The sequence below is a fragment of the Streptomyces malachitofuscus genome (assembly GCF_055571035.1).
This window is the reverse complement of sequence record NZ_JBVIGA010000001.1, coordinates 227,519-285,189: the sequence shown is the minus strand read 5'-3', so window position 1 is coordinate 285,189 and position 57,671 is coordinate 227,519. Positions and strand designations below refer to the sequence as shown.

Below are 57,671 nucleotides of genomic sequence, written 5' to 3'. Positions count from 1 at the left end.
CGGGAGGCCGTACGGGAACAGGCGCCGGTGCAGGTGCGCAGGGTGGCCGCGGTCGGGCTGACGGGTTCCGCGGAGCGGGTGCGCGGGGTGCGCGTCGCGACGCCCGGCGGAGACACGGACCTCGAGGCGGACCTGGTCGTCGACGCGAGCGGGCGCGGCACACGAGTCGTCAGCTGGCTGGGCGGGCTCGGACTGACGGGGGTGCGGGAGCGGGCCGTGGACTCGGGGTTGGTCAACGCCTCCCGGGTCTACCGGGTGCCGGACGGCGCGGAAAGGTTCCCGCTGACGGTGGTGCAGGCCAATCCGTATGTGTCGCGGCCGGCCCGGAGCGCGATGGTCATGCCGATCGAGGGCGGCCGCTGGCTGGTGAGCTGCGGCGGGTCACGCGGTGGTGAGCCGCCGGCCGACCCGGAGGGGTTCCTGCGGTACGCGCTGGACCTGCCCGATCCGATCGTGGGACGGCTGATCTCCGGGGCGGAGCCGCTCGGCGATGTGCATCTGAGCCGGTCGACCAGCAATGTGCGGCGGTATCTGGAGAAGCTGCCGCGCTGGCCGGAGGGGTTCGTGGTGCTGGGCGACGCGCTGGCCACGTTCAACCCGGCGTACGGGCACGGGATGTCGGTGGCCGCGTTCGGGGCGCGGGTGCTCGGCCGTGAGCTGGGCCGGTCGTCCGGCGGTCTCGGCGCGCCGGGGCTGGCGCGCCGGGTGGTGCGGGGGGCGGCGCGGGCCGCGGACGGGGCGTGGTCCATGGCCGTCAGCCAGGACGTCCGGTATCCGGCGGTGCGGGGTGGGCGGCCGACGGTGGGGGACCGGGTGGCGACGGCGTACTCGCGTCGCATGATGAAGGCGGCGACGGGGTCGTACGCCGCGGCGTCGGTGATCTGGGACGTCACGAGTCTGCGGGCGGCGCCGACGCGGATGTTCCGGCCGGGGGCGGTGCTGGCGGCCGTCGCCGGGTCGCCGTTGCCGCGGTCGGCCGAGCCGCCGTTGACGGAGGGGGAACGGGCGGTGTTGCGCGCCCTGGACCGCTCGGGGCTGTGACCGGGGGTTTTTCGCCCCCGCCGCCCCTTCCCGTCCCGTCCCTGGGGGCTGCGCCCCCAGACCCCCCTTTTCGGCCCTTCGGGCCTCGTCCTCAAACGCCGGACGGGCTCAATACCCCGGGGTCGGGGCGGCGGGGGCGAGGAGAGGTCAGCCCTCGAACGGGGGCTGGGGGACGCCCTTCCCCGCTCCCGGGACGACCAGGACCGAGCCCGCCAGGGGGTGGGGGGACGTCAGGCCCACCCGGGCCGTGGTGATGTAGAGGTCGGTCAGGCCGGGGCCCCCGAACGCGCAGGCCGTGACGCGCGGGACGGGCAGGCGGATCTCGCGGTCCAGCTCGCCGGAGGGCGTGTAGCGGCGTACCGCTCCGCCGTCCCAGAGGGCGACCCAGACGCAGCCGTCGGCGTCGACGCAGAGTCCGTCCGGGAAGCCCGCGCCGTCCTCGATCGCGACGACCGAACGACGGTTGGAGATACGGCCGTCCGCCTCACCGACGTCGAAGACGTCGACGCGTCGGGTCGGCGAGTCGATGTAGTACATCAGCCGCCCGTCGGGGCTCCAGCCGGTGCCGTTGCTCACCGCCACGTCGTCGAGGAGGACCTTGACCGTGCCGTCGCCGGTGACGCGGGACAGCGTGCCGCCGCAGGGCGCCTCGTCGTAGCGCATCGTGCCCGCGAACAGGCTGCCGTCGGGGGCGACCGCGGCGTCGTTGCCGCGGCGGCCGGGGACGGGCTCGCGGTGCAGCCAGCGGAAGCTGTCGTCGGGGTCGATCAGGCCGATGCCGTCCCGCAGGTTGAGGACCAGGCCGCCGCCCGCACGGGGCTTGACGGCGCCGACGTGCTGGTCGGTGCGGCGCACGGTGCGCCGGCCGGTGGCGGGGTCGTAGGTGTGGACGCGGGAGCCGAGGATGTCGATCCACAGCAGCCGGCCCGTCGCCGGGTCCCAGGTGGGGCCCTCCCCCAGGGTCGCCTCCGCGCGGACGGCGACCTCGAACGTGTTCGTCATGCGGCACTCCGGTGGCCCAGGCGCTCGGACAGCTCGGCGGCGCCCTTCACGGCGAGCCGCTCCAGCTCGCCCAGGCGTTCGTCGCTCCAGCGGATCATCGGTACGGAAATGGACAGCGCGGCGACCACCTGCCCCGTGCGGTCGCGCACCGGCGCGGCGACGCAGGAGACGTCCGGGTTGGACTCGCGGCTCTCCACGGCGACGCCCCGGGCACGGATCTCCGCGAGGGTCTCGCGCAGGGCGGCCGGGTCGGTGATGCTGTTGGGGGTCATCGCGACCAGCTCCGCGTCGTCGGGGAGGCGCGCGGTGAGCTCCTGTTCGGGAAGGGAGGCCAGCAGCATCTTGCCGACGGAGGTGCAGTGGGCGGGCAGCCTGCGCCCGGCCGCCGACACCATCCGCACCGCGTGGGTGGAGTCGACCTTGGCGATGTAGATGACGTCGGTGTCCTCCAGGATCGCCACGTGCACCGTCTCGTCACAGGTCTCGGCGACGGACCGGGCGACCTGCTGTCCCTCGGCGGCGAGGTCGAGGTGCTCGGCGTAGCGGGCGCCGAGCTGGTACGGGCGTACGCCGAGCCGGTACCGTCCGGGCTGGCCGGCCACCGGGACGATGTACTTCCGGGCGGCGAGCGTGGTCACCAGTTCGTGGACGGTGGTGCGCGGCAGCTGGAGCTTGCGCACGATGTCGGGCGCGGAGAGCGTCCCGTCCCCGTCGAGGAAGAGCTCGAGTATGTCGAGAGCCCGGGTCACGGCTGGTACGAGGCGTCCCACGACCGGCCCCCTCCCTATGTGTCTCAGGCGCCTGCGGTGCGTTCGAGATTTCAACAGGCGATCGGCATGACGAACACAGGCTAGTCCCCGCCCACTCGGGCGGGCAATGGGTGAGCCGGTGATATGGGGCGGCGGCGTCGAGACCGTGCAGATAGTGTGTGGTTGTCTGATCATCATCATGAGCTCCCTGGGGGGGAGCTTTCCGAGCTGTGGAGTGGTGGATGCTGCAGGATTCCTTTGCGCCGCGCCGTGCCCGTTTCAGAAGCGGTGCGGCCGCCGTCGCCGTCGTCGCGCTGGCCGTGTCGGGCGGCTGGGCCTCCGTACCGGCCGCGGCGGCCGGCGAGTCGCCGACCGGCACGGTGTGCACGCCCACCGAGGGTTTCGTGGGCTGCCGGCTCTTCACACCGCCCGTCACCGAGGGTGCCAAGGGCACCTTCGAGGTGCCGGCGAACGTCGAGGCGCTGGACGTGCGGGTCTGGGGCGAGGGCGGAACCGGTGGTCCCGGTTCGACGGGCGGCGCGGGCGGTCTGGTCCGCGGCACGCTGGACGTCACGCCCGGTGAGTCGCTGACCGTCGCGGTGGGCGGGCGCGGCACGGGTGACGCGTTCGGCGGCGCCGCCGGCAGCAACCACGCCAACCGCGGTGGCAACAGCAGCGCCGTCCGCGCCGCGGACGGCGAGGCCCTCGTCGTCGCCGGTGGCGGCGGTGGTGGCAGCAGCAACGTTTCCTCCGGCGGTCGCGGCGGCAACGCCGGCGGTGAGAGTGGCACGGACGCCTCCGAGGGCGAACGCGGCGGCAAGGGCGCCGTCAAGGGCGTCGGCGGTGCCGGGGGCGGCGGCGGTGCCGCGGGCGAGGACGCCTCCCAGGGCGGTGCCGGGGGCGCCGGCGAGAAGACCAGCCGCTACGGCGGTGGCGGCGGCGGTGCCGGATACGCGGGCGGCGGCGGTGGTGCCGGGTCCGCCGAGGACGACCGGCTCACCGGCAGCGGAGGCGGCGGCTCCAGCTACGCGCACCCGGAGCGGATGAGCGACGTGCGTCTGCTCACCGGCGAGGGCAGCAAGGCGCCCGCGGAGGACGACCCGTTCTGGGAGCCCTCCGACAACCCGGTCGACTCCGGCGTCGCCGAGGGCGGACCCAACGCCCCGGGCGGGCCCGGACGGGTGGTGCTGCAGTGGAAGGGCGCCGTCCCCACGGAGCTGAGTGCCGTCTCCGGTGACAACCAGGTCGTCGACCCCGGTCAGACGATGGCGCCCGTGGCCGCGGTGGCCCGGGACAAGGAGGGGAACCCGGTCGAGCGCGCCTCGGTGACGTTCGAGATCGAGGATCCGGACAAGCTGGGCGTGGTGTTCGAGAACGACCGTCTGGACACGAAGGTCGTGGTCGCGACCGACGCGCAGGGACGTGCCGAGACGCCGCACATCCAGGCCTCCCGCGCGGAGGGCGAGTTCACCGTGCGCGCCACGTCCGCGGGTCTCACCAAGGTGTTCAAGCTGCGGGTGAAGACCCTGGCCAACGAGGTCAAGGCGGTCAAGGGCGACGGTCAGCAGACCCTGCCGGGGCAGCCGTTCCCCGAGAAGCTCCAGGTCCTGGTGACCGACGACGGCAAGCCCGCGCCCGGCGCCAAGGTGAACTTCCTCATCGAGGCGAGCCGCTTCGACGGCGCGCCCGTGTTCAAGGGTGGGGTGCAGGGCGTCCAGGCGACGGCCGACGCCGACGGCATCGCCACGGCCCCCCGGGACATCGTCGCCGGTGACGCCCTGGGCACGTACACGGTCACCGCGAAGGCGCCGGGCGGCGCCGGAACGACCTTCACCGTCGAGGTCGTGGAGAAGACGGCCGACCCGTCCGCCACGCCCTCCCCGGGTGCCTCCGGCGGCACGGACGGCGGCAGCGGCGACGGCACGGGCGGCACCGACGGCAAGGGCGACGACGGCGCCGGCGGCGGTTCGAAGGACGGCGACTCCTCGTCCGGCGTCCTGGGCGGTCTCGCCAACACCGGTGCGGGCGGTATCGGTCTGCTGCTGACGGCGGCCGTCGGCCTGGCCGCCGTGGGCTTCGCGGCCGTGCGGTTCTCCCCGCGTCTGCGGCTGCGCTTCCAGGGCCGCCGCTGACGTTCCGGCCGGGGTGCGGGACACGGACGTGTTCCGCACCCCGGCCGTCTCACGACTCCAGCCGTCACGTCACCCCGGCGGTCACGCGCCCGGGCTCTGTCGTCGCCCCGGCCCTCACGCCGCCCCGCCCCGTCGGCAACACAGCCATCACGGCCCCCGAACCAACTCACCACCCCAGGCCCTCACGCCGCCCCGGCGAGACCAACGCCCCGGCCACACGCCACCCCGGCGAGATCAACACCCGGCCGTCCCGTCGTCGGGGCGGTCTCAGCGGCGCGGTCCGCCGAAGGCGCCGCGCAGGCGCTGGGCGCGCAGGACCAGTTCCAGTTCGAAACGGCGGTCCGGGTCGTCGATCGCGTCGCCCCACAGTTCCCGGATCTGGCGCAGGCGGTAGCGGACGGTCTGCGGGTGGACGCCCAGGCGGGCCGCGACCTCCGGTGCGCCACCCCGGGTCTCCAGCCACGCCAGTAACGTCTCCGCGAGCCGCCGCCCGTGCGCCGGGCCGCAGTGCGCCAGCGGGGCCAGGCAGCGCAGCGCGAGGTCCTCGATCAACTCCTCCGGCTGGAGCAGCACCAGCGCCTCGGTGTGCTCGGTGCAGTGCAGCACCTCACCGGCGGGCAGCAGCCCCCGCTCCATCAGCCGTACGGCCGCCTCCGCCCAGCGCAGCGATTTCGCCGCGTCGGCGACCGGCACGGGCGGCCCGATCGCCCCGGACCAGCCGGTGAGCGCGCGGTCCAGCAGTTCGGGGCGGCCGGCCGCGTCCGGTTCGGGCACGACCATGCGGGGCGGCTCGTACTCCATGTCGAGCAGCACCCCCTGCCCCACCGCGGGCGCCACCGCCTCGCGCGCCGGGCGCAGCAGCACCCCCACGGCGACCTTCCCGGGCAGCGGCCAGCCGATCCGGGCGGCTCGCTCGGCGAGCGCGTCGGCCGGGTCGCCCCGGTGGTGTTCGGCGAGCAGCAGCTCCATCAGACGGCGCTGCAGCCGCAGCCGTTCACCGGCCTGGCGGGCGGCGGCCTCGGCGTATCCGCGCACCGACTGGTCGACCAGGCCGTCCAGATACTCGTATCCGGCGTCGACGAGTTCGTACATGGCGGGGGGCGGGATGTCGACGCGCTGGCCGATCTCGGCGAAGCGGCGCCAGGCGAGGCGTACGCCCATGCGGTAGGTCGCCTGGAGCGCGTCCAGCGACCGGCCGCCCCGGCCCTCACCGCGCCCGAAGTCCTGGAAGACGCCGGGCGGCACGGTGGGACGGCCCACCGAGTAGTCGGCCTGCGCGAGGTGCTGGACGAAGACCTCGATGGCGCGGCGGATGCCGAGCAGGGCCATGGGCTCACCGGAGTCGTCGAGGACGACCGGCAGATGCGGGTACTCGCGCTGGATCTCGCTCATGATCTCCTCGGCCAGCGCGGGGGCGTCGGCCAGGGCGATCTCGGCGAACCGGCGTACCTGGTGGCGCGGTACGTCGTGCCAGGCGGAGCGGGCCGTGAGGGTGCGGGGCGCCGTCACGGTCAACTCCCCTGACCGGCTTGCTCGTAGGTGATCATCGGAGTGTTCGGCTGGTCGGGCGTGGCTTCGAGCAGCGCCACGACACCGGCCGCGGCGCCCACGGCGAGGGCCGCGGCGAGCGCGACCGTCAGGGCGGCGGCGAGCAGTCTGGACATCGCAGGGTCAGCCTCTCTGTCGGGAGGGTTCCCCACCCCCACCGTGACCGACCACCCCCGTGTGTCGTGCCCTCAGTGTCGACACGACATTGACACTCCGTCAAGGGGCGCCTACGGTTCCCAGCCCATAGGGGGTGGGGAACCCCGCACGCGCACCTTCCCGTACGGCGCCGACCTCTGCGTGTCGCGCCGTCCCAAGCCTCTGGAGTGCCCGGATGCGCCGTACAGCTTCCCCGTTTTCCCTGGTCCTGCTGGGTCTCGGCACGTTTCTGCTGGTGCTGGCTCCCCTGTTCGCCTGGTACGTGCAGCCACGGGCAGCGGTGAACCCCGTCGACATCGACACCACCGCCGTCTACACCGGCCGGGGCAGCGTGTTCGACCTGGAGAAGGTCGAGACCGTGCCCGACCGGAGGATCACCGTCACCCAGCGGGTGCGCGGCAACGTGGAGGAGAGCGAACGCAGCGGGAACGCGGTGTGGGACGTGACGACCTCGGTCGACACGGACACGTCGCTGCCGGCCGCGGACCCGCACGACGCGCTGGACTTCACCCCGCACCGCTGGGTGCTGGACCGCAAGACCACCAAGCCGGTGCACTGCTGCGAGGAGAAGCCGCGCATCGAGGGCGAGGCGTATCTGAAGTTCCCCTTCGACGTGCAGAAACGCTCCTACCAGTGGTGGGACAACACCCTGGGCGACACCGTCGTGCTGCGCTACCGGGGCACCGAGAAGGTCCAGGGCTACACCGGCTACCGGTTCACCGGTTCCGTGCCGCCGACGAAGACGGGTACCCGGCTGGTGCCGGGCGCCCTCGTCGACCAGCCGGACCGGCCGCAGGTGCTGGCCGAGGAGTGGTACTCCAACCACGGCGTGGAGCTGATCGTGGACCGGCGCACCGGGCGGGTGATCTACGCGCAGACCGGCCCCCGGCAGACCCTGCGGGCGCCGGGCGGGGACGAGGACGCGGCGGTGCTCCTGGACGCCGAGAAGATCTCCTTCACGGAGGAGACACAGAAGGAGGCCGTGCGGCAGGCCGAGCGCGACAGTGACCAACTCCGCCTCGTGGGCGAGACGTTGCCGATCGGGGCCGCTGTGGCGGGATGCGTGCTCGCGGCGATCGGCGGCGTTCTGGTGGCACGCGGGCGGAAGACCCGGGAAGGTCCGGATTCACCCGGTACGCCCCGGCCGACTCTCACGAAATGAAGTGACTCCGGAGTCAACAAAGCCGGAAATTGTCACGTCTGTGAGTAGCCGTGGGGAACGTCTGGGCGAAAACTGTCCCATCCCCACCCACCACAGTCCGTCCACAGCCCCCACCCAGGAACATCCCGGAGCCCCCGCAGGGGGCGTCCGCCCACCCCGACCCCACCACCTCACCCCACGTCACCCCACCTCCTCAGCACATCGCGTTCTTCCCCACGCTGAGTTCCCCGAGACGAGTTGGAGCACCGATGCCCCAGCACGTGCCGTCCCCTGTGCGCACCGCGCTCCCCAGCGCGTCGCAGCACAACCCGGCGCTCCCCCCACATCCCCGCCGGATCGTCTTCCTCGCCCACCGCGACCTGGGCAATCCTTCCGCCGGCGGCTCCGAGCTGCTGGTCGACCGGCTCGCCGACGGCCTGACCCGACTGGGCCACCAGGTCACCCTGCTGTGCGGAGGGCCCGCGGCCTTCCGTGACTACCGGGTGGTGTCGGCGGGCGGCACCTACGGGCACTTCCTGCGCGCCCGTTCCGCCTTCGGCCGTCAGGTCGGCGCCTGCGATCTGCTGGTCGAGGTGTGCAACGGCATGCCCTACCTGGCGCCGCTGTGGCACCGCGGGCCGACCCTGTGCCTGGTCAACCATGTGCACACCGACCTGTGGAAGATGCGGTTCGGCGGCCCGCTGGCCCCGGCCGCGCGGATCGGACGACGACTCGAACACTGGGCGCTCACCGGTGCCCGCCGGCACGGGCTGGTCGTCGCCGTGTCGCCGTCCACGGCACACGCGCTGCGCGGCATCGGCGTACCGCGGGAGCGGATACGCGTGGTGCACAACGGTGTGGCGGAACCGGGGCCACGCGCCGAACGGTCCCCGGAGCCGCTGTTCGTGGCGGTGGGCCGGCTCGTCGAGTACAAGCGGATCGATCTGCTGCTGCGGCTCTGGGAGCGGGTGCGGCCGGTCACCGGCGGCCGGCTGGTCATCGTCGGCGACGGGCCCGAACGGGACCGGCTGGAGCGGCTCGCGGGTCCGGGCGTCCAGTTCACCGGGCATGTCTCCGAGGCCGAGAAGCACCGGCTGCTGTGTGCGGCGTGGCTGCTGCTGCATCCCTCCGCGGTGGAGGGCTGGGGGCTCGTCGTCACCGAGGCGGCGGCCCGGCAGACCCCCGCGGTCGCCTTCGACGTGCCGGGGCTGCGGGACTCCGTGCGGGACGGTGAGACGGGTGTGCTGGCGCGGGGTGAGTCCTCGTTCGCGGCGGCCTGGATGTCGCTGGCCCTTGCCGAGGACCGGCGGGAACTCATGGGCAAGGCTGCCCGGGACTTCGCCGCGCGGTACCGGTGGGAGCACACGGTGCGGCAGTTCCGGGCGGTCGCCCGTGAGGCGGTTCGGTGAGGCGTATGCTGCGGGCACGTCGTGGCTTGTCGCGCCCCGCGGCGGAGCCGCACATCGATACAGCCCCGCGCCCCTTACCGCCTGCTGTCCAGCACGGAGTTGACAGGGATCCCTCGCTTCGGCGGTCCCTCGCCCTCTTTCGTGCCTTCCTGCGGGAGCAGGACGAGCCCGAGGTCTGTTACTCGCTTCTTGCGCGGGATGCCGTCGGTCAGGTCGAGGCCTACGACGGGCCGGTGGCCGGGCGGGTGGTCGTGGATGTCGGGGGCGGGAGCGGGCACTTCGTCCGGGAGTTCCGTGCGCGTGGCGCCGACGCCTATCTGTTCGAGCCCGATGTGCGGGAGCTCGGCGAGAAGCCCGTCGACGGGGCCGTGATCGCGGACGGCTATCTGCTGCCGCTGGCCGACGGGGCCGCCGACGTCACCTTCTCCTCCAACGTCCTGGAGCACGTGGCCGATCCGCAGACGTTCCTCAGTGAGCTGGTGCGGGTCACCCGGCCCGGCGGGCTGATCTATGTGTCGTTCACCAACTGGCTCTCCCCCTGGGGCGGTCACGAGTGGGCGCCCTGGCACTACTTCGGCGCCGAGCGGGCCCGCGCCCGCCACCGGCGCCGTACCGGCAGGGACGCCAAGCACACGCTCGGCGAGAACCTCTTCCCCGTGCACATCGGCACCACCCTGCGGCAGGTGCGTGCCCGTGACGACGTGCGGATCGTGTCGGCACGCTCCCGCTACTGGCCGTTCCTGACACAGACCGTGGTGAAGGTGCCCGGTCTGCGCGAGTTCGCCACCTGGAACCTCCTCCTCATCCTCCGGCGGTGTCCCTCATGACGACCACGGTCCAGGCTCCTCCTCCGGCAGCCGTCCCCTCGCACACGGCCACGGCGGGCCCCCCGGAGGGCCCGCGGTCGCGGCGCTGGCTGCTCGGCTTCTGGGCGGTGGCGTGCGTCCTGTTCCTGGCGGTGCAGCCGGGCCGGCAGACCTTCGACACCAAGCTCGGCGTCACCGTCGACCCGGGGCAGTTCCTCGCGGATCTGGGCCAGTTGTGGCACGACCGCGGCTCGTTCGGCGGGATCTCCGACCAGTACATCGGCTATCTGTGGCCGATGCTGCCGTTCTACTGGCTGGCCGACCTGGTGCGGCTTCCGGTGTGGCTGGCGGAGCGGCTGTGGATGTCGCTGATCGTGTCGGTGGCGTTCTGGGGCGCGCTGCGGCTGATGGAACGGCTGCGTGTGGGCGGCGGGGCGGCGCGACTGCTCGCGGCGGCCGCGTACGCGCTGTGGCCGGTGTTCACCACGGTCGTGGGTTCGACGTCGGCCGCCGCGCTGCCGGGCGCGCTGCTGCCGTGGGTGCTGCTGCCGCTGGCGAACGAGCGGTACGCGGCCCGGGTGGCGGCGCTGCGTTCGGCGCTGCTCGTGCCGTTCATGGGCGGGGTCAACGCGGCCTCGACGCTGGCGTCGCTGCTGCCGGTCGGGCTGTATCTGCTCTCCCGGCCGCCGGGCCCCCGGCAGCGCAAGCTGATCGCCTGGTGGGCGCCCGCGGTGATCGTGGCGACGGCGTGGTGGTGGATCCCGCTGCTGCTGCTCGGCTTCCACGGTGAGAACTTCCTGCCGTACATCGAGTCCTCGCGGACGACCACCGACACGATGGCGGCGACGGAGGCGCTGCGCGGTGCCGGGAACTGGGTGGCGTATCTGCACTACGGCGAGGCGTGGCTGCCGGCCGGCTGGACGGTGGCGACGTCGGCGGTCGTGATCGTCTGCTCGGCGTGCGCCGCGGGGCTGGGCCTGGCCGGGCTGGCCCGGCGGGACATGCCGGAGCGGCGCTGGCTGGTGCTGACGGTGCTGGTGGCGGTGCTGGTGCTGCTCGCCGGGTACGCGGGCGCGGCCGGGGCCCCGTTCCACGGGGTGGTGCAGGACTGGCTGGACGGGTGGCTGGCGCCGTTCCGCAACATCTACAAGTTCCAGACGGGACTGGCGCTGGCGCTCGTCCTGGGGCTGGCCCATCTCGTGGGCGTCGCGGCCAGGGCGCGCGGGACCCGCCGGGTGCGGGGCCGGAGGTTCGCGCCGCTGGCCGCCGCGGTGCTGGTGCTGCCGGGGCTGATGTGGCCGTATCTCAACGGGTCGATCCTCAGCCCGGGTTCGTTCCAGGAGATCCCCGCGTACTGGAAGGCGACGGCCGACTGGCTGGAGGAGAACTCCCCCGACTCGCGTGCGCTGGTCGTCCCCGCGACCGCGCACGGCATCCACACCTGGGGGTCGACCGTCGACCAGCCGCTGGACGTGGTCGCGCGGTCCCGCTGGGCGCAGCGCGACTACGTGCCCTTCGGCACGCCCGGCAACCGGCGTGCGATGGACGCGGTGGAGCAGGCGCTGCTGACCGGCGGTGAGGTGCCCGGGCTGGCGGACTACCTGAGCCGGGCGGGAGTCCACTACGTCGTGGTCCGCAACGACCTGGACCCCGACCAGATCGGTGCCGTGCCCACCACGGTGGTGAAGCGCACCCTGGAGCAGTCCGGGTATGTGCGGGCCACGGGACTCGGGCCGGTGATGACCGGCGGGGTGATCGCGCCCGGCACCCCGCTCCAGGTCGAGGGCCTGTATCCGCGGCACCGGGCGGTGGAGATCTACCGTCCGGCCGACGCCGACGTGCCTCGTCCGGGGCAGGCGCGGCTGCTGCCGATCGCCGACACGGCCGTGGTCTCCGGCGGGCCCGAGGCGCTGCTGCCGCTGGCGGGCGAGCTGCGCGGCCGGCCGGCGGTGCTGACCGGCGACGCCCACCCCGGTCTCGGCACCCCGCCGGTGCAGGTGACCGGTGACGGGATGCGGCGGGCGGACACCCGGTTCGGGCTGGTCCACGCCAACACGTCGTACACGTACACGTCCGGCGAGCGCAACGCGCCGGACGCCGCGCAGGACGCGGGTGAGCGGCCGCACCAGATCCTGCCGGCCAAGGGTCTGCACCGGCAGACGGTGGCCGAGCTGCGCGGCGCCCGTTCGGTGTCGGCGTCCTCCTACGGCAACTGGCTGTTCCATCTGCCGCAGTACGAGCCGGTGAACGCCTTCGACGGCGATCCGGGCACGGCGTGGGCGGAGGGTTCGGCCGGTTCCCCTGACGGGCAGTGGCTGCGGATCGACTTCGACGGCAGCCAGGACCTGCCGGACTCCATCGGCCTCACCCCGCTGCCGCAGGACGGTGTGCGGGCGGCGCCGACGCGGGTGCGGGTGGAGACGGAGAGCGGCTCGGAGACGAGTTTCCTGCGGGCCAACGGCACCGCGCAGCAGGTGAGGGCGCCCGCGGGGACGACCGGCTGGATGAAGCTGACGATCGTCGACGCGACGGCCGAGCGTCCCGGTCTCGCCGGTGCGGGCTTCTCCGAGGTCGACGTGCCCGGCGTCCGGGTGACGCGGCTGCTGCGGCTGCCCACCGACGCCCGGAACTCCACGGCCGCCGCGCACGTCGTCTCCCTGCACCGTGCCGCCGACCCCACGGGGCTGTCCCTCGCGGCCGGCGAGGCGGGGCTGCACCGGCGGTTCGACACAAAGACGGCGGGGACGTACGAGGTGCGGGCGTCCGCGGTGGCCCTGCCGGGCGAGGCACTGGACCGGCTGCTGTACGAGGTGGCACCCGAGCAGCGGAGCCGGATCACCGCCACGGCGGACTCCACGGCCCGTCTGGGCGCGGGGCTGTCCGCGCGCAATCTGACCGACGGGGACCTGACCACCGCGTGGATCGCGGGCGGCCGGCCGACCATCCATCTGAGCTGGGAGGGAAAGCGGTCGGTGGACGAGTTGGTGCTGGCCCCGGCCGGCGGGCTGTCGACGCGGGCCGTCGAGGTGCACATCAGCTCCCCGGACGGCGCGGTCGTCGCCGGCGTCGACGACAACGGCTGGGTGCGCTTCCCGCCGATCTCCACCGACCGCCTCGACATCACGGTCACCCGGAGCGCCCCGCTCACCCTGCACAACCCGGCGGTCGGCGAGGACCTGCAACTGCCGGTGGGGTTGACCGAGGCGTATCTGCCCGCCCTCGACGACCACCGCACCCGGCAGCCGGCGGGCAGCCGGGAGGTCTCGCTGGAGTGCGGCAAGGGTCCGGTGCTGGCGGTGGACGGCGAGCTGTACGAGACGGGCGTGCGCGGGACCGTGCGGGACCTGGTGGAGCGGCGGCCGGTCGAGGTGACGCTCTGCCAGGGCGGCCGCGCCGACCGTGCGCTGGAGCTGGCGGCGGGGTCGCACCGGGTGGAGGGCGGTGACGCGGGTCCGCTGGCGCTGACCGACGTGACCCTGACCCGCGGGACCGTGCCGGAGCCGGCCGCCTCCGACCGTGAGCTGCGGATACGGGACTGGCTGGGCGATCTGCGCGAGGTGAGCGTCGGTTCCGGCGCGGCCTCCTACCTCACGATGTACGAGAACCACAACGACGGTTGGAAGGCCACCCTCGACGGCGAGGAGCTGACGCCGCTGCGGCTGGACGGCTGGCAGCAGGGCTGGCGGATCCCGGCGGGCGAGGGCGGCACGGTGAAGCTGTCCTACGAGCCGGCGAAGACGTACGACGCCGGGCTGATCGCCGGCGGGACCGGCATCGTGGTGCTGATCGGCCTGGCGCTGTGGCGCCGGAGGGCCGTCAACCCCGACGCACCGCAGCCGGTTCCGCCGGCGCCCGGGCCCTGGCTCGGCGCGGTGGCGCTGACGCTGGTCGGCGTGGTGATCGCGGGCTGGTGGGCCCTGCTGGTGCCGGCCCTGGCCCTGCTCGCGTGGCGCCGGCACGCGCTGCTGGTGCCGATCGCCTTCGTCGCGCTCGCGGGAGCGGGCGTCGTGACGGCGTTCGGTGCGGGTGAGCCGGTGGGAGCGGGCGAGGGAGCATACGGCCATGCGGCTCAACTGCTGACGCTCGTCGGCCTGTTCGCGGGCCTGGTGACACTCGGTGCGGCGCGCGGCCGGTCCCGGGGGCCGGAGGCGCGCCCGGACGCCCCGGACTCCGCCCCGGGCTCCACGGCGGTGCTGCCCCCGGTCCCGGATCCGTCCACGGGATCCCGGCCCCCGGCACCCCCGCCGTCGCCGCAACCGCACCAACCGCCGCCCCCGCCCACCACCCGTGTCGGCGAGGGCCGGCACGCGGCCGACCCCGGCCCCGACGGCCAAGCGCGGTCGGCGGAGGGGGCGCCGGGCGGGCCGCGGGTGCCGCGGCCGCGGGGTGGCTCGGGGTGGGGCGGGGCCGTATGAGCGGACCGCTGCGGATTCCCTTCCCCGTCGTGGACGAGGTGTCCCGGCACTGTCTCCAGGACGCGGAACCGGAGACGGTGCACATCGAGGTGCACCTGCCGGGCCGGCTCGAACCCGCCCGGATCCGCAAGGCGTTCACGGAGGCGCTGCGCCGGCACCCGCGCATTCTCATGCGCGAGGCCCCGGGCCCCTGGTACCGGCGCCGCTACGAGTGGGAGCTGACCGACGAGCCGGACGTGGAGGTGGTGGGCTTCCCGCCGCCGGGCGGGAACGCCCTGGCCGACGCCCGGGCCCGGGCGCTCGCCCAGGCGCCCCCGCTCACCGCGTCACCGCCGGTCCGGCTGGAGGTGGTGGGCGGGGAGGGCACCGTCCTCTTCCTCACCATGAACCACACCGCTCTGGACGGGCCCGCCTGCCTCCGTGTCCTGGCCACCGCCGCCGAGCTCTACGGCGGCCGGGACAACTCCCCCGCCGCCCCGCCGGTACGGCCGCCGGAGACACCACAGGTTCCGCCGGACACCCCTTCCCACTGGTCCCCGCCCGCGAGAGTGGCCCCGGGCACGCCCGAGTCGTCACCCGGCAACGCCCTGCTCGTCACCGAGCTGCCGCTGCCGCACCGCCCCCGAGGCTCTCCGTACACCGTCAACGACCAGCTCATGGTGGCCACCGCCCTGACCGTCGCCCACTGGAACCGGGAGCACGGTGCCCCGCGCCGCCCCCTGCGCATCACCATGCCGGTCGACGACCGCCCCCGGGACGCCACGATGCCCATCGGCAACGGCACCCGGCTGGTCGAGGTGCCGTTCGGGCCGGAGGAACTGGACGCTCCCGACCTGCCGGAGCTGCTGCGCCGCACCGCCCTGCGCACCCGTGCCCTCAAGTCGCTCCCCCGCCCGCAGCTCGGGCACGGCGCCGCCCTGCTCACCGCCCCCTGGGCCCCGGTGGTCTGCCGGGCCGCGCTGACCAGGGCGCTGCGCCGGGCCGCGGCGCCCTGGACGTCGACCACGCTGCTCAGCAACATCGGGCGGATCCCGTACCCGTTGGACTTCGGGGAGGAGGCGGGCCGGGCGCACGCCGTGTGGTTCTCGGCGCCGGCCCGGACGCCCCGGGGCCTGACCGTCACCACCGCCTCCACGGCGGGCCGGCTGCATCTGGCGCTGCGCTGGTCGCGCACCCTCCTCGGCCCCGGAGACGGCGACCGTCTGCGCGACCTGTTCGCGCACCATCTGCACACCACGGAGGCGACCTGAGTGACGACCACCGCACCCCCGCCCCGCGAACTGCGCGACTTCTACGAGGATCCCGCCGTGCCCGTCGCCTCGGGCCCCTCCCGCAGCCGCCGCCAGGCCCGCATGCTGGCCCGTGCCCTCGGCCCGGCCGGCGTCGACGGCCCCCGGACCGTGCTCGACATCGGCTGCGGCGACGGCACCGCGGCCGCCACCGCCGCCCCGTTCCTGCACGGTCACCGGCTGATCGGCGTCGACTGGTCCCAGGACGCCCTCGCCCGCGCCCGCACCCGGCTGCCGTACGCGGTGCGCGGCGAACTCTCCGGCGGGGGGCTGCCGTTCGCCGCGGGGTCGGCCGACGCGGTGCTCTTCAGCGAGGTGATCGAGCACCTCGTCGACCCGGACGCGGCGCTCGACGAGATCCGCCGGGTGCTGCGCCCCGGCGGCCATCTGATGCTGTCCACGCCGAACCTGGCGGCCTGGTACAACCGCGCGCTGCTGCTGGCCGGGGTGCAGCCGGTGTTCTCCGAGGTCAGCCTGCGCGGCATCCACGGCAGGCCGGGCTCGGAGGTCGTGGGCCATCTGCGGCTGTACACGGCCCGCGCGCTGCGCGCGTTCGTCGCCGCGTCCGGTTTCACCGTCGTACGCCTCGAGGGTGCCCCCTTCCACGGCGTACCGCGGGTGCTGCGCCCGCTGGACCGGCTGGCCTGTGCCCGACCGCCGCTCGCGTCGATCCTGCTGCTGCACGCCCGGCGGACGTGAGGGGGGCGGGGGAGCATGTGGTGGGGAGTGGCCGCGGCCCTGTTGGCGAACGTCCTGTACAGCGGCGGGTTCGTCCTGGAGAAGCGGGCCCTCGCCGCCCTGCCCGAAGTAACGATCCGTCAACCGGCGCGGCTGCTGCGGCTGGTGCTCGGCAATCCGCTGTGGATCGGCGGTTCGCTGGCGCTGGCGGCCGGTTTCGCCGCCCAGCTCGCGGTGTACCGCACGCTGCCGATCGCCGCCGCGCAGGGCATCTTCGTCTCCGGTCTGGTGCTGCTGGTGCTGCTGTCGGCGCGGCTGCTGGGCGAGGAGACCAGCGGCCGGGAACGGTACGCGCTCGGCGCGATCCTGCTCGCCCTGCTGATGGTGGTGCTGTCGCTGCGGGAGAGCGGCGCGGGCGCCGACACCGTGGGTCAGGACGCGCCGTACCCGCTGATCCTGCTGGTGTGCGTGCCGTCGCTGGCGGCCGGCGTGTGGTTGTACGGTTCCGCGGAGCGCAACGCCCGTCACCGGCACCGGCTGCCCACGACGGGTGTCGAGTACGGGGTGGCCGTGGGCCTGCTCTACGGGGTGAGCTCGCTCGCCATCAAGGGCGTGTCGAGCCACCTGACGACCAGCGGTGTCGGCGGCGCGGTCGTCGGCCTGCTGCGCTCCCCGTACCCGTATCTGCTGCTGTTCACCGGTGTGTTCGGGCTGGTGATGTCGCAGGCGGCGCTCCAGCGCTGCCGGGCCTCGCTGATTGTGCCGGTGTGCACGACGGTGACCTGTCTGTTCACGGCGGTGCTCGGCACGCTGTCGTTCGGTGAGCAACTGCCCGACGAGCCGCTGCGGCTGGCCCTGCGCGTCACGGGCACGGTGCTCGCGGTCGCCGTACTGCTGGCCATGCCCAAGCACGACACCGCACGACCCTCCCCCGTCCAGGCCAAGGAGTTGACGCCACCGTGAAACCCGACGACCCGCTGCTGAGGATTCTGGCCTGTCCCCTCGACAAGGGGCCGCTGCATCTGCTCGCGCCGGACGGCGAGCGGGACGAGGCGCTGTACAACCCGCGTCTGCGCCGCCGCTATCCAATCGTGGACGGCATCCCGCAGCTGCTGCCGTCGTCCGGGGAGCAGGTGTCGGAGGAGGAGCACGAACGGCTGCTGACACGGATGGCCGCAGCGGCCTCCGACACGCCGGGGACGAGCGGATGACGACGGACCGTACGTTCGCGGCGCGGGCCGCCGCGTTCCTTCCCACGCGTCTGGTGGCCGCGGCGGCCCGGTCGGTCTACCCGCGCTTCGAGCCCGAGCTGTCCCGCCTCGCCGACCTGTGCCCGCCGGACTGCGACACGGCGGTGGACGTCGGCGGCTGGTACGGCCCGTGGACCCACCGGCTGGCCGGGCGCGCCCGCCGGGTGGTGACCCTGGAACCGGTCCCCCGGCTGGCCCGGCTGCTCACCGCCACGGCCCCGCCCAACGTCCGGGTGATCCGGGCCGCGGCCTCGGACCGGCCCGGCATCGCCCGGCTGTGGCTGCCGCCGGACGACGGCGGCGACCGGGGCGTGTCCTCCCTGGTCCGCCGGGACATCCACGGCCACGCCCTGGACGTCACCTGCGTCACGCTGGACGAACTCGGCCTGCGCAACGTCGGCTTCATCAAGATCGACGTGGACGGCAGCGAGTCGGCGGTGCTGCGCGGGGCCACCGGGATCCTGGCCCGGGACCGCCCGGCCCTGTTCGTGGAGCTGGAGTCCCGTATCCAGCCGGTCGGGCCGGTGGTGACGTATCTGTCCATGCTGGGCTACGACGGCTGGGTACTGCCCGCCGGCACCTGGGTCCCGCTGTCCCGCTTCCCGCTGGAGGCCCACCAGGAGCGCACCTCCTACGTCGTCACCCACGGCCTGCTGCGCCGGGTCCTGCCCTTCCGGGGCCCGCGTTACGTCAACTCGGTGCTGTTCCTCCCGGACGGCCGCCGCCCCGGAGCGCCGCCGGTGGGGGACGATGGATCCCGTGCCCACCGGACGACGCCCCACTAGCCCGTTCACCCCGCGCGACTTCCAGCTCGTGCTGCTGCGCCGCATGGCCGACCACAATCCCGGGCCGGTGGAGGACGCCCGGCGCGAGCTGGGCGCCTCCCTCGCGGACATGCGCGAGGCCAACAGGCGCTGGCAGGCGATGGTCCGCTCGCCGCGCTCCCGTCCGGCCCTGTCGCGGTACCGCTCGGTGCTGGGCGAGCCGGAGTCCCGGACCCCGCGCCGGGTCGGCGACCTGGACTGCGAGGCGTGGCAGTGGCGGCTGCCGCTCTGGCCCGGCCTGCGCTTCGAGGTGCTGACCCCGGCGGCCGGCGGTGCGGTGTGGAACGAGTGGCTGGTCCGCGCGCCCGGCGTCCCGGCGCCCGTGCTGCGCACGGTGGAGGACCTCACACCCTGGTCCTGCACGGTGGACGAGGCGGCCCGCGCCTTCGCCCCGGCCCGCCCGCTGGAGGGCACGGCACCGACCCGGTGGGGGCTCGTCTTCACGGCCCCGGACGCGACGGGTGCGCGGCACGAGGTCGTCGCCGAGTTCACCTGGGGGCTGCTGCAGCGAACAGCGGTCAGCGGGTCGCGGCCTCCGGTCAGCGGCCTGCGGCCTTGAGGATGTCCTCCACCACCCGCGGCATCGACTCCGGATGCAGCCACAGGAACAGGTTGGGTTCGACGAGCTCCAGCTCCATCACGCGGGGCCGGCCGTCCGCGCCGTCCACGAGGTCGACGCGCGCGTAGAGCAGCTCGGGCCGGCCCGGCACGGAGGCCAGCGCCTTCCGGGCGACCGCGGCCTCTTCGAGGGTCGGCGTCCACTCGGCCAGTCCGGGGTGGGCGACCTTGCGCCGGTCGTAGGGGGTGCCGGGGGCGAGGACGGGTCCCTTGCGGCTGGCGTGCAGCAGGGTCCCGCCGAAGTACTGCAGGGCCCGCTCCCCCGTGCTGTCGATGCCGCGCAGGTAGGGCTGCACCATCGCGGTGAACCCCTCGGCGTGCATGCGCTCCAGGTGGCGTACGGCCGTGGCGTGCTCGTCGGGTGTGTAGCGGGCGGCGAACCGGGCGCCGGCGCCGGAGGACGGCTTGACGACGTACTCGTGGTCGTCCGGGAGGTCGAGGGGGTCCCCGGGGGCCAGATAGCGGGTGTCCACGACGGGCACCCCGGCGCCGGCGAGGTCCGCGAGGTAGCGCTTGTCGGTGTTCCACCGCACCACGTCCGCCGGATTGGCCAGCCGGGTCGCCGTGCCGCACCGCTCGGCCCACGCGGTGAACTCCGCCGCCCGCCAGCTGTAGTCCCAGGTGGAGCGGATCACGGCGAGGTCGAAGGCCGCCCAGTCCACCGCGCCGTCGTCCCACACCTCGGCGGACGCCCGGGCCCCGGCGTCCTCCAGCGCCCGCACCAGCGCCGGCAGATCACGGTCCTCGGCCACGTCGGGGCCGGGCGCGCAGGTCACGAGCGCGATACGGGGCACGGCGGCTCACTCCTCGTACGAACAGCTGATCGACGAGCAGGCTAACAGCGCCCCGCCGGGCGAGGACGCCACGTTCCGAAGGAGCTACCGCTCCTCCTCCTCGGGGTTCCAGTCCAGCAGTCGCACCTTCGCGACCGTCCGCACGTGGCGGCGCATCGCCGCGGCGGCCTGCCGGGGCCGGCCTTCGGCGATCGCGTCGAGGATGGCCTGATGCTGGGCCAGGGACCGGTGGGGCCGCCCGGGCTGGCGCAGCGACTCCGTGCGGCTCTCGGCGATCTGCTCGGCGATCGACCGCATGAAATCCGCCAGCAGCCCACTGTGCGCCGCCGCCGTGACCGCCGCGTGGAACCGCCGGTCGCCCTCCACCCCGCCGCCGCCCGCCTCGATCTCCTCCGCCATGTGCGCGAGCGCGGCCCGCATCGCGGCGAGGTCGTCGTCCGTGCGGCGCTCGGCGGCCAGTTCGGCGAGTTTCGTCTCCAGCGCCTCCCGGGCCTCGAGTACGTCGGGGAGGCGCTGGCGGCGTTCCACCATCCGGTCGACCGGCTCGACGTCCAGGCTGTCGCGTACGAGGTACGTGCCGCCGCCGTGCCGGGCCTCGACCAGGCCCTGGACCTCCAGGACCACGATCGCCTGCTTCACCGAGGCCCGGCTGACCCCGAGCCGCTGGGCCAGGTCCCGTTCGGGCGGCAGCCGGTCGCCGGCCCGCAGGCCGCCCTCGGTGACGTACTGGCGCAATCGGTCCAGCACTTGTTCGTACAGGCGCTGCTTCGTCATGGGGCGCAGGGCGTCGGTCACGGGGTCCCCCTCTCGTCGGGAGACTAGCACCGGGCACCGCGAGAATGGCCAAGTGGCTGAACCAATTTCTGCGCGACCCCTTGACGGCACCTCCCGCGCACCCCACGCTTTCCAGCCAACCGGACCACCCCCCTCCAGCGACAAGTGGTTCATCCACTCGGCCACTCGGGAGCCCGTATGTCCCCCGAACTCATCTCCGTTCTCGTTCTGGCGGTGGTGTTCGTCATCGCCACCACCCGCTCCGTCAACATGGGCGCGCTGGCCTTCGCCGCCGCGTTCGGGGTCGGCACGCTCGTCGCCGATCTCGACGCGGACGGCGTCTTCGCCGGTTTCCCGGGCGATCTGTTCGTCGTCCTGGTCGGCGTCACGTATCTGTTCGCCATCGCCCGTGCCAACGGCACCACCGACTGGCTGGTGTACGCGGCCGTCCGGCTGGTGCGCGGGCGGGTGGCGCTCATCCCCTGGGTGATGTTCGCCCTCACCGGCGCGCTCACCGCGATCGGCGCGGTCAGCCCGGCCGCGGTCGCGATCGTCGCGCCGATCGCGCTGAGCTTCGCCGCCCGGTACCGGATCAGCCCGCTGCTGATGGGCGCGATGGTGGTGCACGGCGCCCAGGCCGGCGGTTTCTCGCCGATCAGCATCTACGGCTCCATCGTCAACGGCATCGTCGAGCGCGAGAAGCTCCCCGGCAGCGAGATCACGCTGTTCCTCGCCTCGCTGCTGGCCAACCTCGTCATCGCCGCGGTGGTGTTCGTCGTCTGCGGCGGACTGAAGCTGTGGCGGCAGGGGGCCGTGACCGACACCGGGACGGGAGCCCCGGAGGCCACGGGCACGAAGGACGCCGGCGGTGGCGGCGGCTCCGGTGCCGCGGGCACGGGGAGCGGCACCGGGACCCGTACCGCCCCGGCCCCCGCCCCGGTGGCCACCCTCCCCGACACCCCCACCGCCGTCCCGCTCACCGTTCCCGTCCTCGCCACCCTCGTCTCCCTGGTCGCCCTCGTCGTCGCCGTCCTCGGTTTCGACCTGGACGCCGGACTCACCGCGATCACCCTTGCGGTCGTGCTGAGCACCGCCTGGCCCGACGACAGCCGCAAGGCGGTCGGCCAGATCGCCTGGCCCACGGTCCTGCTGATCTGCGGTGTGCTCACCTACGTCGGCGTCCTGGACGAGATGGGCACCATCACCTGGGCCGGTGAGGGCGTCGGCGGGATCGGCGTCCCGCTGCTCGCCGCGGTGCTGCTCTGCTACATCGGCGCGATCGTGTCGGCCTTCGCCTCCTCCGTCGGGATCATGGGCGCGCTCATCCCGCTGGCCGTGCCGTTCCTCGCCCAGGGTGAGATCGGGGCCGTCGGCATGGTGGCGGCGCTCGCGGTGTCGGCGACCGTCGTGGACGTGAGCCCGTTCTCCACGAACGGCGCCCTGGTCCTGGCCGCCGCGCCGGACGTCGACCGCGACCGCTTCTTCCGGCAGTTGATGGCGTACGGCGCAATCGTGGTCGCGGTGGTCCCCGCGGTGGTGTGGCTGGTCATGGTCGTGCCCGGCTGGGGGTAGGTCGCCGCCGCCACGAGCACCTGACACCCTTCGAACGACAGCAGTTTCACAGAAGGAGTACGACGCGTGTCCTCTCTGTTCCCGGCCCTGACCGACGGCCCGGCCGACCGGCCCGCCCTGCGCTTCGGCGAGCGCTCACTGACCTACCGTGAACTCGCCGCGGCGGCGGGCACGGTGGCCGGGGGCCTGAAGGAGGTGCGCCGGGTCGCCGTATGGGCCACGCCCACGATGGAGACCGCGGTCGCGGTCACCGCGGCGCTGCTCGCCGGGCCGGCCGTCGTGCCGCTCAACCCGAAGTCGGGGGCGAAGGAACTCGGTCACATCCTCTCCGACAGCGCCCCCGACCTGGTGCTCAGCACACCCGGCACGCGGCTCCCCGCCCCCCTGGCCGCCCTGCCCCGCCTCGACGTGGACCCGGCGGCCCCGGGGTCCGCCCTCCCCGACGACCGCGAGCGGGACCCGGAGGACCCCGCGCTGATCGTCTACACCTCCGGCACCACCGGCCCGCCCAAGGGCGCCGTCATCCCCCGTCGCGCGATCGCCACGACGCTGGACGCCCTCGCCGACGCCTGGCAGTGGACCGGCGAGGACGTGCTGGTGCACGGGCTGCCCCTGTTCCACGTGCACGGCCTGGTGCTCGGCACGCTCGGCCCGCTGCGCCGTGGCGGCTCGGTGCGCCATCTGGGCCGGTTCACCACCGAGGGTGTGGCGCGCGAGCTGAACGGCGGCGCGACCATGCTGTTCGGCGTGCCGACGATGTACCACCGCGTCGCGGAGGCGCTGCCCGCCGAGCCGGAACTCGCCACGGCGCTGGCCGGGGCGCGGCTGCTGGTGTCGGGGTCCGCCGCGCTGCCCGTGCACGACCACGAGCGGATCAGGGCGGCGACCGGACGCGGGGTCGTCGAGCGGTACGGCATGACGGAGACGCTGATGAACACCAGCGTCCGCGCGGACGGCGAGGCCCGCCCCGGCACGGTGGGCGTGCCGCTGCCGGGTGTGGAGCTGCGGCTGGTGGAGGAGGACGGCTCGCCGGTGACGTCGTACGACGGTGAGTCGGTCGGCGAGATCCAGGTGCGCGGGCCGAACCTGTTCACCGCGTACCTCAACCGGCCGGACGCCACGGCCGCCGCCTTCACCGCCGACGGCTGGTTCCGCACCGGCGACATGGCGGTGCGCGACCCCGACGGCTCTGTCCGCATCGTCGGCCGCAAGGCCACCGACCTGATCAAGAGCGGCGGCTACAAGATCGGCGCGGGGGAGATCGAGAACGCGCTGCTGGAGCATCCGGGTGTGCGGGAGGCCGCGGTCACCGGGGAGCCGGACGCCGATCTGGGCGAGCGGATCGTGGCGTGGGTGGTGCCGGCGGACCCGCAGTCCCCGCCCGCGCTCGACGAGCTGGCCGATCATGTGGCCGGGCGGCTCGCCCCGCACAAGCGCCCGCGCGTCCTGCACCATCTCGACGCGCTGCCCCGCAACGACATGGGCAAGATCATGAAGCGGGCGCTGGCCCGTGGCTGACCGCTTCTCCGCCCGTGAGGCCGTCGCCGCCCTCGCCGACGACTTCACCGAACTGCCGTACCCGGACCGGCAGTCGCCCCCGGACGGCCCGCTCGGCTGGCCCGGCTACGACACCGCCCGCGCCCGCGCCGCCGAACGCACCGGCGAGCAGGAGTCGGTGATCTGCGGCACCGCGCGCGTCGACGGCACCCGGGCCGTCGTCGTCGCGTTCGAGTTCGGCTTCCTCGGCGGCTCCCTGGGCGAGCGCACCGGCGACCGTCTGGAGGCCGCGTACGCGCGGGCCCGCGCGGACCGGCTGCCGGTGGTGTCGCTGGTCGCCACCGGGGGCAGCCGCATGCAGGAGGGCATGCTCGCGCTCACCCAGCTCCAGCGGGTGGCCCGGGCGTCGGTGCTCACCCGGGAGGCCGGGCTGCCGCAGATCGCGGTCCTGCGGGACCCGACGACCGGCGGCGGGTGGGCCACCCTGGGCGCGGGCGCCGACGTCGTGCTGGCGCTGCCCGGCGCACAGGTCGGCTTCGCCGGTTCCCGGGTGCGGCCGGCCGACGCGGACCCGGCGGCGTACACGGCCGAGGCGCAGGTGGCGGCGGGCGCGGCGGACGCGCTGGTCCGGCCGGAGGAGCTGCGAGTGGCCCTGGGCCGCTGGCTGCGCCTGCTGACCCGCCCCTCCGGCACACCGGCGCCGCCGCCCACCGCCCTCGGGGAAGCGGACCTCCCGGCCACCGGCTGGGACGCGGTCCGCCGCGCCCGGTCCCCCCGGCGCCCCCGCGCCTCCGCCTACCTGGACGCCTACTTCACCTCCCGGGTCACGATCAGCGGCGACCGCTGCGGCGGCACGGATCCCGAGGGCATGCTCTGCGGCTTCGGTGAACACCGGGGCCGTACGGTCGCCTACGCCGCGCAGACCGGGACGGCCACCCGTCCCGCCGGGTACCGCACGGCCGCCCGGCTGGTCCGGCTCGCCGACCGGCTCGGCATCCCGGTGCTGACGCTGGTGGACACCCCGGGCGCGGCCAACGACGCGGAGGCGGAACGGCAGGGCGCGGGGGCCGCCATCGCCGATCTGTTCGGCGCCGTGGCCGCCGCCCGCACACCGGTCACCACGCTGGTCGTCGGCGAGGGCGGCTCCGGCGGCGCGCTGGCCCTGACGGCACCCGGCCACACCTGGGCCACGCCGGACAGTTACTTCTCGGTGATCGCCCCGGAGCTCGCGGCGGCCATCCTCAAACGCCCCCCGGAGCAGGCGGAGGAGACGGCCGCCCAACTCCGTATCCGCCCGCAGGACCTGGTGGAGCTGGGCGTGGTGCGGGGCGTCGTGGGAACCGGGACGGACGGGTGGACCGAGTCGGACGGTTGACTGCACCCCGGTGAACACCGCCCGTAACATGGTGAGTTCACGCAGTCGTACACCACCGGGGGCGCGCCGCACGATGGACGGATTGATGGAGTTCACCACCGAGGGCGGCGGTACGGTCGTGGTGGAGGGCGTGGAGGACGAGTCCGGGGCCCGGCTGGTCTCGCGCGGCGGCGCCCCGGCCCAGGCGGCGCGCACCTTCGAGGGCTCCCTGGAGGGGGTGCGGGCGGCCGCCGAGTCCGCACTGCGGGTCTTCCGCGACGGCTCCCTCCGGCCGGACGCGGTGGAGCTGGAGTTCGGGGTGAAGCTCACCGCGGAGGCCGGTGCCGTCATCGCCAAGGGAGCGGCGGAGGGACATCTGGTCGTCAAGCTCAGCTGGGCGCCCGGCACGACGCCCGGGACGGACCGTGAGGCCGCCGACCCCCGATGAGCAGCGCGGCCTGGCACACCCGGATCCAGTGCGGGAACGACGTGGGCGCGGGCTTCCTCGTCTCGGCGCGCCAGGTGGTCACCTGCGCCCATGTCGTCGCGGCGAGCGGCACGTCGGCGGTGTCGGTGAGCTTTCCGAACCGCGCCGAACTGGGTGAGCTCCCCGCCACGGTGGCCGTCCACGGCGGCTGGCGGGGCGGCCCCACCGACCCCGGCGACCTGGCCGTACTCGAACTGGAGCGGGAGGTACCGCTCGCTCCGGCGGTCTTCGCGCCGCCCGGCGCGGAACGCGACATCCCCTCGCCCGGCCTGACCGCGTACGGCTTCCCCCGCGGATACGAGGAGGGCGCCCTCGCGCACTACCGCGCGGTGCCCGGTCCGCTGATCGCGGGCGAGTGGGTGCAGTTGGAGGCCGTCTCCGGACACGGACAGCCGCTGGCCGACGGTTTCAGCGGGGCGGCGGTGACGCTGGCCGACGGGTCGGTGGTCGGCATGGTCACGGCGGTCGCGGGCGGCCGGGAGGTGCGCGCGGGACGCATGCTCCCCACCGAGGTCATGGCCCGCTACTGGAGTGCGCTGGGCGAGCTGGTGCCCACCCCGGGCCACACCCGGGACCAGCTCAGGGAGCTGTACGACCTGGTGCGGTGGGCCGAGCGGCAGGGGCGGACGTGCGATCACGACCGGCTGTACGTCGACGCCGTCGGCCCGTTCGGCCCCGGCCTGCCCCCAGGTGGTTTCGGCTCCCTGGCATCCGCGGCGGCGTATGTGCAGTGGGAGGTGCCGGAGGCGGTGCCCCGGTTCGTCGTCCGGCTGCGGGAGCTGCTGGACCACGCCGCCGGCGGGTGCGGGACGGCCGGTACAACGGCTCCGGGCGGACGGTCCCGAGGAACCCCCGCCTGGTCGCCCATCGTCGTGGAGATCGACCACAGCGGTGCCGGCCCCGACCAGGTCACCGTCGAGGTGTCCGCGTACCGCGACGGGCGGCGCCGCCCGGTGGGGGCCCGCCGGCTGCCACGCTCCGGCGTACGGGCCTACGTCCAGCAGCACATCGACCAGGCCGTCACCCAGCTCGCCCCGGGAGCCGACGAGTTGCTCGCCTTCGTGCTGCCGCGCGGCTGGCTGAACGAGCCGGTGGCGCGCTGGGAGTGCGGCGCCGACGACCCCACTCCGCTGGGCTGCGCCTATCCGCTCGTGGTGGCGGACCGCACCCGCCACCGCAGCGGGCGGATGCGCCACCAGCTGCACAAGAAGTGGCAGAAGCTGGACGGGGGTCCGGCGGCGGCCGTGCACCGCGTCGGGTGCGGCACGCCGGAGCGGCCGACCGGTCTGCGCAAGCGGCTGTGGGACGACGGCACGGACCTGGTCGGCTTCGCCTCACCCCCCGACGGCGCGCGGGAGCACTTCGAGGTCGGCCTGACCGTCCCCGTTCCCATGCTGCTGTGGCCCCGCGCGGGCTGTCCGGGGCCCGGCCACGAGGGCCCCTGCGAGGGCGGCGCCTTCCTGGACGAGCTGACCGCGTCCGTCACCGGTGTCCCGCCCGCCGACCTTCCGCAGCACCTGCTGTCCCTCCGGCTGACCGCGGACGCCCACGACGAGCCGGACCGGCACTGGGCGAGGGACGTGCAGCTGCTGTGGGACGACCCGCGCTGCTTCCCCGAGACCGCCGCGCCCCTGCACTCCCCCGTCGCCTGACCGCCCGCCGAGACCCCACGGAGAAGAAGCCCATGCCCCTGTGGCCCGTCTACACCGGCACCGAGGAGCCACACGACGGCATCGACCACCTGCCGCCGCCTCCGCCCTGGCGCGCCTTCGACGGCGAACCCGCACTCGGCCCGCCCGACGAGGAGGCCGACGCCGCCGCCGTCTCCCCCGACCGCACCCATCGCGCCGCGACCTACCGGGCGACACCGCAGACGGTCCAGCTCGTCAACGCCGCCCTGTACCTGCGCCGTCCGCTGCTGGTCACCGGCCCGCCCGGCACCGGCAAGTCCTCACTCGTCTACGCGGTCGCGCGCGAGCTGCGTCTCGGCCCGGTGCTGCGCTGGAACATCACCAGCCGCAGCACGCTGAACGACGGCCTCTACCAGTACGATCCGCTCTCCCGTCTCTACGCGGCGCGGCGCACGGCCGGGCAGCACGTCGAGGGGTACGGCGGGGCACCGGGCGGGGCCCGCACCGCCGGTGACCCGCCCGGTGACGCGTCGGGCGTGGAGGACCATCTGCGGCTCGGCCCCCTGGGCACCGCGCTCCTCCCCTACGCCCGCCCCCGCGCCCTGCTCATCGACGAGATCGACAAGAGCGACCTCGACCTGCCCAACGATCTGCTGAACGTGCTGGAGGAGGGCCAGTACGAGATTCCCGAACTGGCCCGTACCGCCCGGCACCGTCCCGGCGGGGGGGCCGAGGTGATGATCGACGGCACGGGGGAGCGGGTGCCGGTCGAGCACGGCCGGGTCCGCTGCCGGGCCTTCCCCTTCGTCGTCCTCACCAGCAACGGTGAACGCGAGTTCCCTCCCGCCTTTCTGCGCCGCTGCGTCACGCTGCGCCTGCGCCGGCCGGACGACCGCCAGCTCGCCGGCATCGTCCGCGCGCACCTGGGAGAGCCCGACGCGTACGCGCAGGGCCTGATCGAGCGCTTCCTGGCCCGGTCCGGCGCCGGCGACCTGGCCACCGACCAGCTCCTCAACGCGATCTACCTGGCCCACGCCAGCGGACTCGGCGCGGAGTCCCTCGACGACCTGGCCGAGCAGCTGATGCCGTACCTGGGGCAGGCCCCGCAGGCCGATGCCTTCTGACCAGCCCGCGCAGGACTCCGGTTCCCCCGACCCGCTGGCCCGCCTGGCCGACGTACTGGGCCGGGCGGCCGGGGGCCCGCGCCCGACCCCGCTGGAACTGGCCGAACTGCTGTGGCTGGCGCGGGTCATGGAGCACCCGCCCGCCTCCGCTGCTCACCCCCCGCCCGAACCCGCCGTACCCGCAGCCCCCGAACCCGCCGAGCCCGCTCCGCCCTCCGCGCCGCAGCCGCCACCGCCTCCCGCCCCCGCCGAACCCCCGCGCGCGCCGCTGCATCTGCCGTCCCCTGACCCGGCCCCCGCTCCGCCGGACGAACCCCACGCCTCCCTCCTGGCCCCGGCGCCCCCGATGCTGGGCCGGCCGCTGGCCCTGCAGCGGTCCCTGCGTCCGCTCAAGCGCCGGGTCGAGGCACCGCTGGGCAGCGAACTCGACGAGCGGGCGACCGCCGACCGCATCGCCCGCCTCGGCGCCGCCCCCGAGTGGTGGCTGCCGGTCATGCGCCCCGCCCGGGAACGCTGGCTGCGGCTGAACCTGGTGCACGACACCGGCCCCACGATGCCGGTGTGGCGCCCGCTGATCCGCGAACTGCACACGGCACTCGCCCAGTCCGGCATCTTCCGCACGGTGGCCTTGCTCTCCGTCGGCGCCGACGGCACGGTGCGCGGGCCCGGCGCGCACGCCCCGGCCGACGGCCGCGCGGTCACCCTGGTGATCAGCGACTGCGTGGGACCGCAGTGGCGGACCGGCCGCGCCGGCGACCTGTGGTACGGCACCCTCCGCCGCTGGGCCCACCGCATGCCCCTGGCCGTCGTCCAGCCGCTCCCCGAGTACCTGTGGCGGGACACCGCCCTGCCCACCGCACCGGGTCTGCTCTCCGCCCCGCGCCCCGCCGCACCCGCCGCGACGCTCAGGTTCACCCCCTACGACACCTCCGGCCCGGCGCACCGGCTCCCACCGGGCGGGATGCTGCCGCTGCCCGTGCTGGAACCGGCCCCCGAGTGGCTGTCCCACTGGGCCCGGCTGGTCGCCGCGCCGGGCGGTACGGCGTTCCCGGCCGCCGTGGCCGACCTGCGTCCGTCCCTCCCGGCGGACGCCGACCACCGCACGGACCTCGGCCGCCTCACCCCCGAGGACCTGGTCCTGCGCTTCCGCGGCAGCGCCTCCCCCGAGGCCTTCAGGCTCGCCTGTCACCTGGCCCTGGGCCGCCCCGATCTGCCCGTGATGCGCCTGGTGCAGGCCGCCATCGACCCGGCCCCGCGGCACCGGCACCTCGCGGAGGTGATCCTCAGCGGGCTGCTCACCACCGTCCCGGGCCCGCCCGGCTCCTACGCCTTCCGTCCCGGCGTACGGAACCTGCTGCTGCGCGGCCTGCCCCGCTCGGCCCGGTACGACACCGCCGCCCTGCTGCACCGCCTCGGCGCCCTGATCGACGACCGGGCGGGCCGGGTGCCGGGGGACTTCCGGGCATCCGTCCCGGCCCCGTCCGGCTCGGCGACCGGAGTGGACGGCGAGGCGTTCGCGTCGGTCAGCGCGGACAGCGTCCGACGGCTGGCGGGTGGGGACGTGACGCCGTCGTCGCCCGGTCCCGGTGGGCCCGCGCGGGTCGTGGGGGGCCGGTACCGGCTGGTGCGGCGGCTCCATTCGACCAAAACCATGTGGCGGGCCGAGGACACGAGAACGAACACGACGGTGGCGCTGCGGCTGCACGGGAGGATCACCGACCCGGCGTGGCGTGAGGCGTTTCTGCGGGACGCACGGCTGTTGAGCGGGTTCGACCATCCGAACGTGGTGCGGGTCCATGCGGCCGACTTCGACGGTGACGTTCCGTATCTCGTCATGGAGCAGTTGGACGGCATGGGACTGAACCACCTCGTGGCACCTAACGATCACCGTCTGCCCGCCCCCCTGCTGGTGTCGGTCGGCGCGCAACTCGCACGGGCCCTCACCGCGTTGCACGCGGCGGGCCTGACCCACGGCGCGCTCGGTCCGTCCCAGGTGGTGCTGCTGCCCGACGGAACGGTGAAGCTCAGCCTCTTCGAACCCGGCCGGACCTCAGGCGTGGCGGGGCGGGCGGAGGATCTGCGGGCGCTGTGCGAGCTGATGCTGCGACTGGCGTCGGGAAACGCGCGGCTGACGGCCCCCGTCAGCCCGAATCAGCTCGGTCACCTCCCGTACGACCTGCAAGCGACGTACGCGCACGCCTTCAACCTGCTGATGTCGCGATCCCCGTGGCAACAGAACCAGGGCAGGGACCTGTTCCTCGACCCCGACCTGCCGCGCCGGGCCGAGGCGGCGTACGAACGGCGCTCCTACCGCGCCCTCGGCCCCTTCGGTGTCGAACTGGGCGGCGGCCCCGCCGACCTGGGGCCGAACGAACGCGGTGTGCTGGCCATGCTGCTGCTCAAGCACGGACGCACCGTGACGCTCGACGAACTCGAGCAGGGGCTGTGGAGCACGCACGAAAGACCTCGCGACGCCGTGGAGGTCGTGGGCGCCACCGCCGCACGGCTGCGCCGCGTCCTCGGCCCGGGAGTGCTCGGGACACTCTCCGACGGCCACGTTCTGCACACCAGCGCGGACTACGTGGACCTCGTGCACTGTGACGACCTGGTCCGCAGGGCCGACGAGGCACACCGGCGGGGCGCCCTCGCCGAGGCGCGCGCGCTGCTCGCCGAGGCACTGGCCCTCTGGAGCGACGGTGATCCCCTCGCCGGTGTGCCGGGCCCGGCCGCCCGGAGCGCCCGGACCCGTCTGGTCCAGCTCCGTCTGAGCCTCTTCCGGCAACGCGCGGAAGTCGATCTGGACCTCGGAGAACCGGAGCGTGCGTCGGCGGACCTGGAGGTCCTGGTACGCGCCCACCCCTTCCGCGAGGACTTTCGCCGCCTCCATGTCCTCGCCCTGCGACGTCAGGGCCGGACCGAGGAGGCCCTGGCGGCGTACGAGGAGTACGAGCTGGCCGGCGGTGCCGATCCCGAACTGCTGGCGCTGGGGCACGAACTGCGCGAGGAGGCCGCCGACGGCGCACCGGAGATGCCGCCTCTCGCCTCGGACGAGCCGGCCTACGACCCGCTCGCCGCGCCGGACGAGCTGCCCGACGGCGCGTACCCCGCCTGGGACCGGCCCGATGACGCGACCTCACCCGCCTCGTCCGAGCCCGTCGGCCCCGGCCAGGCGGACGAAGCCGGCTCCCGCACCTGCTTCTTCTTCGACTGCGCCGACGGTCCCGAGCGGTCCGACACGCTCACGGCGCTGGGCCGGGCGGTCACCCGGGTACTGACGGCCTCCGGGCTGCCCGCCGGGACCTACGAGTTCCTCGGGCGGGACGAGGGCTACACGGTCCTCACGTCGTCGGGCGACCCGACGACGCGGCTGCTGCACGCCGCCCTGCGCGGGTTCCCGGACATGCTCAGGGAGGTGGGTGGCCCCCGGCTGGTCGTGACCGTCTGGCGCATGTGGGACGAGGGACGGGCCGAGCTGCCCGCCGAGGCGGCGGTCCGTGAGGCACTGGACTCGTCCGAGGCGCACGGCGTGTTCGCCCTCGCCCCGTCCCTGCGTGACGAGCTGGCGGCCGACCCCGACGTCACCGGCCCGCTCCGGCCCGTCGGCGGCGACCCGGCGCAGGGCTGGCACGCTCTCTTCACCCGCGCCACCGGCCCCGCACACCCCGTGCTGGGCCCCTTTCCGCTGCCCGCCACTCACCTCCCGCCGTCGCAGGGACTGACGAGAACGGTCGTCTACGCCTCGCCCGACGGCCGGCGGCTGAGCACCAGCCGCGTCCCCGGCGCCGACCACTACTACGAAGTCGACCTGACCGAGCGCCGTACGGAGCTGGCGGAGAACGGCCCTGAGTTGCCGGACGGGTCCGTCGCCGTGGTCGAGGGCGAGGCGACGTGGCAGGTGTCCGACCCGGTCGCCCTAATCGCGGAGGGCCCGCACGACGTGGAGGACCGCATCCGCCGGCACGTCGTGGGACGGCTGCGTGCGGCCGCCGACCGCCTTCCCTTCGCCGCCGCGGGGCGGCTGCGGCAGGCGCTCCTGGACCGGCTCGGACCGCACGACGTATCTGGCTGTACCGTGCGCTGGGAGGTCATGGTCGGCGCCGTCTCCGCCGCCGCCCCTCCGCTCCACCCCCCGCACCCGGCACCCGGCCTCATCGAGACGCTCCTGGCCGCCGACGCCGTGATCCTCGGCTTCGACGCCACGCTCACCAGGCTGTTCGACGACGACACGGCAGCCGAGGTGGTACGGGACCTCGCCCGGCTCGCCGTCGAGGCGCGCGATCCGCAGGACGCCCTGTCCGGCAGGCATCCGCTGACGCCGGACGGCCGGCCGGTGACGCTCACGGGGGACGGCATCCTCCCCGTCGAGCTGCTGCGCGCGCTGGCCGCCCATCCCTCGGTGGAGGAGCTGCGCGGGGAGCTCGACCGCCGCGAGACCGAGGCCGCCGGCGCCGCGCGGCCGGCGGCCCTGGCCGTCGAGCTGGTACGCGCGCTGTCCCTCCGGTACCGGCGGCTGGCCGTGGTCACCGATCACGCGGCGGACGCGGCGGCGCTCTTCCTGAATCGGCAGGCCCTCGCCCCGCATGTGACGGGCGGCGTGCACGGCCGCTCCGCCGACCCGGCCCGGCTGATGCCGCACCCGGACGTCGTGCACCGCGCCCTCGAGCGGCTCGGCACCGTCGCGGGCCGCTGCGTGATGATCGGGTCGACCGTGGTGGAGAGCAACGCCGCAGGGGTCGCGGGCGTGCCGTTCATCGGCTGCCGGCCCACCGATGCCTTCTTCCGCCGGGCCGGTCGGGCGAGCCTCACGGTCGCGGGACTGCGTCCGCTGCTCGACGCGGTCCTCTCCCTCCCACCCCGCGGTGACTCCTGACCGGAGGAAAGATCACCACCCCCCGTTCGGCGGCCCCCCACCCGGCCCCCCAGGAAAGGCGCCGGCCCCCGCTCCCCGCGCACGATGCCTGAGAGGTCCGCCGCCCGGCGGGCCGCCGGCTCCGCACTCGGGAGGGTCTGCCGTGACCGCAAGTCTGGAGCAGCTGCGCCGCTGCCACTTCGCCGTCGACCTGGGAGCGGCCCGCACCCGGGTGTACGTCAAGGGCGCCGGACTCGTCGTCGACCAGCCGTCCGTGGCCGCCGTGAACACCCGAACCGGCGCGCTGATCGCGGTCGGTGAGTTCGCGGAGAAGATGACGGGCCGTACGCCCGGTTACATCCGGGTCGTGCGGCCCGTGACCGGCGGCACGGTCGTCGACATCGAGATGGCGCAGCGCATGCTGCGGCAGCTGATCGGGGACCGGACCCGCCGGGCGCTGCGCCGCAGGCCGCGGCTGCGGGCGGCGGCCTGCACCCCGCACGACGCCGACCCGCTCGCCCAGCGCGCCGCGATCGAGACCCTGGTCGGTCTCGGCGCCCGCCGGGTGGAGCTGGTCGACACGCTGATCGCCGCCGCCGTCGGCTGCGGACTGCCGGTGGAACAGCCCGAGGCGACCATGATCATGGTGTGCGGTGCGGCGGCCACCCAGGTGGCCGTGCTCTCCCTGGGTTCGATCGTGCAGGCGGAACGCATTCCCGTCGGCGGCGAGGCGGTGGACAACGCGATCGTGCAGCACCTGCGCCACCAGCACGAACTGATGCTGCCGAGCCAGTCCGTGCGGCCCCTGCAGCTCACCCTGTCCGGCAACGGGCTCACCCCGCAGGGCCCGGAGTCGACGGAGATCCACGGCCGGGACGTCGCCACCGGCCTGGCCCGTTCCGTGAAGGTCGACACGGCCGCGGTGCGGCAGGCCATCCAGACACCGCTCACGGCGGTGCTCGACGGGATCGGGAAGGTGCTGCGGGAGTGCCCGCCCGATCTGGTCGCCGACCTCGCCGACCGGGGCATCATGATGGTCGGCGGCAGCGCCCTGCTGCCGGGCCTGGACCAGATGCTGCGTCAGGCGACGGGCATGCCGGTGCACATCGCCGAGCGGCCCGAGCTGTGCGCGGTGGAGGGGCTGGGCGCGATGCTGGAGGGCAGGATCGCGCCGATGGTGCTGGACCCGCTGGGCGCCTGACGGCTGCGGGAGCCGGTCACCGGGAGAACCAGCAGCGGATCGTGGTGCCCTCGTCGCCGGTGTGCACCCGCACCAGGTCGGCGAGCAGGTTGACCATCAGCAGTCCGCGCCCGCCGCGCTGGTCGCGGCCGGCGGGGCGGCGCCCCGCGAGGGGGTCGGTCATCCGGCCCCGGTCGCGCACCTCGCACAGCACATGGCCGCCCTCCCCCCAGATCCGCAGGACCCCGGAACCGCCGCCGTGCACCACGCTGTTGGTGGTCAGCTCGGCCGCGGCAAGGGTCAGGTCCTCCAGGGTGAGACCGGTGAGGCCGAGCCGCCGTCCCTCGTCGGAGGCGGCGTGCCGGGCATCGGGCAGCGTGTCGGCGACGAACGGGTAGGTCATGGTGTCCGTCACGAGCGGCAGCGGCTCGTTGTAGCGGGCGACGGCCGCGTCGGGGGCGTACGCCGCGCTGGGCCTGGCGGAGCGGGAGCCGGCGGGGACGACGGCGGGGTGGGTGATGTGGGCGTCCTCGAGGACGTGCGCGGGCAGCCGTACGGCGTCGTAGGGGCAGAGGACGGTCGCCGCGCGGCCCCGGAAGGCGGCGTTGATCAGCGCCTCGTGCTGGACGCAGGCCGGGTACTCGGCCGTGGAGCGGCCGGCCCAGATCGGCTCGCCGATGATCCGCGCCCGGCGCCCGGGGGGCACGGTGTCGGCGAAGGCGCGCAGCACGCCGGGGATGATCCGGCCGGGGTTGCGGCCGGCCTCCCGCATGTCCAGGAGCCGGACGCTCCGCGCGTCGGCGCCCAGCGCGTCCCGGATCAGCCGCAGCCGGTCGCCGGGCACGGCGACCGCCACGGGCTCACCGGCCGCGAGTCCTTCGCGTACGAAGGGGACGGTGCCGTCCAGGTACTCCTGGTCGTCCCGGTAGAAGAGGGCGGGGTGGAGGAACGGATCGGAGAGGGCGTTCGGGGTTCCGGCCGCGGTACTCATGACATCGACACCTCGATCGTCGACAGGTCGGGCCAGAACATCTCCAGTACCCGGCTCAGTGCGGTCGGCGGGCGGCGCACCACGAGCCGGCGGCCGTCGCCGAGCCGCCCGGCGGCGGCGGCGAGCGCGCCGGCGCCCGCGACGTCGACGAACGTCACCTCGGACAGCTCCAGGTAGTACACGGCCTCACCTTCGCGCACCGCCTGCTCCAGCACGCGTTCCCAGATCGTGTGCGTGGCCAGGCCGATCTCCCCGGCGGCGCGCACCCCATGGCATCCCTCCAGCGGATGCACGGTCAGAAACGGTTCCGTCCCCGGACTCCCTTGTCCGCGCGGCGTTCGATGCCGATCGCCCAACGCCCGTCTCCCCACGTTCCCGGGTCCGCCTACCCCGCCGGTTCCCGGCCATTCCCCGGAGTCGTGTGTAGTACGCCGCATGGTGGGCAGGCGCATTCGCAGCGCAGCCGGGACCGTGCGCAGCTTACCGCTCCGGTGCCGGCGGCGGCCGGGCCCGCCCGAAGCACAGACGTTCCCCGAGCACCGACGAGGCGGTGACATGAGTTCCGCTGCACCACTCCCCCTCCCGGGAAGGCAGAACCCCTTGGTCATCGGCGGTCACATGGACGCGGACCGGGCGCTGCTCACCCCGCGCGGTGAGCTGGTGAGCGGGTGCGCCGAGGCGCTGGCCGAGAAGCTGGCCGGGCTGCCCGCCGGCACGGCCCGGATCGACCTGGACATGAGCGGCGTGCACTTCATGGACTCGGCGGGTCTGGAGTTCCTGGAGGTGCTGCGCGACCATGGCCGGCGCCGCGGCCTGCCGGTCACCGCCACCCGCTGGAACGGCCAGCCGCGCCGCATCCTGGAACTCGTCGGCCTCGACACCACGGACCCACTGCGCTCGCCGGCCCCGCACGGCACCCCGTCGCCGGTCTCCTCGGCGGTGGCGCGGGAGCGCGAGGAGCGGCTGCTTGTGCTGCAGGAGGAGGTCGAGCAGCTGCGGGAGGCGATCGCCTCCCGCCCGGTCATCGACCAGGCCCGCGGCATCCTGATGGCGACGCACGGCTGCACCTCGGACGAGGCCTGGCACATCCTGCGGGAGGCGTCACAGCTGTCCAACACCAAGCTGCGGGCGGTCGCCGAGTCGCTCACGGCCTGTGCGGAGGCGGAGGGCACTCCCCCGCCCGAGGAGGTCCGCACGGCGCTGTCCCGGGCGCTGGCCCGCCGCTCGTCACGGTGAGCGCGGTTCGGTGCGGGGTACCCGGCGGGCAGGACCGGCGCGATCAGGAGGCGGCACGATGAGCGATCACACTCCTTCCCAGGCCGAGGGCGACCGGGACGACGCCGAGTGGACCACCCCGGACATCCCGCACACCACTCCCTCCCAGGCGGAGGGCGAACGCGACCCGTCGGACGCCCCCGACGCGTCGGACGACAACGGCGGGTGACCGGGGACGGGTGCGTCCCCGGCGTCCGCCCGGTGATCTTGCAAACTGACCTCAGTTCCTGCGACACACCTTCCTCGTGTTCCTCGTGTGTGACAGCGGCCTCGTCCCGCAGCTTCTCGATGATCCCGGTGACCTCCTGCCCCTGGGTCAGGGTCAGCGGCGGCGTGCGGTGAGTGACGTCCCCGCAGATGGGACACGCGGGATCCGGCCTCACCACGGCCCAGACGCTCTGCGGCACGTAGTGGTGTGGCATCGACGAGATGATCTTGGGGAAGAAACACCGGTCAGGAGCGGTGCTGACCATTCCCAGCGTGCGCCGCTCGCGGATGAGACGGCGCAGGGGGACACCGGCGGCAGAGGAACTGCCGGCCAGGATCCCGCTGGCGGCTGAGGATGCGGAGCCAGTCGTCGGCGTCGCTCAACGCGCCGATGCGCACCATGTTCGCGCGCAGATACTTGGCATAACTCACGTCGTCCACTGGCACGAAGGCATGAGCACGGGCTGCGGCCTCCGACTCCTCGGTCATGACTGCGGGCCGTGTCCGGCACACAGCGTGCCGACCCCGATCCGGGCCACCAGAACAGCCACCAGGGCAGCGTGCGTGGGACTGCCTCCGAAGTCACCGAGGATCTCGCAAAGCGCGAGGGCGTCGACCGCCCGGTCCGAGGCACTCGTCCCCGGCGCCCCTGTGAGGCGCTCATGCCCGCACACCCTGCGCCGTAGCTCCTAAAGCTGCCGGTCGAACCACTCCCGGCCGAATCGGCGGGCGTGGTCGGGATCTTCGGACGACACTCCCAGGCCAGGGCCCAGCAGTGAGGAGCCCAACAGCTCGTACAGTTCATCGTCGGTCTTGTTCAGGAACTGCTGACAGTCTCCCGGCGCTCTCCGCCTTACAGGGAGGAAGCGCACCTTTGACCATAAGAAGCCAAAATCAGACAAGTATGTCTACGCACGTATGCCGCGGAGGCCGACAACGAGTTGTTCATCGTTCAAGCCCAGTACCGCCACTGAGACGGTCCGAGGAACGCGGCGACCGTCCCCTGCGTGTCCCCCGGCGTTCCCCAGAGCCTTCCCGTGAGGGGGAACTGGGGAACGCCGGGCGGAATCAGCCCAGGTCGAGTGACGGGGTGGTGCTCTTTCACCACCTCTGGCAGCGGACATGCCTTCCGACGGGAAAGCCGACCCCTGTCCCTGTCGTTGCCCCATCGCCGATGAGGTCTCTGCCGGAGCCTTTTCACAGCCCGTGCCGGTCGAGGATGTTCATCAGCTTGCGTCGGCGTTTGAGTTCCGCCCGCAGGCCGGCGAGATACCCGGTGAACGCGTCCTCGGCTCCCAGCGCGCGATGGCAGTCACGGGCCGCCAGGAGCAACCCGGCCAGGTGCTCGTAGGCACGGTCCCCGGTCGGCTCCTTCGACCGCTCGACCAGACGCAGGTACACGCCGAGCGCCTCGGCCGGACGTACCTCGCGCGACAGGTCGGCGAGTCGCTCCCACTGCCGGTCGTCCGCGCGGTCGGCCGCCTCGAGCCAGGCGGCGTCCAAGTCGCCGTCGTCGAGCAGCACGTCGATCAGCACGGGCCCGCCAAACCGGCCGCCGGGCTCACGACGGGCGTCCTCCCTCAAGATGGCCAGCGCCGCCGCGCGCTCGGCCTCCCAGCTGTCTGCCGCCCGCGCGGCGGAGCGCAGCTGCCGGTAGGAGGCGAGGGATCGCTCGGAACGGAACCGGTCCCGGCGCACCGCCAAGGCGTCCCCCACCCGCCCCATCTTCGCGTACCGGACGCATACATGGTCGGCCAGACGGCTGTCGATGTGCGTCTCGGCGGCACAGTCCCGCAGTCCCCGCTCGGCCCAGGCGAGTGCCTCTTCCGTACGGCCCGCCGTTTCCAGTTCCTCGGCGATGATCAGATGGGTGGCACCGGACGGATCGAGGTCCTGCGCATACAGGGCGACCAGTGCGTCGACGTCGCCGTCCGCCTTGACCAGGCGCTCCATCAGATACCGCTCCGCCCAGCCGGACGGCCTGCGCCTGAGTGCCTCAGCCGCCAGCTGCCGCATGCGGGCCAGCCCGCTCCGCCCCAGCACGTCGGCGTAGTCGGGCGGATCCAGGTCCGTCACACCACTGTCGTCGGCGAGCAGACGTTCTACCAGCCACTCCGCCAGCCGCTCCGGATCGGGGCGTGCGACCCTGCATGCCTCCAGATGGACCTCCGCCACTGCGGCGGCGACTTCCCCGACCACGCCGTCGGAGTCGTCGATTTCCCCGTACGTCTCTCCCAGCAACCGGAGCGCCTCCTCGGCCAGAGCGGCCGCCTGCGCCGCCTGCCCGTCGGCGGACAGGGCGCGCAGAACACTCGCCGCCTCTGCGACTTGCCGCGCATACCCGGAGGCATCCGCGTACTCGATACACCCGTACCGGGCGAACGGCCGTGGATCGATCAGCGTGGTGATCCGATCCCGGACCGTACCGAGGTCAGAACGAGCAGCGGCGGCCCGCAGCTCCAAACGTCGGCGCAGTTCCCGGTCCTCGGCGATCTGCTCCCGCACCAGCACCAGGAGTTGCTCGCGTGACAGCCCTGAAAGCCACGCTTCCAAGCCGGAAGACCGTGCCCGCGCCGCGGCCCGCTGCTGCGGAATCGTCTTCGCCCGCCGTAGCACGGTCAACCCGACCGCCACACAGTGCTTGCAGAAGTTGCCCTCCTGCCCGTACGGGCAATCGCACCATCCCGAGATCCCGTCGCCCCCGCCGAGGGTGAGCTCCACCTCGTAGACATCCGTACCGTGCACCACGGCGGTGACCGAGCCCTCCCCCACATCGAGACCACTCACCGCGTCCAGATACCCCAGCCCCCGCTCGAAGGACCGAGCCCCGGCCAGCGCACTCAGATCGTCCTCGCCGAACTCCACCACTTTCCGCGCCACACCGGCATTCAACCGCGGACGGCAGCTTTTGCAGACCCGAGCGACTCCAGCGGGACTTACGGCGCATCAGCGATGATGGGCGGCCCCGAGCCGGGGAGCGAACCCCGGGTGGCCACCGTGCTCAGTGCCAAGTGCGTCGGGAGCTTGTGCCGGATCTCGACCGCCAGCTGCTACACGAGCAGCGTGCATGCGTGCACGCTGTCTCACTTCATGCGGTGATGCGGACGGAGGCCGAAGCGGGGGCCAGGTCGCGCGCGGCTGCATCCACCAGTGGGCAGCCGTTGGCTGCGACAGGCACACGTGCCGGCAGCCAATCGCCCGGGCTCGTCACAACCGACGTACCCGAACACCGGGAAGGTCGTCGAAGCACGCCCGCTTGTCGTAGGTGATGACTGTGCGTGCGGTGGTCACGGCGGTTGCCGCGATGATCAGGTCGTGGGCTCCTCTGGGCCGGCCGACCCTGCGTACGTGGGCGAGCAGCCGCGCATGAGCCCGTGCGATGTCCACGGTGTATTCCTCGACCGGAATCGTGGCAAGGATGACGTCTACGAATGACTGGCGGGCAAGCCGGTTGGTGTTGTCGGCCAGTTCGACGCCCTGGAGCAACTCCGCGGCCGTGATGGCGGCGATCGCCGGGTCGTCATCGTCCGCGAGTACCTGGTCGAGGACGACTTTCCGGCGCTCGACCGCGATCAATACGCCGGTGTCCAGGATCAGTCGTTCCACGGATCGTCCAGGGTCAGCAGATCACGGGTGTCCATCACATCGCCCTCGAAGGCGTCGTCGAGGGTGTCGACGTAGGGCAGGAGAGCATCCTTCACCGCACGGCCCGTGGCTTTGGGCGCCGGGCCGAGCACGGCCAGGCGTTTGCCCCCGCGGGTGATCACGATGGTTTCGCCGCGTTCCGCACTGTCCAGCACGGAGGCGAAGTTCCGTGATGCTTCGGTAGCGGTCATCGTCTTCATGACCTCATACTCTCAGAGAATCTGATGCCCGACAACGTGGAGGATGAGCCTCTGTTGCCCTGCCTCGCTTGACGTGCGGCATCTCAAGCCGCACAGCGGCGGCAGATCGGCACCCGACAGGCTTTGACGGGGTGGACAGTGGCGGCGCAGACGGTCGGGCTGCCAGCTTCCCGCAGGTCGCACCCAGACACCCGACGTGACACCCTCAGGCAGTACTTGTGAGCAGCGGTTTCTCCTCGGCGGGACCGAGTAGGTGACTCAGGGGCACTGAGAGACGTTCCCGGAGGTCAGGGCACGTACTGGTGGGGCGGGTGGGACTCGAACCCACGGCCGACGGATTATGAGTCCGCTGCTCTAACCGGCTGAGCTACCGCCCCATAGCGGCGTGTCGCGTACATGTGTGCGCGCCGTCTGCCGCAGCATAGCCGCTCATACGATCTCCTGCTTCGGCTGGTCGGCTGCGTACGGCCTCGGTGACCATGGAGACCGCTCCGAGCCCCGCACGGTTCCCCCGGACATGAAAAAGGACCCCTGCGGGGGTCCTCGTTCAGCATGCTCCCCCGACTGGACTCGAACCAGTAACCTGCCGGTTAACAGCCGGCTGCTCTGCCAATTGAGCTACGGAGGACCGAGCTCCCCCGACTGGACTCGAACCAGTAACCTGCCGGTTAACAGCCGGCTGCTCTGCCAATTGAGCTACGGAGGAATGCCTCGTTGCATCGAACGCACCCACCTGGGTATCCGCCAGGGGGCGCGCGCTCGCTGCGACACATACATTAGCGCAAGCAGGGGGGTGCTCCGCCAATCGGTACTCCCCGGCGCTGTCGCCGCACCGGAGACCTACGCAGACTGGAACAACGGGAAGGGTGGCCGCCATGACTTACCGGCTCACGTTCGTCGCCGGAGTCGTCCTGGGTTACGTGCTGGGCACGAAAGCCGGGCGCGAGCGCTACGAACAGTTGAAGAGGTCGGCCGAGCAGTTTGCACAGAACCCCGCCGTGCGCAACACCGCGGAGAGCGCGGTGCAGCAGGGCCGTGAGTTCGCGGACAAGGCGTACCACGCGGTGAGCGACAAGGTCGGCGACCGCATGCCCGACTCGGTCGCCCAGCGGGTCCACGCCCTGCGCGAGCGCACCGCCCACGGCCCGGCCGAGGACGACTGGGGCACGAGCAACACCTGACGCTTGCTCCACCCGGCGGCGCCCGGGCCCCACCCACACCTCCCCATGCGGCAAAATCGCCGTATGGGGATAGTCGCCGGGTTGGACAGTGCGCCCGATTTCACTCGCATCGTCGTCTGTGACACGGACACCGGGGCCGTGCTCAGGCAGGGGTATGCCCAGCATCCGGTGCAGGGCGCCGACGGCGGCGGCCGTCCCTCCGACGTCGACCCGCAGGCCTGGCTGCTGTCGCTGGGCGAGGCGGCGGGCGGCGGACTGCTGGAGGGGGTGCAGGCCATCGGCGTGTCCGCGCAGGCGAACGCGCTGGTGCCGCTGGACGCGCAGGGCAACACCGTGCGGCCCGCGATGACCGGCAATGACAAGCGGGCGCAGGTCGCGGCGGCCGATCTGGTGGACGCGCTCGGCGGGCGCGAGGCGTGGGCGCAGGCGGTGGGCTGTGTGCCGGGGGCCGCGCAGCCGGTGACCAAGCTGCGCTGGATGGCACGCACCGAGCCGGAGAACGCGGCGCGCACCGCCGTACTGCTCCAGGCGCACGACTGGCTGGTGTGGCAGCTGCTCGGCCGGCCGGTGCGGCGGACGACCGACCGGGGCGGGGCCTCCGGGACCGGTTACTGGGCGGCCGCCACCGGCGGCTACCGGACCGATCTGGTGGAGATGGCGCTCGGGCACCAGGTGATGCTCCCCGAGGTGATCGGCCCGGCGGACGCGGCCGGTACGACGCCGGAGGGGCTGCTGATCTCCGCCGGTACGGGCGAGACGATGGCGGCGGCGTTCGGGCTGGGGATCGGGCTGGGCGACGCGGTGGTGTCGCTGGGCGCGTCCGGGTCCGTGATGGCCGTGCACCCCGAGGCGCTCGTCGACCAGCAGGGCATGATCACGTCCCTGGCCGACGCGACCGGCATGCATCTGCCCGTCGTCACCACCCTCAACGCCGTACGGGCGCTGCGCGGGACCGCGGAGCTGCTGGGACTGCCCGATCTGGAGAGCCTGTCCGAGCTGGCGATGAAGTCGACGCCCGGTGCGCACGGGCTGGTGCTGCTCCCCTATCTGGAGGGTGAGCGCACCCCGAACCTGCCGCACACGGCCGGGACGCTGGCGGGGTTGCGGCGGGAGTCGATGCGGGCCGAGCATCTGGCGCGGGCCGCGTTCGAGGGAATGCTGTGCGGGCTCGCGGACGCGCTGGACGTGTTGCGTGGCCGGGGCGTGGACGTGCGGCGGGTCTTCCTGCTGGGCCCGGCCGCGGAGCTGCCTGCCGTGCAGGCGGCGGCCCCCTCGCTGTTCGGGGCGCAGGTGGTGGTGCCGCAGCCGGCGGACTACGCGGCGATCGGCGCGGCCCGGCAGGCGGCGTGGGCGCTCGGTGTGTCGCAGGGCACCCTCGATCCGCGGACGCCGCCGGTGTGGCAGGGCGCGGTGGCACAGGTGCTGGATCCCGGCGAGGAGCTGGCGGTGGGACAGGCGGTGCGCCAGCAGTTCGTGTCGGTGCGGGAGCAGACGCATCCGGGCGCGTTCCGCGTGTAGCGGGCCGGCGGGGGTCGATCGCACGGCGGCGGGCTCATTCGGTTGAGGTAACGCGGGTGGAGTGTTCGACGATAGGGGCCACGGGCAACCGAAGTCCCGTGTCGACCACCCGAGAGATTCAGCGTGCTCATACGACTCCTGCGGTCCCGCCTCCGGCCCTACAAGAGACCCATCACCCTGCTGGTGCTGCTGCAGTTCCTGCAGACCTGCGCCACTCTCTACCTGCCCACGCTCAACGCCGACATCATCGACAACGGAGTCGTGAGAGGTGACACCGGTTACATCCTGAGCTACGGCGCTCTGATGATCGGCATCTCGCTGGCCCAAGTGGTGTGCAACGTCGGTGCCGTGTTCTACGGCGCCCGGACGGCGGCGGCCCTGGGACGGGACGTGCGCGCCGCCGTGTTCGACCGGGTGCAGTCGTTCTCCGCGCGTGAGGTGGGTCACTTCGGCGCGCCCTCGCTGATCACCCGTACGACGAACGACGTCCAGCAGGTGCAGATGCTGACCCTGATGACGTTCACCCTCATGGTGTCCGCGCCGATCATGTGTGTGGGCGGCATCGTGATGGCGCTCGGTCTCGACGTCCCGCTGTCCGGGGTGCTGGTCGGGGTGGTGCCGGTGCTCGGCATCTGCGTGACGCTGATCGTGCGGAGGCTGCGCCCGCTGTTCCGTGCGATGCAGCGGCGGCTCGACACGGTGAACCGGGTGCTGCGCGAGCAGATCTCCGGCAACCGGGTGATCCGTGCCTTCGTACGGGACGAGTACGAGCAGGGACGGTTCCGTGCGTCGAACACCGGGCTGACCGATGTGTCCCTGCGCACCGGCAACATGCTCGCGCTGATGTTCCCGGTGGTCATGACGGTGGTGAATCTGTCGTCGATCGCGGTGGTGTGGTTCGGCGCGCACCGGATCGACAGCGGCGGGATGCAGATCGGTGATCTGACGGCGTTCCTCGCCTATCTGATGCAGATCGTCATGTCCGTGATGATGGCCACCTTCATGTTCATGCAGGTGCCGCGCGCCGAGGTGTGCGCCGAGCGCATCCACGAGGTGCTGGACACCTCCTCGAGCGTCGTGCCGCCCGTCGCGCCCGTCACCGAGCTGCGCCGGCACGGGCATCTGGAGATCCGGGGGGCAGGCTTCCGCTACCCGGGTGCCGAGGAGCCGGTGCTGAGGTCGGTGGACCTGGTGGCGCGGCCCGGCGAGGTCACCGCCGTGATCGGCTCGACCGGCAGCGGCAAGTCCACGCTGCTCGGTCTGGTCCCGCGGCTGTTCGACGCCACCGACGGCGATGTGCTGGTCGACGGGGTGCCGGTGGCGGACCTCGAGCCCCGGCTGCTCGCGAGAACCGTCGGTCTGGTGCCGCAGAAGCCGTATCTGTTCGCGGGCACGGTGGCGACGAACCTGCGCTACGGCAATCCGGACGCCACCGACGAGGAGCTGTGGCACGCGCTGGAGGTGGCGCAGGGCAAGGACTTCGTGGAGCGGCTGGAGGGCGGCCTCGACGCGCCGATCGCCCAGGGCGGGACGAACGTCTCCGGCGGTCAGCGTCAGCGTCTGGCGATCGCCCGGACGCTGGTGCAGCGGCCGGAGATCTACCTCTTCGACGACTCCTTCTCCGCGCTCGACTACGCCACCGACGCGGCCCTGCGGGCGGCCCTCGCACAGGAGACGGCCGAGGCGACCGTGGTGATCGTCGCCCAGCGGGTGGCCACCATCCGGGACGCCGACCGGATCGTGGTGCTGGACGAGGGCCGGGTCGTCGGCACCGGCCGGCACCACGAGCTGATGGCGGACAACACGACCTACCGGGAGATCGTGCTCTCCCAGCTGACGGAAGCGGAGGCTGCCTGATGGCCGGACCCGCGGCACGGATGATGGCCGGCGGCGGCCCCGACCAGCGGTCGATCGACTTCAAGGGGTCGAGCAAACGGCTGATCGCCCGGTTCCGGCCGGAACGCCTGACGATCTACGGGCTGCTGGCCTGTGTGGTCCTGAGCGTGGGCCTGAGCGTGGTCGGGCCGAAGATCCTCGGTGAGGCCACCGACCTGGTCTTCGCCGGGATCGTGGGCCGGGACATGCCGGAGGGCGCCACCAAGGAGGAGGTCCTCGCCTCGATGCGCGAGCGGGGCGACGGCGACGTCGCCGACATGCTCCGCAGCACCGACTTCACCCCCGGCGAGGGCATCGACTTCACGGCGGTGGGGCAGGTCCTGCTGGGGGCGCTGGCGGTGTTCCTGGCCGCCGGTCTGCTGATGGCGGTGGCGACCCGGCTGGTGAACCGGGCCGTGAACCTCACCATGTTCCGGATGCGCGAGGACGTGCAGACGAAGCTGTCCCGGCTGCCGCTGTCGTACTTCGACAAGCGGCAGCGCGGCGAGGTGCTGAGCCGCGCCACCAACGACATCGACAACATCGGGCAGACGCTCCAGCAGTCGATGGGGCAGCTGATCAACTCGCTGCTCACCATCATCGGGGTGCTCGCGATGATGTTCTACGTCTCGTGGATCCTGGCGCTGGTGGCGCTGGTGACGGTGCCGCTGTCGTTCGTCGTCGCCACGCGGGTGGGCAAGCGGTCGCAGCCGCACTTCGTGGCCCAGTGGCGGACCACCGGCAAACTCAACGCGCACATCGAGGAGATGTACACCGGGCACACCCTGGTGAAGGTGTTCGGTCGGCAGGAGGAGTCGGCGAAGCGGTTCGCCGAGGAGAACGAGGCGCTGTACGAGGCCGGGTTCAAGGCGCAGTTCAACAGCGGCGTCATGCAGCCGCTGATGCTGTTCGTGTCGAACATCAACTACGTGCTGGTGGCGGTCGTCGGCGGTCTGCGGGTCGCGTCGGGCTCGCTGTCCATCGGGGACGTGCAGGCGTTCATCCAGTACTCGCGGCAGTTCTCGATGCCGCTGACGCAGGTCGCCTCGATGGCGAACCTGGTGCAGTCGGGTGTCGCCTCCGCCGAGCGGGTCTTCGAACTGCTGGACGCGGACGAGCAGGAGGCGGACCCGTCGCCGGCCGAGAAGCCGGAGCGGCTGCGCGGGCGGGTGGTGCTGGAGCGGGTGTCGTTCCGGTACGACCCCGACAAGCCCCTGATCGAGGATCTGTCGCTGACGGTCGAACCGGGCCGGACGGTGGCGATCGTCGGGCCGACGGGAGCCGGCAAGACGACGCTGGTGAACCTGCTGATGCGGTTCTACGAGGTGTCCGGCGGGCGCATCACCCTGGACGGGGTCGACATCGCGAGGATGTCCCGGGAGGAACTGCGCTCCGGGATCGGCATGGTGCTCCAGGACACCTGGCTGTTCGGCGGCACCATCGCGGAGAACATCGCGTACGGGGCGTCCCGTGAGGTCACCCGGGAGGAGATCGAGGAGGCGGCGCGGGCCGCTCACGCGGACCGGTTCATCCGTACGCTGCCCGACGGGTACGACACGGTGATCGACGACGAGGGGTCGGGGGTCAGCGCGGGTGAGAAGCAGCTGATCACGATCGCGCGGGCGTTCCTGTCCGACCCGGTGATCCTGGTCCTGGACGAGGCGACGAGCTCCGTGGACACGCGTACGGAGGTGCTGATCCAGAAGGGGATGGCCCAACTGGCGCACGGGCGTACGTCGTTCGTGATCGCGCACCGGCTGTCGACGATCCGGGACGCGGACACCATCCTGGTGATGGAGAACGGGTCGATCGTCGAGCAGGGCGCGCACGAGCAGCTGCTGGCCACGGACGGGGCCTACGCCCGCCTGTACAAGGCGCAGTTCGCGGAGGCGGTGGCGGAGGTCGACTAGGACCGTCTGCCCGGTCCGGGGCGAGGTCCGGCACGACACACGATCCCCGAAGTCCGGCACAGCACATAATCGCCGGATTCCGGCACGGCGCGCGATCGTCGAGGATCCTCCGACTGACGGCGTGGGCCGTCCGAGCTGTCGGCAGTGGGGTGGGGAGCTCGGGCGGGGAGCCGTGGTGCGGGTCGTAGGACGACCGGGTGCGCCGCCCGGCGGGAGGCGTCGTCGGGCCGGGCGCGCCCGGGTGTCACTGCTTCCCCTTACTGTCGAGGCATGGAAGGCACCGCACCCCCCGCCGCGTACGACCCGACGTCCGTCGCCCGCTGGGCCACCGAGCCCGACAAACGCCCCGGTCGCACCGCCTTCCAGCGCGACCGCGCGCGCGTCCTGCACTCCGCGGCGCTGCGCCGCCTCGCCGGGAAGACACAGGTCGTCACACCGGGCGAGCACAGCCAGATGTGGGACGCCAGCCCTCGCACCCGCCTCACCCACTCCCTCGAATGCGCCCAGGTCGGCCGGGAGCTCGGCGCGGCCCTCGGCTGCGACCCCGATCTCGTCGAGGCGGCCTGTCTCTCCCACGACCTGGGGCACCCGCCCTTCGGGCACAACGGCGAGCAGGCGCTGAACGAGTTCGCGGAGGACTGCGGCGGTTTCGAGGGCAACGCCCAGTCGCTGCGCCTCCTCACCCGTATCGAGCCCAAACGGTTCACGCCCGAGGGCTCCGTGGGCCTCAACCTCACCCGCGCCACCCTCGACGCCGCCACCAAGTACCCCTGGCCGCGCGGCGCCCACCCCACCGACCCGGGCTCCCCGAAGTTCGGGGTCTACGAGGACGACCGCCCGGTGTTCGACTGGGTCCGCAAGGAGGCCCCCGGCAGCCGCATCTGCTTCGAGGCCCAGGTCATGGACTGGGCCGACGACGTCGCCTACTCGGTGCACGACGTGGAGGACGGCCTGCACGCCGGCCACATCGACCCGGGCTGCCTGCACGCCGCACCCGAACGCCGGGCGGTCTTCGCCGTCGCCGTGGGCCGGTACGTGCCCGCGGACACCGACCCCGCCGAACTGGCCGAGGCCCTCGACCGCCTCCTCGCCCAGGAGTGGTGGCCGCACGGGTACGACGGCACGGCCGTCGCCCAGGCCCGTCTCAAGGACGCCACCAGCCAGCTCATCGGGCGCTTCTGCCTCGCCGCGGAGGGCGCCACCCGGCAGGCCTTCGGCAACGGGCGCCTCACCCGGTACGCGGCCGAGCTGGTCGTGCCGCGCGGCACGCGCATGGAGTGCGCGGTCCTCAAGGCGGTCGCCGACCGGTACGTCATGCAGCGCGCCGAGCAGGAACTGCTCCGCGCCGACCAGCGCATCGTCGTCGTCGAGCTCGCCCAGGCGCTCACCGCCCGCGCCCCCGAGGGCCTGGACCCCCAGTTCCGCACCCTGTTCGACCGGGCCCCGGACGACCGCGCCCGCAAGCGGGTGATCGTCGACCAGATCGCGTCCCTCACGGACGCCTCGGCGCGCTCGCTTCACGCCCGGCTCACGGGGCAGGGATGACCCGCATGGCCTGATCGGGTCACTCCCCCTTCCGGCATCACCCTGCGTGCGGGACGCTCGCAGGTGGCTACACCGTTACGAGGAGGCATCACGTGGTCGACGCGGATCAGACTTTCGTCATCGTGGGAGGCGGACTGGCCGGCGCCAAGGCGGCCGAGACGCTGAGAGCGGAGGGCTTCACCGGCCGCGTGATACTGATCTGCGACGAGCGCGACCACCCGTACGAGCGTCCGCCGCTGTCCAAGGGCTACCTCCTCGGCAAGGAGGAACGCGACAGCGTCTTCGTGCACGAGCCCGCCTGGTACGCGCGTCACGACATCGAACTGCACCTCGGCCAGACCGTCGACGCCGTCGACCGCGCCGCGAAGACCGTCCGCTTCGGCGACGACGGCACCACCGTCCGCTACGACAAGCTGCTGCTCGCCACCGGCGCCGAGCCGCGCCGTCTGGACATCCCGGGCACCGGTCTCGCGGGCGTCCACCACCTGCGCCGCCTCGCGCACTCCGAGCGTCTCAAGGGCGTCCTCACCTCCCTCGGCCGGGACAACGGCCATCTGGTGATCGCCGGCGCCGGCTGGATCGGCCTGGAGATCGCGGCTGCGGCCCGCCAGTACGGCGCGGAGGTCACCGTCGTGCACCGGGGGCAGACCCCGCTGCACTCGGTCCTCGGGCCCGAGCTCGGTCAGCTCTTCGCGGAGCTGCACCGCGAGCACGGCGTCCGCTTCCACTTCGGGGCCACGCTCACCGAGATCACCGGCCAGGACGGCATGGTCCTCGCCGCCCGCACCGACGACGGCGAGGAGCACCCCGCGCACGCCGTCCTCGCCGCGATCGGCGCGGCCCCCCGGGTCGCTCTCGCCGAGGCCGCGGGACTGGAGCTCGCCGACCGCGCGGCCGGCGGGGGTGTCCTCGTCGACGAGCGGCTGCGGACCTCCGACCCGGACGTCTACGCGGCCGGTGACGTGGCGTCCTTCCCGCACGGCCTGTTCGGCACGCGGCTGCGCGTGGAGCACTGGGCCAACGCGCTGAACGGCGGGCCGGCGGCGGCACGCTCGATGCTGGGCCGGGAGGAGATCTACGACCGCGTCCCCTACTTCTTCACCGACCAGTACGACCTGGGGATGGAGTACTCCGGGTGGGCGCCGCCGGGGTCGTACGACCAGGTGGTCATCCGGGGCGACGCGGGGAAGCGGGAGTTCATCGCGTTCTGGGTGAAGGAGGGGCGCGTGCTGGCGGGGATGAACGTGAATGTGTGGGATGTCACGGATCCGATCCAGGCGATGATCCGGGGGCGGGAGCGGGTGGACACGGAGGCGCTGGCGGATCCGCATGTGCCGCTGGAGAGTCTTGTGGGCTAGCCGGGCGGTCCTACGGCAGCGAGGTGTGTCGGTGGGGCCCCGTAGAATTCACGCGTGGCTGGGCGGATCAATGATGAGGACGTGAAGGCGGTTCGGGACGCGGTTCCGATCGACGCCGTGGTGTCCGAGTACCTCCAGCTGCGCAACGCGGGGGGAGGGAACCTCAAGGGTCTCTGCCCCTTCCACGACGAGAAGTCGCCGTCCTTCCAGGTCAGCCCGAGCAAGGGACTCTTCCACTGCTTCGGCTGCCAGGAGGGCGGCGACACCATCACGTTCGTGATGAAGATCGACCACCTCTCCTTCTCGGAGGCGGTCGAGCGTCTCGCCGGACAGGCCGGCATCACCCTGCGCTACGAGGAGGGCGGGTACAACCCCACCCACCAGCGCGGCGAGCGCATCCGCCTGGTAGAGGCCCACAAGATCGCCGCGGAGTGGTACGCGGAGCAGCTCGCGACCTCCCCGGAGGCGGACACCGGCCGGGTCTTCCTCGCCGAGCGCGGCTTCGACCAGACCGCCGCCCAGCACTTCGGCGTCGGCTACAGCCCCCAGGGCTGGGACCACCTCACGCGCTTCCTGCGCGGCAAGGGGTTCAGCGACAAGGAGCTGATCCTCTCCGGTCTCTCCCAGGAGGGCCGCCGCGGCCCCATCGACCGCTTCCGCGGCCGTTTGATGTGGCCCATCCGCGACATCGGCGGAGACGTCGTCGGCTTCGGCGCCCGCAAGCTCTACGAGGCGGACAACGGCCCCAAGTACCTCAACACCCCCGAGACCGCGATCTACAAGAAGTCCCAGGTCCTCTACGGCATCGACCTGGCGAAGAAGGACATCGCGAAGGCGTCCCGCGCGGTCGTCGTCGAGGGCTACACCGACGTCATGGCCTGTCACCTCGCGGGTGTCACGACCGCCATCGCCACCTGCGGCACCGCCTTCGGCGGCGACCACATCAAGATCCTGCGCCGGCTGCTGATGGACAACGGCAGCGCACGCGTGATCTTCACCTTCGACGGCGACGCGGCCGGCCAGAAGGCGGCCCTGCGCGCCTTCGAGGACGACCAGAAGTTCGCCGCCGAGACCTACATCGCCATCGCCCCCGACGGCATGGACCCCTGCGACCTGCGGCTCGCCAAGGGCGACGAGGCCGTCGCCGACCTCGTCGAACCCCGCACCCCGCTCTTCGAGTTCGCCCTCCGCCAGATCGTCCGGCGCTACGACCTGGACACCCCGGCCGGCCGCGCCGGCGCCCTCGACGAGGCGGCGCCCATCGTCGCCCGCATCAAGAACAGCGGCGCCCAGCACGAGGTCGCCGTCGAACTCGCCGGGATGCTGGGCATCCTCGACACCCAGTTCGTCGTCAAGCGGGTCGCCCAGCTCGCCCGCTGGGCCCGCGAGCGCGGCGGCAAGGGCCCGGCCCCCGACCGCAGGCAGCACGGCGGCGGGCCGCAGCAGTACGCCCCGTCCGCCGCGCCGCCCGGCCCGCGCGGTCCCGCCCTCAACCTGCGCAACCCGGTCTTCGCCACGGAACGCGAGCTCCTCAAGCTCGCCCTCCAGCGCCCGGAACTGGTCTCCCCGGCCTTCGACGCGTACGGCGTCGACGAGTTCACCGCCCCGCCCTACGCGGCCGTACGGCAGGCGATCCTGGACGCGGGCGGCGCGGAGTACGGCGTGCAGGACCCGCAGGAGTATCTGATCCGGGTCCGCGACGCCGCCCCCGACGACGCCGTCCGTGCCATGGTCACCGAGCTCGCCGTCGAGGCGATCATGCTGCACCGGGGCGTCAAGGAGGTCGACGAGACCTACGCGGGTGCCCAGCTGGTCACGGTACGGCGGCGGGCCGTGGAGCGCCGCATCCGCGACATCACCAGCCGCCTCACCCGTCTCGGCGCTCACGGCGACCCTGCCGAACTGGCGTCCGTACAGAACGAGTTGTGGGTGCTGCAGCAGTACGACCAGGCGCTGCGGGAGCACGGCGCGGCCGCACTGTGAGGCGGTCCGCGTAACCGCCCGGTCACGCACCGGACTCAAAAAGTCACCGCACGCCCCTCGTGGGGACGATGTGTCGTACCCCACACTGGGGGGCGGTGCCTGAGTCCTCGGAGCGCGGCCGATCCGTCACCGACGGGTCCCGGACATCCGCGGTTCCGCTCATCGCGTACGGGACGGACAGCGGCGAGGCCGCCGACTCCGCCCCCGAAGTACCGCTGCCGTCCCCCCTGGCAGCGATCATCCTGGAGGTCGCCCCCGTGCAGACCCAGACCCTCACCGAGCCCGACGCGGACGTGCTCGTCGCCATGCCGGCACAGAGCCGCGTCGCGCACCACCCCGAGACATCGTCCGAGCCCGCCGCCCCGCCGGCCGAGGCTCCGGAGGCGGCCGGTCCTCCGGCCGATCCCGTCGAGTCCTCCGTCGAACCCGTCGAGTCCGTCGAGTCCGTCGATGCCGTGGAACCCGTCGAGTCCTCCGAGCCTGTCGGGCCCCGCGCGCCCGTCCGGCCCGAGACCGGCGGTCCCTCCTCGGACCTGTTCCGGCAGTATCTGCGCGAGATCGGCCGCATCCCGCTGCTGACCGCGGCCGAGGAGGTCGAACTCGCCCGCCGCGTCGAGGCGGGGCTGTTCGCGGAGGAGAAGCTGCGCCGCACCCCCGATCTGGACAGCAGGCTCGCCCTGGACCTCGACCGGCTCGTCGTCATGGGCCGGATGGCCAAGCGGCGGCTGATCGAGGCGAACCTGCGGCTCGTCGTGTCCGTCGCCAAACGGTACGTGGGCCGGGGCCTGACCATGCTGGACCTGGTCCAGGAGGGCAATCTCGGGCTGATCCGGGCGGTGGAGAAGTTCGACTACGCCCGGGGGTACAAGTTCTCCACGTACGCCACGTGGTGGATCCGCCAGGCCATGTCCCGGGCGCTGGCCGACCAGGCGCGCACGATCCGGGTGCCGGTGCATGTCGTCGAGCTCATCAACCGGGTGGTGCGCGTGCAGCGGCGGATGCTCCAGGAGCGCGGGTACGAGCCGACGCCGGACGAGGTCGCCGCCCACCTCGATCTGCCGCCCGAGCGGGTCGGCGAGGTGCTGCGGCTGGCGCAGGAGCCGGTCTCGCTGCACGCGCCCGTGGGCGAGGAGGACGATGTGGCGCTCGGCGACCTCATCGAGGACGGGGACGCGGCGAGTCCCGTCGAGTCGGCGGCGTTCCTGCTGCTGCGGGAGCACCTGGAGGCCGTGCTGTCGACGCTGGGCGAGCGGGAGCGGAAGGTCGTGCAGCTGCGGTACGGGCTGGTGGACGGGCGGCCGCGGACGCTGGAGGAGATAGGGCGGATCTTCGGTGTGACGCGGGAGCGGATCCGGCAGATCGAGTCCAAGACGCTGAACAAGCTGCGGGACCATGCCTTCGCCGATCAGCTGCGGGGGTATCTGGACTGACGTTTCTTCGCCCCCGCCGCCCCTTCCCTTCCCTTCCCTTCCCTTCCCGTCCCGTCCCGTCCCTGGGGGGCTTCGCCCCCCAGCCCCCCTTTGCGCCCACGCGGCGGAGCCGCATATTGATACAGCCCCGCTCCCCCCGAGTCTGACCTCCCCCACGTTGTCGGCGCCGTGGTTCTCCGACGAAACGCTCACGATGTCGGCTTCGAGATCAGGACGGACGACGTCGACGTACCCGACATCTTCACCGCCATCACCGTCAGCCCTCCAAGTCCGTGCATGCTGACTCCTGCTGGTCCTTGCGGTGCCGGGGCGACAGCTGTGTTGTTCGGGCTGTCCCGGCACGAGAGAAGGGCCAGGGCGCAAACGCTGCCCCTTCCACTGGGCAGCGCTGGCGCCCCCTGACACGATCAGCACACCTCGCCGACCCTCAGCCCGCCATAGCGGTCTCGGCCTCGGGTCTCTCCCGCGACAGCCCACGACTCGCGTGGGAAGGGAGCACGGTCCACCTCGAGAGCCCGTGCTCGGATCGATCATTTGTGGCGGGTTTTTGATCAAGCGGATAGCGTGTCGTGAGCTATTCCTGACGACACGGGGGTGTCGACGATGTCGTTCGACGACAATGGGCATTCCACGTACAACGATCTCGATCTGGACCGTGGTGACCTGGTCCGCGTCCTTCGCGCGACATCGGAGGACGGCGAGGCGTTCGGTGTCATCCACCGTTCACAGGCGACGTTGATCGGCGAGGGCCTGCACGAATTCCCCGCCGACTCCTACCGCAAGTCCGACCCGGAACTGCATGCCTGGGTCAAGCAGTCCTCGTCCGTGCTCGGCCATCTCGACGGTGTCCGTGCCGATGTCATCTACGACCTGGGTCAGGCCGAGAAGGACGCCAACAGCTGGGACAAGATGATGCGCTACCACGCCCTGGGTGCACCGGTTACGGGGATTCCCCTCGTCGGCGACTCCATCCAGCGGATGGTGGACGTCGGCACTGCCCAGTACCTGGGCGAGGAGAACACCAAGGTCGACAAGCAGGTCCGGGAGGACCTGGTCAAACACTTCGACTACGGGCAGAAGGAGATGGACAGCCTGCTGGAGCAGATGGCCCGCAGCAAGGGGCTCGAGCCCGAGGAACTGGACATGAGCCCCGGCGAGTTCGAGGACAACATTCAGCGGCTCAACGAGGAGTGGTACCAGCACGGCCTCAAGGACTCGGACTTGAAGATGGGCGAGCGCTAGATGGACAAGAAGCGTCTGGTTCTTCCCGGCACGCTGGTCGTCGCGGCCGCCGTCGTGGCGGCGGTCAGCCTGTGGCCCGATCCGAAGGACGACATGCGGGAGCAGAATCTCTGCTGGGGTTCCCTCACCGAGAAGACCGCGGGCCTGCTCAACGACGGCAAGGCAGGCAAGACCTCCGACGACGTCATGGGAGGCAGCAGCGGGAAGGCGGTGAAGGACGACCAGGTCTTCGGCACCGTCTGCACTGTCACGCGCGAGAACCCCGGTGGTGAGACGTACCGGGAACAGTACGCTCTGACCGCCACCACCAGCGACGGAACCAGCGAAGCTCCGAAGGGGGCGACGTCGCTCGGCGGCGGCTACGAAGGCTGGCTGACCCTGCGACACGCGGTTCTACGGCTTCCCGAGGACTGTGTGAGCAAGATGGGCTCGACCAACAGGTACGGCGAGCTGCTGCTGTCGGTCTATCCGCAGGTGAACATCCACGAGAACTGGAACACCGGGTCGGTGACCACCAAGAGCCGCACCATCCTTCTGGAAAGTGCCACCAACCTGGCGAAGCAGTACGACTGCGCCGCCTGACCACCGCCGCCGGCTGAGGCCGGGTGACCTTGGTGCTCAAGAGGCTGACGCAAGCTCCAAAGAGGTGAGGGACGAGGTGTGCAGGGCCTCGTCGTAGCGGTGGAGGAGGAGGTGGGGCATCGCGGGGTGGGTGCCCAGGGGGGCGGAGGCTGTAACGGGGGCCGCCGTCGCGCATTCCGTGGCGAAGCGGCCGGGGGCCGTGAAGTAGGAGGCGACGGCCACGCGGTGGCGGCCCCGGGCGGCGAGGGTGCGCAGGGCGTCGGGGACGGTGGGGGCCGCCGCGGAGGCGTAGGCGGGGATCACGGGGACGCCGAGCCGGGCGGCGAGCAGGCGCGCGGTGCGGCTCGTGTCGACCCTCGACTCGGGGTCGCGGGAGCCCGCCGCCGCGAGGATCACCGCGCTCTCGCGCCGGGTCGCGGCATCGGCCGGGGTGCGCCAGCCGGCCTCGGTGAGGCGGGCGTGCAGGGCGTCCACGAGCAGGGGGTGCGGGCCGAGCGGGGCGGCCACGCGGGTGTGCAGCCGCGCCCCGGCGGCCATCTCGGGGATGTCCCGCTTGACGTGGTACCCGCGGCTGAGCAGCAGCGGTACGAGGACGGCCGCCTCGGTGCCGCGCGCGTCCAGCTCGGCGAGGGTGTCGGGCAGCAGCGGCGCGTTGAGCTCGATGTGGCCCAGGTGCACGGGCAGGCCGGGGCGCAGTGCGCGCACCCCGGCCAGGAGCTGCCGTACGGTGCTCAGCGCCCGCGGGTCGCGGCTGCCGTGGGCCACGACGACGAGGGCGGGGGGATTCATGGTGTACGGCGTCATGCACCGATCGTCGGCGCGGGACGTTGCCTTCCCGTTGCGCGGGGATGACGGGTGTTTTCCGGCGGTTCACCATGGGGACCGCGCCGTGTGTGAGGGCGTTTGACCTGCTGTTTCGGAAGTGGGCGTGAAGCTGGTCACAGGGGGTGGGGTGAACCGGGGGGCGTGGTGGGGCGTCTCTCCGGGTCGAGGACCGACCGGGGAGGGGCCGTCCCATGCGCCGTTTCACAGTTCGCCGTCCGCGTCTGCCGCGCACCCGTGCGGGGCAGCGGCGGCTGGTGCAGGCGGTGGTGGCGGTGTGCGTGCTGGCGCTGCTGCCGGCGACCTGGCTGCGGCTGACCACGGGCGACCGGCTGCGCACAGTCGCCGATGTGCCGCGCACCGAGGTGGCCGTGGTGTTCGGGGCGGGCCTGTGGGACGGGGAGCCGTCGCCGTATCTCGCGCACCGGCTGGACGCGGCGGCGCAGCTGTACCGCGCGGACCGGATCGAGGTGGTGCTGGTCACCGGCGACAACAGCCGGGAGGACTACGACGAGCCCGACGCGATGCGCGCGTATCTGATCCGGCACGGCGTGCCCGACGGGCGGATCGTCAGCGACTACGCGGGCTTCGACACCTGGGACTCCTGCGTCCGCGCGAAGAAGATCTTCGGCGTGGACCGCGCGGTGCTGATCAGCCAGGGCTTCCACGTCCGCCGCGCGGTGGCCCTGTGCGAGGCGGCCGGCGTCTCCTCGCACGGTGTCGGCGTCGCGGAACCGCACGACGCCACCTGGTACTACGGGGGTGTCCGGGAGGTCCTCGCGGCGGGCAAGGCGGCGCTGGACGCCGCGTTCCGGCCCGATCCGCGCTTTCTGGGATCACAGGAGCCGGGGGTGGAGCGGGCGCTGGAGGAGGCCCGCGCGGAGCAGGCACGGGGATGACCGGCCACGCATACCGCGGTATGCTCACCCCGTGGCGGACACGACGCGCATCACGGTGACGCTCCCGACGGAACAGGTCAACGAACTGAGGAAGCTCACCGACAACGTCTCCGGTTATGTCGCCGAAGCGGTGGCGCGTCAGTTGCGGCACCAGCTCCTCGGCGCCGACCTGCTGCGTCATCAGGAGGAGTACGGCGCCTTCACCGAGGAGGAACTGGCGGAGGCGCGCTCCCGGATCCTCGGCGGCACGGACGCCGGTGGCTCGCAGAGCACGGCATGAACCTGCACGTCGAAACCCTCGTCCTGGACTCCGAGGGCCTCTCCGCCTGGATCGCGCAGGATCGCAAGATCCTCGCGATGTTCCAGGTCTTCCACGACATGGGTGCCGACGTCGTCGTGGGAGCCAACACCATTGTGGAAGTCAGCCACGCGCGGGTGAACACGGCCCGGCTTCGCTGGGCACTGTCCCGCGTCAGGGTCGAGCCGGTGACCGAGCAGGCGGCGAAGGCGTCTGCGGAGCTGCTCAAGGCGGCGGGCCTGCACGGTCACAAGTATGCGATCGACGCGACGGTGGCCGAGATGGCACGTCGTCAGCCGGGCCCGGTGGCCATATTGACGTCCGACGTCGACGACATGTCCCGCCTGTGCGATGACCGTATCCGCCTGATCGGCCTCTGAGCGGGGGCGC

At 73.0% G+C, this 57,671-nt stretch carries 47 protein-coding genes and 3 tRNA genes (1 of these 50 cut by a window edge); 35 read left to right on the top strand and 15 right to left on the bottom strand.

Annotated features, from left to right (window positions below; translation table 11 throughout):
- Window positions 1–1,041 carry the 3' portion of an FAD-dependent monooxygenase gene (locus ACZ44S_RS01260; protein ID WP_466922985.1) on the top strand. 366 nt of this gene lie to the left of the window's left edge, so only the last 1,041 of its 1,407 coding nucleotides appear in the window; its start codon lies off the left edge, out of view; it ends in the stop codon at window positions 1,039–1,041.
- Window positions 1,042–1,188: 147 nt separating this feature from the next.
- Here the strand turns inward: ACZ44S_RS01260 and ACZ44S_RS01255 are convergent, their stop codons facing one another.
- Both ACZ44S_RS01255 and ACZ44S_RS01250 read right to left on the bottom strand, forming a co-directional pair.
- Window positions 1,189–2,043 (bottom strand): SMP-30/gluconolactonase/LRE family protein, encoded by an 855-nt coding sequence (locus ACZ44S_RS01255; RefSeq protein WP_466922982.1) that lies wholly within the window; start codon window positions 2,041–2,043, stop codon window positions 1,189–1,191.
- Window positions 2,040–2,813, bottom strand: coding sequence for an IclR family transcriptional regulator (locus ACZ44S_RS01250; RefSeq protein ID WP_466922979.1), 774 nt, complete (start codon window positions 2,811–2,813; stop codon window positions 2,040–2,042). The genes ACZ44S_RS01255 and ACZ44S_RS01250 overlap by 4 nt, the downstream gene beginning before the upstream one ends.
- Window positions 2,814–3,034: 221 nt before the next feature.
- Between ACZ44S_RS01250 and ACZ44S_RS01245 the strand changes: the two genes are divergently transcribed.
- On the top strand, window positions 3,035–4,924 hold the full coding sequence (locus ACZ44S_RS01245; protein WP_466922976.1) for a glycine-rich domain-containing protein: 1,890 nt from the start codon (window positions 3,035–3,037) through the stop codon (window positions 4,922–4,924).
- 267 nt (window positions 4,925–5,191) lie between these two features.
- Here the strand turns inward: ACZ44S_RS01245 and ACZ44S_RS01240 are convergent, their stop codons facing one another.
- Entirely contained in the window at window positions 5,192–6,433 is a 1,242-nt protein-coding gene (locus tag ACZ44S_RS01240) for a PucR family transcriptional regulator (protein ID WP_466922973.1), read from the bottom strand.
- A gap of 2 nt (window positions 6,434–6,435) precedes the next feature.
- Entirely contained in the window at window positions 6,436–6,588 is a 153-nt protein-coding gene (locus tag ACZ44S_RS01235) for a hypothetical protein (RefSeq protein ID WP_190166061.1), read from the bottom strand.
- Between the two features lie 215 nt (window positions 6,589–6,803).
- Here ACZ44S_RS01235 and pgfA point away from each other — a divergent pair, with 215 nt between their 5' ends.
- From pgfA to ACZ44S_RS01185, 10 genes are all read left to right on the top strand, one after another.
- Window positions 6,804–7,790, top strand: a complete 987-nt coding sequence (gene pgfA / locus ACZ44S_RS01230; RefSeq protein ID WP_466922970.1) for a cell envelope lipid trafficking protein PgfA — start codon at window positions 6,804–6,806, stop codon at window positions 7,788–7,790.
- 248 nt (window positions 7,791–8,038) lie between these two features.
- Complete coding sequence (locus ACZ44S_RS01225; RefSeq protein WP_466922967.1) at window positions 8,039–9,178, top strand: glycosyltransferase family 4 protein; 1,140 nt, start codon at window positions 8,039–8,041, stop codon at window positions 9,176–9,178.
- 5 nt (window positions 9,179–9,183) lie between these two features.
- Window positions 9,184–10,005 (top strand): class I SAM-dependent methyltransferase, encoded by an 822-nt coding sequence (locus tag ACZ44S_RS01220; protein WP_466922964.1) that lies wholly within the window; start codon window positions 9,184–9,186, stop codon window positions 10,003–10,005.
- A complete protein-coding gene (locus tag ACZ44S_RS01215; RefSeq protein WP_466922962.1) occupies window positions 10,002–14,399 on the top strand; it encodes an alpha-(1->3)-arabinofuranosyltransferase domain-containing protein in 4,398 nt (1,465 codons plus the stop codon). The genes ACZ44S_RS01220 and ACZ44S_RS01215 overlap by 4 nt, the downstream gene beginning before the upstream one ends.
- Window positions 14,396–15,649, top strand: a complete 1,254-nt coding sequence (locus ACZ44S_RS01210) for a condensation protein (protein ID WP_466922960.1) — start codon at window positions 14,396–14,398, stop codon at window positions 15,647–15,649. Before ACZ44S_RS01215 ends, ACZ44S_RS01210 begins: the two co-directional genes overlap by 4 nt.
- The gene (locus ACZ44S_RS01205) at window positions 15,650–16,387 is read left to right on the top strand and encodes a class I SAM-dependent methyltransferase (protein ID WP_466922958.1); all 738 of its coding nucleotides are present in this window, start codon (window positions 15,650–15,652) and stop codon (window positions 16,385–16,387) included.
- Between the two features lie 27 nt (window positions 16,388–16,414).
- Window positions 16,415–17,329 (top strand): hypothetical protein, encoded by a 915-nt coding sequence (locus ACZ44S_RS01200; RefSeq protein ID WP_466923627.1) that lies wholly within the window; start codon window positions 16,415–16,417, stop codon window positions 17,327–17,329.
- Window positions 17,326–17,577, top strand: coding sequence for a Trm112 family protein (locus ACZ44S_RS01195; protein WP_466922956.1), 252 nt, complete (start codon window positions 17,326–17,328; stop codon window positions 17,575–17,577). The genes ACZ44S_RS01200 and ACZ44S_RS01195 overlap by 4 nt, the downstream gene beginning before the upstream one ends.
- Window positions 17,574–18,401: an FkbM family methyltransferase gene (locus tag ACZ44S_RS01190; protein WP_466922953.1), complete on the top strand. Its 828-nt coding sequence runs from the start codon at window positions 17,574–17,576 to the stop codon at window positions 18,399–18,401. Before ACZ44S_RS01195 ends, ACZ44S_RS01190 begins: the two co-directional genes overlap by 4 nt.
- Complete coding sequence (locus ACZ44S_RS01185; RefSeq protein WP_466922951.1) at window positions 18,367–18,999, top strand: hypothetical protein; 633 nt, start codon at window positions 18,367–18,369, stop codon at window positions 18,997–18,999. The genes ACZ44S_RS01190 and ACZ44S_RS01185 overlap by 35 nt, the downstream gene beginning before the upstream one ends.
- On the opposite strand, the gene ACZ44S_RS01180 is transcribed toward ACZ44S_RS01185, so the two are convergent.
- A complete protein-coding gene (locus ACZ44S_RS01180) occupies window positions 18,980–19,852 on the bottom strand; it encodes an ATP-grasp domain-containing protein (protein ID WP_466922949.1) in 873 nt (290 codons plus the stop codon). The two genes, ACZ44S_RS01185 and ACZ44S_RS01180, sit on opposite strands and share 20 nt — an antisense overlap.
- Before the next feature lie 84 nt (window positions 19,853–19,936).
- Window positions 19,937–20,647, bottom strand: coding sequence for a FadR/GntR family transcriptional regulator (locus tag ACZ44S_RS01175; RefSeq protein ID WP_466922946.1), 711 nt, complete (start codon window positions 20,645–20,647; stop codon window positions 19,937–19,939).
- Between the two features lie 177 nt (window positions 20,648–20,824).
- On the opposite strand from ACZ44S_RS01175, the gene ACZ44S_RS01170 reads away from it, so the two are divergent.
- The 8 genes from ACZ44S_RS01170 (at window position 20,825) to mreB (ending at window position 34,341) form a co-directional block, all read left to right on the top strand.
- On the top strand, window positions 20,825–22,198 hold the full coding sequence (locus tag ACZ44S_RS01170) for an SLC13 family permease (protein ID WP_466922944.1): 1,374 nt from the start codon (window positions 20,825–20,827) through the stop codon (window positions 22,196–22,198).
- A gap of 66 nt (window positions 22,199–22,264) precedes the next feature.
- Window positions 22,265–23,716, top strand: a complete 1,452-nt coding sequence (locus tag ACZ44S_RS01165) for an acyl-CoA synthetase (protein ID WP_466922941.1) — start codon at window positions 22,265–22,267, stop codon at window positions 23,714–23,716.
- Window positions 23,709–25,070: a carboxyl transferase domain-containing protein gene (locus ACZ44S_RS01160; RefSeq protein WP_466922938.1), complete on the top strand. Its 1,362-nt coding sequence runs from the start codon at window positions 23,709–23,711 to the stop codon at window positions 25,068–25,070. The genes ACZ44S_RS01165 and ACZ44S_RS01160 overlap by 8 nt, the downstream gene beginning before the upstream one ends.
- A 73-nt stretch (window positions 25,071–25,143) precedes the next feature.
- Complete coding sequence (locus ACZ44S_RS01155; protein WP_466922936.1) at window positions 25,144–25,497, top strand: CU044_2847 family protein; 354 nt, start codon at window positions 25,144–25,146, stop codon at window positions 25,495–25,497.
- On the top strand, window positions 25,494–27,188 hold the full coding sequence (locus tag ACZ44S_RS01150; protein ID WP_466922934.1) for a VMAP-C domain-containing protein: 1,695 nt from the start codon (window positions 25,494–25,496) through the stop codon (window positions 27,186–27,188). The genes ACZ44S_RS01155 and ACZ44S_RS01150 overlap by 4 nt, the downstream gene beginning before the upstream one ends.
- 32 nt (window positions 27,189–27,220) lie before the next feature.
- The gene (locus ACZ44S_RS01145; RefSeq protein ID WP_466922932.1) at window positions 27,221–28,291 is read left to right on the top strand and encodes an AAA family ATPase; all 1,071 of its coding nucleotides are present in this window, start codon (window positions 27,221–27,223) and stop codon (window positions 28,289–28,291) included.
- Entirely contained in the window at window positions 28,281–33,161 is a 4,881-nt protein-coding gene (locus ACZ44S_RS01140; protein ID WP_466922930.1) for an SAV_2336 N-terminal domain-related protein, read from the top strand. The genes ACZ44S_RS01145 and ACZ44S_RS01140 overlap by 11 nt, the downstream gene beginning before the upstream one ends.
- A 142-nt stretch (window positions 33,162–33,303) precedes the next feature.
- Window positions 33,304–34,341: a rod shape-determining protein MreB gene (gene mreB, locus ACZ44S_RS01135; RefSeq protein WP_466922928.1), complete on the top strand. Its 1,038-nt coding sequence runs from the start codon at window positions 33,304–33,306 to the stop codon at window positions 34,339–34,341.
- Window positions 34,342–34,357: 16 nt separating this feature from the next.
- On the opposite strand, the gene ACZ44S_RS01130 is transcribed toward mreB, so the two are convergent.
- Window positions 34,358–35,311, bottom strand: coding sequence for an anti-sigma factor RsbA family regulatory protein (locus ACZ44S_RS01130; RefSeq protein WP_466922926.1), 954 nt, complete (start codon window positions 35,309–35,311; stop codon window positions 34,358–34,360).
- Window positions 35,308–35,610: an STAS domain-containing protein gene (locus ACZ44S_RS01125; RefSeq protein ID WP_466923625.1), complete on the bottom strand. Its 303-nt coding sequence runs from the start codon at window positions 35,608–35,610 to the stop codon at window positions 35,308–35,310. The genes ACZ44S_RS01130 and ACZ44S_RS01125 overlap by 4 nt, the downstream gene beginning before the upstream one ends.
- A gap of 256 nt (window positions 35,611–35,866) precedes the next feature.
- On the opposite strand from ACZ44S_RS01125, the gene ACZ44S_RS01120 reads away from it, so the two are divergent.
- On the top strand, window positions 35,867–36,547 hold the full coding sequence (locus tag ACZ44S_RS01120) for an ANTAR domain-containing response regulator (RefSeq protein ID WP_466922923.1): 681 nt from the start codon (window positions 35,867–35,869) through the stop codon (window positions 36,545–36,547).
- 58 nt (window positions 36,548–36,605) lie between these two features.
- On the top strand, window positions 36,606–36,755 hold the full coding sequence (locus tag ACZ44S_RS01115) for a hypothetical protein (protein WP_466922921.1): 150 nt from the start codon (window positions 36,606–36,608) through the stop codon (window positions 36,753–36,755).
- Between the two features lie 1,235 nt (window positions 36,756–37,990).
- On the opposite strand, the gene ACZ44S_RS01110 is transcribed toward ACZ44S_RS01115, so the two are convergent.
- The 6 genes from ACZ44S_RS01110 to ACZ44S_RS01085 all read right to left on the bottom strand — a co-directional run bounded on the left by ACZ44S_RS01110 (window position 37,991) and on the right by ACZ44S_RS01085 (window position 41,344).
- Window positions 37,991–39,673 (bottom strand): SWIM zinc finger family protein, encoded by a 1,683-nt coding sequence (locus ACZ44S_RS01110; RefSeq protein ID WP_466922918.1) that lies wholly within the window; start codon window positions 39,671–39,673, stop codon window positions 37,991–37,993.
- Window positions 39,674–40,000: 327 nt separating this feature from the next.
- Window positions 40,001–40,399, bottom strand: a complete 399-nt coding sequence (locus tag ACZ44S_RS01105) for a PIN domain-containing protein (RefSeq protein WP_466922915.1) — start codon at window positions 40,397–40,399, stop codon at window positions 40,001–40,003.
- On the bottom strand, window positions 40,387–40,638 hold the full coding sequence (locus ACZ44S_RS01100; protein ID WP_466922913.1) for a type II toxin-antitoxin system Phd/YefM family antitoxin: 252 nt from the start codon (window positions 40,636–40,638) through the stop codon (window positions 40,387–40,389). The genes ACZ44S_RS01105 and ACZ44S_RS01100 overlap by 13 nt, the downstream gene beginning before the upstream one ends.
- A gap of 300 nt (window positions 40,639–40,938) precedes the next feature.
- A tRNA-Ile gene (locus ACZ44S_RS01095) sits at window positions 40,939–41,015 on the bottom strand.
- Window positions 41,016–41,193: 178 nt separating this feature from the next.
- Window positions 41,194–41,266: transfer RNA gene (locus ACZ44S_RS01090), tRNA-Asn, on the bottom strand.
- 5 nt (window positions 41,267–41,271) lie between these two features.
- A tRNA-Asn gene (locus ACZ44S_RS01085) sits at window positions 41,272–41,344 on the bottom strand.
- 169 nt (window positions 41,345–41,513) lie between these two features.
- Between ACZ44S_RS01085 and ACZ44S_RS01080 the strand changes: the two genes are divergently transcribed.
- The 10 genes from ACZ44S_RS01080 to ACZ44S_RS01035 all read left to right on the top strand — a co-directional run bounded on the left by ACZ44S_RS01080 (window position 41,514) and on the right by ACZ44S_RS01035 (window position 55,262).
- Window positions 41,514–41,819 carry a YtxH domain-containing protein gene (locus tag ACZ44S_RS01080; RefSeq protein WP_466922911.1) on the top strand — a complete coding sequence of 102 codons (306 nt, stop codon included), beginning with the start codon at window positions 41,514–41,516 and terminating at the stop codon, window positions 41,817–41,819.
- 63 nt (window positions 41,820–41,882) lie between these two features.
- Window positions 41,883–43,337, top strand: coding sequence for an FGGY family carbohydrate kinase (locus ACZ44S_RS01075; protein ID WP_466922909.1), 1,455 nt, complete (start codon window positions 41,883–41,885; stop codon window positions 43,335–43,337).
- A 123-nt stretch (window positions 43,338–43,460) separates the two neighbouring features.
- On the top strand, window positions 43,461–45,194 hold the full coding sequence (locus ACZ44S_RS01070) for an ABC transporter ATP-binding protein (RefSeq protein WP_466922907.1): 1,734 nt from the start codon (window positions 43,461–43,463) through the stop codon (window positions 45,192–45,194).
- Window positions 45,194–47,122, top strand: coding sequence for an ABC transporter ATP-binding protein (locus ACZ44S_RS01065; protein WP_466922904.1), 1,929 nt, complete (start codon window positions 45,194–45,196; stop codon window positions 47,120–47,122). The genes ACZ44S_RS01070 and ACZ44S_RS01065 overlap by 1 nt, the downstream gene beginning before the upstream one ends.
- A gap of 270 nt (window positions 47,123–47,392) precedes the next feature.
- Window positions 47,393–48,667 (top strand): deoxyguanosinetriphosphate triphosphohydrolase, encoded by a 1,275-nt coding sequence (locus ACZ44S_RS01060; RefSeq protein ID WP_466922902.1) that lies wholly within the window; start codon window positions 47,393–47,395, stop codon window positions 48,665–48,667.
- Between the two features lie 92 nt (window positions 48,668–48,759).
- On the top strand, window positions 48,760–50,025 hold the full coding sequence (locus tag ACZ44S_RS01055; RefSeq protein ID WP_466922900.1) for an NAD(P)/FAD-dependent oxidoreductase: 1,266 nt from the start codon (window positions 48,760–48,762) through the stop codon (window positions 50,023–50,025).
- Window positions 50,026–50,079: 54 nt separating this feature from the next.
- Window positions 50,080–52,008, top strand: coding sequence for a DNA primase (dnaG, locus tag ACZ44S_RS01050; protein WP_466922897.1), 1,929 nt, complete (start codon window positions 50,080–50,082; stop codon window positions 52,006–52,008).
- Between the two features lie 95 nt (window positions 52,009–52,103).
- Window positions 52,104–53,438, top strand: coding sequence for an RNA polymerase sigma factor (locus tag ACZ44S_RS01045; RefSeq protein WP_466922895.1), 1,335 nt, complete (start codon window positions 52,104–52,106; stop codon window positions 53,436–53,438).
- 603 nt (window positions 53,439–54,041) lie between these two features.
- Window positions 54,042–54,680, top strand: coding sequence for a hypothetical protein (locus ACZ44S_RS01040; RefSeq protein WP_466922892.1), 639 nt, complete (start codon window positions 54,042–54,044; stop codon window positions 54,678–54,680).
- Window positions 54,681–55,262: a hypothetical protein gene (locus ACZ44S_RS01035; protein WP_466922890.1), complete on the top strand. Its 582-nt coding sequence runs from the start codon at window positions 54,681–54,683 to the stop codon at window positions 55,260–55,262.
- A gap of 36 nt (window positions 55,263–55,298) precedes the next feature.
- Here ACZ44S_RS01035 and ACZ44S_RS01030 read toward each other — a convergent pair whose 3' ends face one another.
- Window positions 55,299–56,066, bottom strand: a complete 768-nt coding sequence (locus tag ACZ44S_RS01030) for a sirohydrochlorin chelatase (RefSeq protein ID WP_466922888.1) — start codon at window positions 56,064–56,066, stop codon at window positions 55,299–55,301.
- A gap of 212 nt (window positions 56,067–56,278) precedes the next feature.
- On the opposite strand from ACZ44S_RS01030, the gene ACZ44S_RS01025 reads away from it, so the two are divergent.
- The 3 genes from ACZ44S_RS01025 to ACZ44S_RS01015 are packed head-to-tail and all read left to right on the top strand — an operon-like array spanning window position 56,279 to window position 57,661.
- Window positions 56,279–56,983 carry a SanA/YdcF family protein gene (locus tag ACZ44S_RS01025; RefSeq protein ID WP_466922886.1) on the top strand — a complete coding sequence of 235 codons (705 nt, stop codon included), beginning with the start codon at window positions 56,279–56,281 and terminating at the stop codon, window positions 56,981–56,983.
- 31 nt (window positions 56,984–57,014) lie between these two features.
- Window positions 57,015–57,263 carry a hypothetical protein gene (locus tag ACZ44S_RS01020; protein ID WP_466922884.1) on the top strand — a complete coding sequence of 83 codons (249 nt, stop codon included), beginning with the start codon at window positions 57,015–57,017 and terminating at the stop codon, window positions 57,261–57,263.
- Entirely contained in the window at window positions 57,260–57,661 is a 402-nt protein-coding gene (locus ACZ44S_RS01015; protein ID WP_466922881.1) for a DNA-binding protein, read from the top strand. The genes ACZ44S_RS01020 and ACZ44S_RS01015 overlap by 4 nt, the downstream gene beginning before the upstream one ends.
- Window positions 57,662–57,671 lie beyond the last annotated feature (10 nt).

Excerpts from the sequence above, each read along its gene's own strand:
- ACZ44S_RS01100 (WP_466922913.1), bottom strand. The coding sequence starts at position 40,638 with ATGAAGACGATGACCGCTACCGAAGCATCACGGAACTTCGCCTCCGTG.
- ACZ44S_RS01190 (WP_466922953.1), top strand. The coding sequence starts at position 17,574 with ATGACGACGGACCGTACGTTCGCGGCGCGGGCCGCCGCGTTCCTTCCC.
- ACZ44S_RS01075 (WP_466922909.1), top strand. The coding sequence starts at position 41,883 with ATGGGGATAGTCGCCGGGTTGGACAGTGCGCCCGATTTCACTCGCATC.
- ACZ44S_RS01060 (WP_466922902.1), top strand. The coding sequence starts at position 47,393 with ATGGAAGGCACCGCACCCCCCGCCGCGTACGACCCGACGTCCGTCGCC.
- ACZ44S_RS01220 (WP_466922964.1), top strand. The coding sequence starts at position 9,184 with ATGCTGCGGGCACGTCGTGGCTTGTCGCGCCCCGCGGCGGAGCCGCAC.
- ACZ44S_RS01115 (WP_466922921.1), top strand. The coding sequence starts at position 36,606 with ATGAGCGATCACACTCCTTCCCAGGCCGAGGGCGACCGGGACGACGCC.
- ACZ44S_RS01215 (WP_466922962.1), top strand. The coding sequence starts at position 10,002 with ATGACGACCACGGTCCAGGCTCCTCCTCCGGCAGCCGTCCCCTCGCAC.
- ACZ44S_RS01185 (WP_466922951.1), top strand. The coding sequence starts at position 18,367 with ATGGATCCCGTGCCCACCGGACGACGCCCCACTAGCCCGTTCACCCCG.
- ACZ44S_RS01150 (WP_466922934.1), top strand. The coding sequence starts at position 25,494 with ATGAGCAGCGCGGCCTGGCACACCCGGATCCAGTGCGGGAACGACGTG.
- ACZ44S_RS01065 (WP_466922904.1), top strand. The coding sequence starts at position 45,194 with ATGGCCGGACCCGCGGCACGGATGATGGCCGGCGGCGGCCCCGACCAG.
- ACZ44S_RS01025 (WP_466922886.1), top strand. The coding sequence starts at position 56,279 with ATGCGCCGTTTCACAGTTCGCCGTCCGCGTCTGCCGCGCACCCGTGCG.
- ACZ44S_RS01155 (WP_466922936.1), top strand. The coding sequence starts at position 25,144 with ATGGACGGATTGATGGAGTTCACCACCGAGGGCGGCGGTACGGTCGTG.
- ACZ44S_RS01015 (WP_466922881.1), top strand. The coding sequence starts at position 57,260 with ATGAACCTGCACGTCGAAACCCTCGTCCTGGACTCCGAGGGCCTCTCC.
- ACZ44S_RS01255 (WP_466922982.1), bottom strand. The coding sequence starts at position 2,043 with ATGACGAACACGTTCGAGGTCGCCGTCCGCGCGGAGGCGACCCTGGGG.
- pgfA (WP_466922970.1), top strand. The coding sequence starts at position 6,804 with ATGCGCCGTACAGCTTCCCCGTTTTCCCTGGTCCTGCTGGGTCTCGGC.
- ACZ44S_RS01170 (WP_466922944.1), top strand. The coding sequence starts at position 20,825 with ATGTCCCCCGAACTCATCTCCGTTCTCGTTCTGGCGGTGGTGTTCGTC.
- ACZ44S_RS01140 (WP_466922930.1), top strand. The coding sequence starts at position 28,281 with ATGCCTTCTGACCAGCCCGCGCAGGACTCCGGTTCCCCCGACCCGCTG.
- ACZ44S_RS01235 (WP_190166061.1), bottom strand. The coding sequence starts at position 6,588 with ATGTCCAGACTGCTCGCCGCCGCCCTGACGGTCGCGCTCGCCGCGGCC.
- ACZ44S_RS01035 (WP_466922890.1), top strand. The coding sequence starts at position 54,681 with ATGGACAAGAAGCGTCTGGTTCTTCCCGGCACGCTGGTCGTCGCGGCC.
- ACZ44S_RS01120 (WP_466922923.1), top strand. The coding sequence starts at position 35,867 with ATGAGTTCCGCTGCACCACTCCCCCTCCCGGGAAGGCAGAACCCCTTG.
- ACZ44S_RS01030 (WP_466922888.1), bottom strand. The coding sequence starts at position 56,066 with ATGACGCCGTACACCATGAATCCCCCCGCCCTCGTCGTCGTGGCCCAC.
- ACZ44S_RS01225 (WP_466922967.1), top strand. The coding sequence starts at position 8,039 with ATGCCCCAGCACGTGCCGTCCCCTGTGCGCACCGCGCTCCCCAGCGCG.
- ACZ44S_RS01040 (WP_466922892.1), top strand. The coding sequence starts at position 54,042 with ATGTCGTTCGACGACAATGGGCATTCCACGTACAACGATCTCGATCTG.
- ACZ44S_RS01080 (WP_466922911.1), top strand. The coding sequence starts at position 41,514 with ATGACTTACCGGCTCACGTTCGTCGCCGGAGTCGTCCTGGGTTACGTG.
- ACZ44S_RS01210 (WP_466922960.1), top strand. The coding sequence starts at position 14,396 with ATGAGCGGACCGCTGCGGATTCCCTTCCCCGTCGTGGACGAGGTGTCC.
- ACZ44S_RS01145 (WP_466922932.1), top strand. The coding sequence starts at position 27,221 with ATGCCCCTGTGGCCCGTCTACACCGGCACCGAGGAGCCACACGACGGC.
- ACZ44S_RS01245 (WP_466922976.1), top strand. The coding sequence starts at position 3,035 with ATGCTGCAGGATTCCTTTGCGCCGCGCCGTGCCCGTTTCAGAAGCGGT.
- ACZ44S_RS01130 (WP_466922926.1), bottom strand. The coding sequence starts at position 35,311 with ATGAGTACCGCGGCCGGAACCCCGAACGCCCTCTCCGATCCGTTCCTC.